The organism is Cellulomonas sp. P5_E12 (assembly GCF_054049315.1).
Map to the genome: position 1 here is coordinate 56,229 of NZ_JBFUMP010000002.1, position 57,523 is coordinate 113,751.

At 72.0% G+C, this 57,523-nt stretch carries 48 protein-coding genes (1 of these 48 running past the window's edge); 25 read left to right on the top strand and 23 right to left on the bottom strand.

Annotated elements, in window-relative coordinates:
- Positions 1–80: 80 nt before the first annotated feature.
- Positions 81–1,502: a serine hydrolase domain-containing protein gene (locus tag ACXJKA_RS01685; protein WP_456823429.1), complete on the top strand. Its 1,422-nt coding sequence runs from the start codon at positions 81–83 to the stop codon at positions 1,500–1,502.
- Here ACXJKA_RS01685 and ACXJKA_RS01690 read toward each other — a convergent pair.
- The 4 genes from ACXJKA_RS01690 to ACXJKA_RS01705 all read right to left on the bottom strand — a co-directional run bounded on the left by ACXJKA_RS01690 (position 1,495) and on the right by ACXJKA_RS01705 (position 6,181).
- Positions 1,495–2,703 (bottom strand): MIR domain-containing protein, encoded by a 1,209-nt coding sequence (locus tag ACXJKA_RS01690; RefSeq protein ID WP_456823430.1) that lies wholly within the window; start codon positions 2,701–2,703, stop codon positions 1,495–1,497. The genes ACXJKA_RS01685 and ACXJKA_RS01690 overlap by 8 nt on opposite strands.
- A 223-nt stretch (positions 2,704–2,926) precedes the next feature.
- Complete coding sequence (locus ACXJKA_RS01695) at positions 2,927–4,243, bottom strand: ABC transporter substrate-binding protein (RefSeq protein ID WP_456823431.1); 1,317 nt, start codon at positions 4,241–4,243, stop codon at positions 2,927–2,929.
- A gap of 56 nt (positions 4,244–4,299) precedes the next feature.
- On the bottom strand, positions 4,300–5,238 hold the full coding sequence (locus tag ACXJKA_RS01700) for a carbohydrate ABC transporter permease (RefSeq protein WP_456823432.1): 939 nt from the start codon (positions 5,236–5,238) through the stop codon (positions 4,300–4,302).
- The gene (locus ACXJKA_RS01705) at positions 5,231–6,181 is read right to left on the bottom strand and encodes a carbohydrate ABC transporter permease (RefSeq protein WP_456823433.1); all 951 of its coding nucleotides are present in this window, start codon (positions 6,179–6,181) and stop codon (positions 5,231–5,233) included. Before ACXJKA_RS01705 ends, ACXJKA_RS01700 begins: the two co-directional genes overlap by 8 nt.
- Positions 6,182–6,347: 166 nt before the next feature.
- Here ACXJKA_RS01705 and ACXJKA_RS01710 point away from each other — a divergent pair, with 166 nt between their 5' ends.
- The 5 genes from ACXJKA_RS01710 (at position 6,348) to ACXJKA_RS01730 (ending at position 17,355) form a co-directional block, all read left to right on the top strand.
- Positions 6,348–8,297 (top strand): DUF6807 family protein, encoded by a 1,950-nt coding sequence (locus tag ACXJKA_RS01710; protein ID WP_456823434.1) that lies wholly within the window; start codon positions 6,348–6,350, stop codon positions 8,295–8,297.
- Positions 8,294–9,469 (top strand): Gfo/Idh/MocA family protein, encoded by a 1,176-nt coding sequence (locus ACXJKA_RS01715; RefSeq protein WP_456823435.1) that lies wholly within the window; start codon positions 8,294–8,296, stop codon positions 9,467–9,469. The genes ACXJKA_RS01710 and ACXJKA_RS01715 overlap by 4 nt, the downstream gene beginning before the upstream one ends.
- Before the next feature lie 70 nt (positions 9,470–9,539).
- A complete protein-coding gene (locus tag ACXJKA_RS01720) occupies positions 9,540–10,049 on the top strand; it encodes an ATPase (protein ID WP_456823436.1) in 510 nt (169 codons plus the stop codon).
- 201 nt (positions 10,050–10,250) lie between these two features.
- Positions 10,251–11,132, top strand: a complete 882-nt coding sequence (locus ACXJKA_RS01725; protein ID WP_456823437.1) for a hypothetical protein — start codon at positions 10,251–10,253, stop codon at positions 11,130–11,132.
- Positions 11,133–11,550: 418 nt separating this feature from the next.
- Positions 11,551–17,355, top strand: coding sequence for a rhamnogalacturonan lyase family protein (locus ACXJKA_RS01730; RefSeq protein WP_456823438.1), 5,805 nt, complete (start codon positions 11,551–11,553; stop codon positions 17,353–17,355).
- Positions 17,356–17,545: 190 nt separating this feature from the next.
- Here ACXJKA_RS01730 and ACXJKA_RS01735 read toward each other — a convergent pair whose 3' ends face one another.
- The gene (locus tag ACXJKA_RS01735; protein ID WP_456823439.1) at positions 17,546–18,757 is read right to left on the bottom strand and encodes an alpha-hydroxy acid oxidase; all 1,212 of its coding nucleotides are present in this window, start codon (positions 18,755–18,757) and stop codon (positions 17,546–17,548) included.
- Positions 18,758–19,300: 543 nt separating this feature from the next.
- Here ACXJKA_RS01735 and ACXJKA_RS01740 point away from each other — a divergent pair.
- From ACXJKA_RS01740 to ACXJKA_RS01755, 4 genes are all read left to right on the top strand, one after another.
- Positions 19,301–20,626, top strand: a complete 1,326-nt coding sequence (locus ACXJKA_RS01740; protein ID WP_456823440.1) for an ABC transporter substrate-binding protein — start codon at positions 19,301–19,303, stop codon at positions 20,624–20,626.
- Between the two features lie 138 nt (positions 20,627–20,764).
- On the top strand, positions 20,765–21,679 hold the full coding sequence (locus ACXJKA_RS01745) for a carbohydrate ABC transporter permease (protein WP_456823664.1): 915 nt from the start codon (positions 20,765–20,767) through the stop codon (positions 21,677–21,679).
- A complete protein-coding gene (locus ACXJKA_RS01750) occupies positions 21,679–22,590 on the top strand; it encodes a carbohydrate ABC transporter permease (RefSeq protein ID WP_456823441.1) in 912 nt (303 codons plus the stop codon). Before ACXJKA_RS01745 ends, ACXJKA_RS01750 begins: the two co-directional genes overlap by 1 nt.
- A gap of 44 nt (positions 22,591–22,634) precedes the next feature.
- A complete protein-coding gene (locus ACXJKA_RS01755; protein WP_456823442.1) occupies positions 22,635–23,282 on the top strand; it encodes a hypothetical protein in 648 nt (215 codons plus the stop codon).
- Here ACXJKA_RS01755 and ACXJKA_RS01760 read toward each other — a convergent pair.
- The gene (locus ACXJKA_RS01760; RefSeq protein ID WP_456823443.1) at positions 23,272–23,784 is read right to left on the bottom strand and encodes a PadR family transcriptional regulator; all 513 of its coding nucleotides are present in this window, start codon (positions 23,782–23,784) and stop codon (positions 23,272–23,274) included. The genes ACXJKA_RS01755 and ACXJKA_RS01760 overlap by 11 nt on opposite strands.
- A 39-nt stretch (positions 23,785–23,823) precedes the next feature.
- On the opposite strand from ACXJKA_RS01760, the gene ACXJKA_RS01765 reads away from it, so the two are divergent.
- Complete coding sequence (locus ACXJKA_RS01765) at positions 23,824–24,231, top strand: hypothetical protein (RefSeq protein ID WP_456823444.1); 408 nt, start codon at positions 23,824–23,826, stop codon at positions 24,229–24,231.
- A 10-nt stretch (positions 24,232–24,241) separates the two neighbouring features.
- Here the strand turns inward: ACXJKA_RS01765 and ACXJKA_RS01770 are convergent, their stop codons facing one another.
- Together ACXJKA_RS01770 and arfA are read right to left on the bottom strand one after the other, a co-directional pair.
- On the bottom strand, positions 24,242–25,240 hold the full coding sequence (locus ACXJKA_RS01770; RefSeq protein WP_456823445.1) for an alpha/beta hydrolase: 999 nt from the start codon (positions 25,238–25,240) through the stop codon (positions 24,242–24,244).
- Between the two features lie 29 nt (positions 25,241–25,269).
- Positions 25,270–26,787, bottom strand: coding sequence for an arabinosylfuranosidase ArfA (arfA, locus tag ACXJKA_RS01775; RefSeq protein WP_456823446.1), 1,518 nt, complete (start codon positions 26,785–26,787; stop codon positions 25,270–25,272).
- A gap of 134 nt (positions 26,788–26,921) precedes the next feature.
- Here arfA and ACXJKA_RS01780 point away from each other — a divergent pair, with 134 nt between their 5' ends.
- From ACXJKA_RS01780 to ACXJKA_RS01795, 4 genes are read left to right on the top strand one after another with little or no spacing between them, the layout of a single operon-like run.
- A complete protein-coding gene (locus tag ACXJKA_RS01780; RefSeq protein ID WP_456823447.1) occupies positions 26,922–28,376 on the top strand; it encodes a Gfo/Idh/MocA family protein in 1,455 nt (484 codons plus the stop codon).
- The gene (locus ACXJKA_RS01785; protein WP_456823448.1) at positions 28,373–29,287 is read left to right on the top strand and encodes a DUF6807 domain-containing protein; all 915 of its coding nucleotides are present in this window, start codon (positions 28,373–28,375) and stop codon (positions 29,285–29,287) included. The genes ACXJKA_RS01780 and ACXJKA_RS01785 overlap by 4 nt, the downstream gene beginning before the upstream one ends.
- Before the next feature lie 25 nt (positions 29,288–29,312).
- Entirely contained in the window at positions 29,313–30,044 is a 732-nt protein-coding gene (locus tag ACXJKA_RS01790; RefSeq protein WP_456823449.1) for a cupin domain-containing protein, read from the top strand.
- A gap of 58 nt (positions 30,045–30,102) precedes the next feature.
- Positions 30,103–30,615 carry a hypothetical protein gene (locus ACXJKA_RS01795; protein WP_456823450.1) on the top strand — a complete coding sequence of 171 codons (513 nt, stop codon included), beginning with the start codon at positions 30,103–30,105 and terminating at the stop codon, positions 30,613–30,615.
- A 1-nt stretch (position 30,616) separates the two neighbouring features.
- Here ACXJKA_RS01795 and ACXJKA_RS01800 read toward each other — a convergent pair whose 3' ends face one another.
- A complete protein-coding gene (locus tag ACXJKA_RS01800) occupies positions 30,617–32,263 on the bottom strand; it encodes a bifunctional 3'-5' exonuclease/DNA polymerase (protein WP_456823451.1) in 1,647 nt (548 codons plus the stop codon).
- A 34-nt stretch (positions 32,264–32,297) separates the two neighbouring features.
- Complete coding sequence (locus tag ACXJKA_RS01805; protein WP_456823452.1) at positions 32,298–32,963, bottom strand: NAD(P)-dependent oxidoreductase; 666 nt, start codon at positions 32,961–32,963, stop codon at positions 32,298–32,300.
- Positions 32,964–33,027: 64 nt separating this feature from the next.
- Here ACXJKA_RS01805 and ACXJKA_RS01810 point away from each other — a divergent pair, with 64 nt between their 5' ends.
- The gene (locus tag ACXJKA_RS01810; protein WP_456823453.1) at positions 33,028–33,513 is read left to right on the top strand and encodes a MarR family transcriptional regulator; all 486 of its coding nucleotides are present in this window, start codon (positions 33,028–33,030) and stop codon (positions 33,511–33,513) included.
- 6 nt (positions 33,514–33,519) lie between these two features.
- On the opposite strand, the gene ACXJKA_RS01815 is transcribed toward ACXJKA_RS01810, so the two are convergent.
- The 7 genes from ACXJKA_RS01815 to ACXJKA_RS01845 form a co-directional block, all read right to left on the bottom strand.
- A complete protein-coding gene (locus tag ACXJKA_RS01815) occupies positions 33,520–33,819 on the bottom strand; it encodes a putative quinol monooxygenase (RefSeq protein ID WP_456823454.1) in 300 nt (99 codons plus the stop codon).
- Entirely contained in the window at positions 33,816–34,238 is a 423-nt protein-coding gene (locus tag ACXJKA_RS01820; protein ID WP_456823455.1) for a DUF6157 family protein, read from the bottom strand. The genes ACXJKA_RS01815 and ACXJKA_RS01820 overlap by 4 nt, the downstream gene beginning before the upstream one ends.
- Positions 34,239–34,272: 34 nt before the next feature.
- Complete coding sequence (locus ACXJKA_RS01825; RefSeq protein ID WP_456823456.1) at positions 34,273–35,484, bottom strand: ABC transporter permease; 1,212 nt, start codon at positions 35,482–35,484, stop codon at positions 34,273–34,275.
- Entirely contained in the window at positions 35,481–36,416 is a 936-nt protein-coding gene (locus ACXJKA_RS01830) for an ABC transporter ATP-binding protein (RefSeq protein WP_456823457.1), read from the bottom strand. The genes ACXJKA_RS01825 and ACXJKA_RS01830 overlap by 4 nt, the downstream gene beginning before the upstream one ends.
- A 68-nt stretch (positions 36,417–36,484) precedes the next feature.
- Positions 36,485–38,455 (bottom strand): beta-galactosidase, encoded by a 1,971-nt coding sequence (locus ACXJKA_RS01835; protein WP_456823458.1) that lies wholly within the window; start codon positions 38,453–38,455, stop codon positions 36,485–36,487.
- Positions 38,452–39,570 carry a Gfo/Idh/MocA family protein gene (locus ACXJKA_RS01840; protein WP_456823459.1) on the bottom strand — a complete coding sequence of 373 codons (1,119 nt, stop codon included), beginning with the start codon at positions 39,568–39,570 and terminating at the stop codon, positions 38,452–38,454. Before ACXJKA_RS01840 ends, ACXJKA_RS01835 begins: the two co-directional genes overlap by 4 nt.
- A 267-nt stretch (positions 39,571–39,837) precedes the next feature.
- On the bottom strand, positions 39,838–40,884 hold the full coding sequence (locus ACXJKA_RS01845) for a LacI family DNA-binding transcriptional regulator (RefSeq protein WP_456823460.1): 1,047 nt from the start codon (positions 40,882–40,884) through the stop codon (positions 39,838–39,840).
- Positions 40,885–41,196: 312 nt separating this feature from the next.
- Here ACXJKA_RS01845 and ACXJKA_RS01850 point away from each other — a divergent pair, with 312 nt between their 5' ends.
- The 6 genes from ACXJKA_RS01850 (at position 41,197) to ACXJKA_RS01875 (ending at position 47,969) form a co-directional block, all read left to right on the top strand.
- A complete protein-coding gene (locus tag ACXJKA_RS01850; protein WP_456823461.1) occupies positions 41,197–41,562 on the top strand; it encodes an L-rhamnose mutarotase in 366 nt (121 codons plus the stop codon).
- The gene (gene rhaI, locus ACXJKA_RS01855) at positions 41,559–42,713 is read left to right on the top strand and encodes an L-rhamnose isomerase (protein WP_456823462.1); all 1,155 of its coding nucleotides are present in this window, start codon (positions 41,559–41,561) and stop codon (positions 42,711–42,713) included. The genes ACXJKA_RS01850 and rhaI overlap by 4 nt, the downstream gene beginning before the upstream one ends.
- Positions 42,710–44,740: a bifunctional aldolase/short-chain dehydrogenase gene (locus tag ACXJKA_RS01860; RefSeq protein WP_456823463.1), complete on the top strand. Its 2,031-nt coding sequence runs from the start codon at positions 42,710–42,712 to the stop codon at positions 44,738–44,740. Before rhaI ends, ACXJKA_RS01860 begins: the two co-directional genes overlap by 4 nt.
- Before the next feature lie 88 nt (positions 44,741–44,828).
- On the top strand, positions 44,829–46,301 hold the full coding sequence (locus tag ACXJKA_RS01865) for a rhamnulokinase (RefSeq protein ID WP_456823464.1): 1,473 nt from the start codon (positions 44,829–44,831) through the stop codon (positions 46,299–46,301).
- 75 nt (positions 46,302–46,376) lie between these two features.
- Positions 46,377–47,150 (top strand): SDR family oxidoreductase, encoded by a 774-nt coding sequence (locus ACXJKA_RS01870; protein ID WP_456823465.1) that lies wholly within the window; start codon positions 46,377–46,379, stop codon positions 47,148–47,150.
- A gap of 162 nt (positions 47,151–47,312) precedes the next feature.
- On the top strand, positions 47,313–47,969 hold the full coding sequence (locus ACXJKA_RS01875; protein WP_456823466.1) for a class II aldolase/adducin family protein: 657 nt from the start codon (positions 47,313–47,315) through the stop codon (positions 47,967–47,969).
- Positions 47,970–47,971: 2 nt separating this feature from the next.
- Here the strand turns inward: ACXJKA_RS01875 and ACXJKA_RS01880 are convergent, their stop codons facing one another.
- On the bottom strand, positions 47,972–48,886 hold the full coding sequence (locus ACXJKA_RS01880) for an AEC family transporter (protein ID WP_456823467.1): 915 nt from the start codon (positions 48,884–48,886) through the stop codon (positions 47,972–47,974).
- Positions 48,887–49,019: 133 nt separating this feature from the next.
- On the opposite strand from ACXJKA_RS01880, the gene ACXJKA_RS01885 reads away from it, so the two are divergent.
- The 3 genes from ACXJKA_RS01885 to ACXJKA_RS01895 are packed head-to-tail and all read left to right on the top strand — an operon-like array spanning position 49,020 to position 52,980.
- Complete coding sequence (locus tag ACXJKA_RS01885; protein WP_456823468.1) at positions 49,020–49,778, top strand: 3-ketoacyl-ACP reductase; 759 nt, start codon at positions 49,020–49,022, stop codon at positions 49,776–49,778.
- A complete protein-coding gene (locus ACXJKA_RS01890) occupies positions 49,778–51,799 on the top strand; it encodes an FAD-binding protein (RefSeq protein ID WP_456823469.1) in 2,022 nt (673 codons plus the stop codon). The genes ACXJKA_RS01885 and ACXJKA_RS01890 overlap by 1 nt, the downstream gene beginning before the upstream one ends.
- The gene (locus tag ACXJKA_RS01895) at positions 51,799–52,980 is read left to right on the top strand and encodes a GDSL-type esterase/lipase family protein (protein ID WP_456823470.1); all 1,182 of its coding nucleotides are present in this window, start codon (positions 51,799–51,801) and stop codon (positions 52,978–52,980) included. Before ACXJKA_RS01890 ends, ACXJKA_RS01895 begins: the two co-directional genes overlap by 1 nt.
- Positions 52,981–52,987: 7 nt before the next feature.
- On the opposite strand, the gene gdhA is transcribed toward ACXJKA_RS01895, so the two are convergent.
- From gdhA to ACXJKA_RS01920, 5 genes are all read right to left on the bottom strand, one after another.
- Positions 52,988–54,328 (bottom strand): NADP-specific glutamate dehydrogenase, encoded by a 1,341-nt coding sequence (gene gdhA, locus ACXJKA_RS01900; RefSeq protein ID WP_456823471.1) that lies wholly within the window; start codon positions 54,326–54,328, stop codon positions 52,988–52,990.
- A gap of 194 nt (positions 54,329–54,522) precedes the next feature.
- Complete coding sequence (locus tag ACXJKA_RS01905; RefSeq protein WP_456823472.1) at positions 54,523–54,846, bottom strand: SHOCT domain-containing protein; 324 nt, start codon at positions 54,844–54,846, stop codon at positions 54,523–54,525.
- A 61-nt stretch (positions 54,847–54,907) separates the two neighbouring features.
- Positions 54,908–55,786 (bottom strand): sugar phosphate isomerase/epimerase family protein, encoded by an 879-nt coding sequence (locus tag ACXJKA_RS01910; RefSeq protein WP_456823473.1) that lies wholly within the window; start codon positions 55,784–55,786, stop codon positions 54,908–54,910.
- Positions 55,783–56,946, bottom strand: a complete 1,164-nt coding sequence (locus tag ACXJKA_RS01915; protein ID WP_456823474.1) for a Gfo/Idh/MocA family protein — start codon at positions 56,944–56,946, stop codon at positions 55,783–55,785. Before ACXJKA_RS01915 ends, ACXJKA_RS01910 begins: the two co-directional genes overlap by 4 nt.
- 346 nt (positions 56,947–57,292) lie before the next feature.
- Positions 57,293–57,523, bottom strand: the final stretch of a protein-coding gene (locus ACXJKA_RS01920) for a mannitol dehydrogenase family protein (RefSeq protein ID WP_456823475.1). It continues 1,293 nt past the right edge of the window; only the last 231 of its 1,524 coding nucleotides appear in the window; its start codon lies off the right edge, out of view; its stop codon occupies positions 57,293–57,295.

The following is a 57,523-nucleotide window of genomic DNA, read 5'->3' on the forward strand; positions in this document are numbered from 1 at the left end:
GTCCCGAGCCGATCGAGTGCGGACGTCCCGGGGCGTGTGGTTCCGCGCGGCTGTCGGGCGCCGGTGGCAGGGTGGGGCGCATGCCAGGACTTCGACGACTGCCCCGATCCACGCCCGAGGAGCAGGGGGTCGATCCTCGGGCTCTGCTCAGCCTGGTCGACGCCCTCGAGGCCTGGCCGGAGCTCCACTCGCTGATGGTCGTGCGGCACGGGGCCGTGGTCGCGGAGGGGTGGGCGGCGCCGTTCGCGTCGGACCGGCTGCACGAGCTCTTCTCGCTGAGCAAGAGCTTCACGTCGACGGCCGTCGGGTTCGCGGTGGCGGAGGGGCTGCTCACCGTCGACGACCTGGTGCTCGACCACTTCTCGGCGCCGGCCGCGCCGAGCGAGAACCTCGGGCGCATGCGGGTGCGCCACCTGCTGACGATGACGGCCGGGCACGACACGGACCCGACGCCGCGCGTGCAGGAGACGGACGACTGGGTGGCCGCGTTCCTCGCGGAGCCGGTGGAGCACGAGCCCGGCACGTTCTTCGTCTACAACACCGCGGGCACGCACATGCTCTCGGCCCTGGTGCAGAAGCTGACCGGGCAGCGGCTGCTCGACTACCTCGGCCCGCGGCTGTTCGAGCCGCTCGGCATCGAGGGTGCGACGTGGCTGCAGTCACCGACGGGGATCGACGCGGGCGGCACCGGCATGTCGGGGACCACGGAGGACGTCGCGGTCCTCGGGCAGCTCTACCTGCAGGACGGGATCTGGGACGGGCGTCGGGTGCTGCCCGAGGGGTGGGCCGCGCAGGCGACCGCGAACCAGGTGCCGAACGACGGCAACCCGGACATCGACTGGGCGCAGGGCTACGGCTACCAGTTCTGGCGCGGGCGGCACGACAGCTACCGCGGCGACGGCGCGTTCGGGCAGTTCTGCGTGGTGCTGCCCGCGCGGGACGTGGTCGTGGCGATCACGTCGGGCGTCGGCGAGATGCACGGCGAGCTCGCGCTGGTCTGGGAGCACCTGCTGCCCGGTCTGGCGGACGGGCCGCTGCCGGACGACCACGCCGGCCGGCGGCTGCTGACGGAGCGGCTGGAAGGCTTGCGCATCGACCCGCCGCACGGTGCTCCGACCACCCCGACCGGCGACCGCCTGAGCGGGCGGACCATCAACTTCGAGCCGAACACGCTCGGCATCCGCAACGCGGTGCTCGAGGTGGGCGACAGCCACGACCGGCTCACCGTCGACCACGAGGACGAGACGGTGATCGTCTCGGTCGGGCACGCGCTGCCGGCGCTGACCCGCACGACGCTGCGGCGGCGCGATGCCGAGGACGTCCTGGTCAGCGGCGCGTGGACGAGCCCGGACACCTACGTGCTGACCTTCCGGTTCGTCGAGTCGCCCTTCGTCGTGACGGCCACGGCGACGGTCGCCGGCGACGCCATGGTGGTGGAGGGCGGGTTCAACGTCGCCTTCGGGCCGGCCGACCTGCCGATGCTCCGCGGCACCGTCAGCTGAGCTCCAGCACCGTCCACCAGTCGTTGACGTCGCGCTCGGCGTAGGCCGTGACCTCCTGCTGTCCGGCGGTCAGTCGGGTGTCGGAGGCGTGGTGGGAGTGCAGCGCGGCGTTCGTCGCGACGTGCACGAGACGGACGCGGGCGCCGGCCGTCCACGGGCGGTCGTCGATCACCTCGACCCGCCAGTCGGCATCGGCGTCGGCGGTGTCCGTCGCGCTGACCTCCTGCTGGTGGGAGAGGGGCGACGGGATCCCGGCCGCGCTGCGGAGCCACCGGCCCGTCGAGACGTGGCGCAGCCGGACGACCGAGCCGTCGCGCAGGTCCGTGCCGGCCGGGGCCCCCGCGGTGCCGACCAGCAGCCAGCGGTCGTTGTCGTCGGCACCGCCGAAGGCCGTGACCTGCTGCAGCCCGTCGGACCCAGGGTGCACGTACCAGCGGTCGTGCGAGTGCAGCGTGAGGCCGGTCCATACGTGCGAGAGCTTGACCGTGTCGCCGGTGGACACCTGGTCCTTGACCTCGGGCGCGCGGGTGGTGAGGACCCGCGGGCGCTTGGGCGTGTAGTCCTGCACGAAGAAGCCGCGCCACCGGTGGCCGTTCGAGGCGGTCCAGTCGTGCTGGTCCCTGTCGGAAGTGAGGGTCACGGGCCTGCCGGGGGTGTTGTTGTCGTGGATCTGCACGGTCGCGCGGCCGGTGGTCCGGTCCTGCTCGTAGCCGTACGCGATGACCTGGTGGTTGTCGCCGATGGCGGCCAGCGAGCGGGCGACGACGAGCCCGAGCACGACCGGGCGGCCGGCATCGATCGACCGCATGACCCGGGGGAGCTCCTCCTCCTTGGTCCATCGCGTGACGCCCTTGAACACCCACGTCTCGTCGTCGGAGTGCATGGACCACGTGACGAACTTGGCGGCGGACCCGGTGAAGAACGAGTCGCGCAGGCGCTGCGTGAACAGCTGCGCGAGCCAGTGGCTGTCGGGCGGGACCCGTCCGGGCGCCCACAGGTCGGAGCGCCAGCGGGGGACCGGCTGCCCGGCGAGGAAGTAGTCGAGGGCCGCGTACGCCATGCCGCCGCAGCGGCCCGCCGTCGTGATCTTCGCGCCGTTGGGCAGCGTGAGCACCTCGTTGACGAACGCGTTGGGGAACGCGAAGCCGTGGGTGACCGGGTCGAACGCGACCGCCCGTCGGGTGAGGACCTGCTCGGTCATCGACGTCCCTCTCGTCCCGCGAGCCGCACCTCCACGTGCGGCAACCCCCGGTGTCGAGGGTGCCACGAAGGAGTCGCCGGGAACGGGTGAGATACACCGACGCAACGTCCGCAGATTCGGTCGCGAGGACGCTCGAACGTGCGGACGTCCGCCTGGCACACAGCAACGTCCGCGCTCCCGGGGGAGGAACCCGGGAGCGCGGACGTGGCAGCTGGTGATGGGGTCAGCTGATGGCCGACTCCACCTCGAGCGTGAACTGCTTGGCGGCGTCTGCCGGCGTCATGCGGCCGAACAGCACCTCCTGGTTGATGCGGCGGGTGATCTCGGCGACCTGGCCGGCGCCGACGGGCGGGACCGCGGGTCCGTCGACGATCTCGTCCTCGAGGTCGGCCAGGAAGTCGGCGGCCTGCTGGTCGGTCGCGGAGAACTTCGACTGCACGGCGGCGCGGACGTCGGTGTTGGCGGGCAGGCCCCGGTCGGAGAGCAGGATGTCGCCGGCGGCCTCGTCGTTGAGCAGGAAGTCGACCAGCAGCGCGGCCTCCTTCGGGTGCTCGGACTTGGCCGCGACGGAGTAGAACATGGCCGGCTTGAAGTACATGCCGGTGCGCTCCTCCTCCGACTCGCCGGGGACGCGGAGCAGCTTGAGCTCCTTGCCGGAGGCGTTGGTGATGGCGGTCAGCTGGTTGGTCCAGAACCACGCCATGGCCCCCTTGCCGGTGCCGACCAGCGACTGCTCGGGACCGCCGGCGTCGACCTCGACCGTCGTCGCGGCGTCGGGCTCACCGCCGCCGGCCTGCAGGTCGAGCGAGTACTGCCACCAGTCGGCGAGCGTCTTGTCGTCGTACCCGAGCTTGCCGTCCTTCGTGTACAGCGACTCCCCGCGCTGGCGGGCGAAGATCGAGAACCCGGGCTCGTTGAACCCGTAGTCCTGCGCGCCCCAGACGGACTTGCCGGTGGCGGCGGAGATCTTGTCGGCGGTCTCGACGTAGTCGTCCCACGTCCAGGTGGAGTCGTCGGGCATCTCGACGCCGGCCGCCGCGAAGGCCGCCGGGTCGGCGACGATCGCGTAGGCGTTGACGCCCGTGGCCACGCCGTAGAGCTTGTCGTCGATGGTGCCGGACTGCAGCACGTTCTCGTCGATCTTCGAGGTGTCCAGGCCCAGCTCGTTGAGGTCCGCCAGCACCCCGCGGGAGGCGTAGTCGTTGAGGAACCGCTCCTCCTGCGTGATGACGTCCGGCGCGTCGCCGCCGGCCACGGACGTGCCCAGCTTGTCGAAGTAGCTGTTCCAGTCGGTGTAGTCGGGGACCACCGTGATGTACGGGTACTTCTCGGTGAACTTGTCGAGCACCTGCTGGGTCAGCTCGTGCCGGGTGTCCGAGCCCCACCACGAGAAGCGGATCTCGACGGGCTCCGGCGGGCCGGACGACGTGGGCGTGGCCGCCGGCTCGTCGGACGAGCCGGACGAGCCGGCGCAGGCGGTCAGGGCCAGGGCCGCGACGGCCAGCAGGGCACCTACGCGGAGGGACGGTCGGGGGCGCATGGATTCTCCTTGGATGACGAGGACGACGTTGTGCTGTCGGGAGGGGAGGGCCGGTGTTACTTGATGCCCGTCGTCGCGATCCCCTTGACCAGGTACTTCTGGCCGAAGAGGAACGCGAGGAAGACGGGGACGAGCGAGACGATCGACATCGCGAACATCGGGCCCCACGAGCTCGCGCCCGTGGAGTCCAGGAACGTACGAAGTGCAACCGGCGCGGTGTACATGTCCGGTCGGGTGAGGAAGATGAGCTGGCTGAAGAAGTCGTTCCACGTCCAGATGAACGTGAAGATCGCCGTGGTCGCCAGGGCCGGCAGCGACAGCGGGAGCATGATCCGCAGGTAGATCCGCCCGTGCCCGCAGCCGTCGAGCCGCGCGGCCTCGTCCAGCTCCCGGGGGATCCCGCGGAAGAACTGGACCATGAGGAAGATGAAGAACGCGTCCGTGGCCAGCAGCTTCGGCACGATCAACGGCAGGAACGTGTTGATCCAGTCCAGCCGGGCGAACAGGATGTACTGCGGCACGATGATCACGTGGATCGGCAGCATGATCGAGCCGAGCATGATCGCGAACCACAGCCGCCGGCCGCGGAACTCCAGCCGGGCGAAGGCGTAGGCCGCCATCGAGCAGCTGACCAGGTTGCCCAGCAGCGAGCCGAGCACGATGACCGCCGAGTTCATCAGGTACCGGCCGAACGGGTACTGCAGGGCGTTCCAGCCCTCCGAGTAGTTGGTCCAGTCGACGTCGGACGGGATCAGCGACACGTCCCGGAAGATCAGGTCGGTGGGCTTGAACGAGCTGACCAGCAACCAGATCAGCGGGTAGAGCATCAGCAGGCACAGCACGACGAGGCCTGTGTGCTTGAGCGCGGAGCGGCGGCGGGCCGGCCACGGGGAGCGGAGGCGTAGCGGCGGCGGTGCGTCGGCGGCCAGGGCGGAGATGCGCTGGGCGGGGCCGGGCGCGTCGGTGGGCGTGGGGCGCACGTGGACCTCAGTCATCGTAGAAGACCCAGAACTTGGAGGCGAAGAAGTTGATCGCGGTCATCACGCCGACGATGAAGACGAGCAGCCAGGCCATGGCGGACGCGTACCCCATGTCGAAGGCCGTGAAGCCCTTCTGGTAGAGGTAGAGCGTGTAGAACATCGTCGAGTCGGCCGGGCCGCCCGTGCCGCCGGAGACGACGAAGGCCTGCGTGAAGCTCTGGAAGGCGCCGATCACCTGGAGCACCAGGTTGAAGAAGATGATCGGCGTGAGCAGCGGGAGCGTGATGCTGCGGAACTTGCGCAGCACCCCCGCGCCGTCGATCGCGGCGGCCTCGTAGTACATCTCCGGGATCTGCCGGAGGCCGGCGAGGAAGATGATCATCGGCGCCCCGAACGTCCACACGTGCAGGAGCACGAGCGTGCCCAGCGCGGTCTCGGGGTCCGAGACCCAGCCCTTGCCGACGATGCCGAAGAGCGCGAGGAACTGGTTCACCAGTCCGTCGACCCCGAACACCTGGCGCCACAGGATGGCGACGGCGACCGAGCCGCCCAGGAGCGAGGGCAGGTAGAGGACCGACCGGTAGAACGCCAGTCCGCGCAGCCCGCGGTCGAGGATCAGGGCCAGCGCGAGCGCGGCGATCAGCTGCAGCGGCACCGCGGTGAACACGTAGGTGAACGTGACCCGTAGGGAGTTGAGCAGCCGGGGGTCCTCGAACATCCGCGTGTAGTTCTCGAGGCCGATCCACTTCGGTGGTGCGAGCAGGCTGTAGTCCGTGAAGGACAGGTAGCCCGACGCGATCATCGGGCCGATCGTGATGAGACCGAGGCCCAGGAACCAGGGGGCGAGGAAGATCGCCGCGCTCCGCCCGTCGCCGCGCCGGAGGGGTCGCCGCGTGGGCGCGCCCTTCTCGGCACGTGCGGACCGGGCGGTCCGGCGTAGCTCCGTCACTACGGACATGTCGTCGATCACCTCGATGTGTTCGCCGTGTGGAACCGATGAGAAACCGGTTCCTCGGCGGTACCGTAGCACTCGATTCTGTGGGTTGGGAACCGGTTTCCCGTGGTGTATGTTCGGCGCGGAGCCACCCCCTGAGGGAGGCCGAAGGTGACCGCTGGAGGCTGCAGTGACGCAGAACGGGTGGACGCGCAGCGCGTCGACCATCGCCGAGGTCGCGCATGCCGCAGGCGTCTCCCGGGCAACCGTGAGCCGGGTGATGAACGGCCGCTCCACGGTCGACCCCGAGCTCGCCGCGCGGGTGCGCGACGTGGCCGAGCAGCTGCACTACCGCCCCAGCAACACGGCGCGCAGCCTGTCGCTCGGCCGCACCAACACCGTCGCCGTCGTCGTCCCCGACCTGGCCAACCCGATGTTCCAGCAGGTCCTTCGCGGGGTCGCCTCCGCCGCGGGCGACGAGGGGTACCGGGTGCTCGTCGCGGACACGGCGGAGCACGCGGCCGACGAGGAGCGCATCGCCCTCGACGCCCGGCTGCGCTGCGACGCGCTCGTGCTGGTCTCGCCGCGGATGCCCGAGGCGGTCCTGCGGGCGCTGCTGCCCGAGATCGGCCCGGTGGTCGTGGTCAACCGCGCCGCCGACGGTGTGACCCCCACCTTGGCCATCGACTACGCCGCGGGGATCGACCAGATCGTCGCGCACCTGACGGGCCTCGGTCACCGCCACCTGCTCTACCTGGCCGGGCCGCCCGACAGCGCGTCGCACGGCGCGCGTCTGGACGCCCTGCGCGCGGCCGCCGCCCGGCGCGAGGACGTCCGGCTCAGCGAGCGGCCCGCCGGCTCGTCGGTCGAGTCCGGCTACGCCGCCGCGCAGGACGTGCTGGCCTCCCGCGCGACCGCCGTCGTCGCGTACAACGACCTGGTCGCGTTCGGACTGCTCGCCAGGCTCAACGAGCTCGGCGTCGCGGTGCCGGGCGACGTGTCGATCACGGGTTTCGACGACATCGAGCTCGCGCGGTTCGCGACGCCCTCCCTGACCACGGCGACGGTCCCGCAGGCGGAGCTCGGCCGCCAGGCGTGGGCGCACCTGCGCTCGCTGCTCGGGGGCGAGGTCCTAGACCCGACGCCCCCGCTGATCGCACCCRTCCTCGCGGTGCGCGCCAGCAGCGGGCCGGTGCCGCCGGCCGCGCGGCTCGGGCGTCGCGCGGCGTCGGACCCCGTCGGGCCCGAGGTGCCGGTGCTCACGGGCACGCGCTGGGCCCGTGACCTGGGCGCCTACCTGTTGTCCGGGGTGTCCTCCGGCTCGACGGTGCCGCTCGCCCGCTACGAGTCCGGCACCCGGGTGCCGGCCGTGCACGCGCCCCGCCCCTACCTGCACCCGGTGCACTCCGCGGCCGGCACCGCGCTCACCGAGATCAGCCCCGTCGACCACCGCCACCACTACGGCGTCTCGATGGCGGTCCCCGTGGTCAACGGCACCTCGTACTGGGGTGGCCGCACGTTCCTGCGCGACGAGGGCCCGACGCTGCTGCCCAACCACGGCCGGCAGATCAGCGAGGGCACGCGGCTGGCCGACGACGACGCCGCGCTGGTCGACGAGATCCTGTGGCGCGACGAGCGCGACCGCCCGCTCCTGCAGGAGGCCCGTCGGCTCCACGCGGCTCCCCTGCCGGACGGTCGCGGTTGGTCCCTGCGCTGGTCGAGCGTGCTGCACGCCGCGCACGGCCCCCTGCGCATCGAGAGCCCGGGCACCAACGGCCGTCCGGGCGCCGGCTACGGCGGGATCTTCTGGCGGCTGCCGGCGGCGGACGTCACCACCGTGCTGGGCGAGGGGCTGGTGGGCGAGGAGGCCGTGCACGGCAGCCTGTCCCCGTGGCTCGCGTTCGTGCAGCGGCGGGAGACCGCGACCACGACCGTCCTGCTGGTGCAGCCGCCGTCGCAGCTCCGCCCCTGGTTCGCGCGGGTCTCCGAGTACGTCGGCGCCGGACCCGCGCTCGCCTGGGACCGGGTGGTCGATGTGCCCGCCGGCGGCAGGCTCGACGTCGGGCTCGCCGCGGTCGTGGTGGACCGAGCGCTGGGTGCCGACGAGGCCGCGGAGCTCGCCGGGCAGGCGTGGGGATGACGGCCCGGGCGCCGTCCGCGACCGGGGTCGATGCCGGGACACGGCCGCCGACCGTCGCCGTCGTCGGCGTGCACGGGCACGGGGCCTCGCACGTCCGGAACGTCGCCGACCTGCAGGAACGCGGCCTCGCGACCCTCGCGGCGGTCGTCGACCCCCGACCCGTCGACGAGGGCACACCCTGGTTCCCGGACCTCGACACGCTCCTGGCGCAGGCGCCGCCCGACGTCGTCGTGCTCTCGACACCCATCCCGACGCACCTGCCGCTGGCGTCGGCGGCCCTGCGCGCCGGCTGCGACGTGCTGCTGGAGAAGCCGACGACCGCGTCTCTCGCCGAGCACGCGGCGCTCCTCGAGGTGGTCGAGCAGACCGGCCGGCTCTGCCAGGTCGGTTTCCAGACCTACGGCTCAGGGGCGGTCGACGAGCTCGCGCGCATCGTCGGCTCCGGCGAGCTCGGCCGGATCGACGGGGTCGGGGCGGTCGGCACGTGGGTGCGCACCGCGGAGTACTACGCGCGCGCTCCGTGGGCCGGTCGGCGGACCCTGGACGGGGTCGAGGTGGTCGACGGCGTCGTCACCAACCCCCTGGCGCACGCCGTCGCGACCGCGCTGCTCGTCGCCGGTGCGCGGACGGTCGACGACATCTCCGACGTGTGCGTCGACCTCTTCCGGGCGCACCCCATCGAGGCCGACGACACGTCCGCGGTGGTCGTCGAGACCCGCTCCGGCGTGCGCGTCTCGGCCGGGCTGACCCTCTGCGCGCCCGACCGCTCGCCCGCGCGCGTGACGGTCCGCGGGTCGCTGGGGACGGCGACGCTGCTCTACGAGACCGACGAGATCGAGGTCCGCTCGCCGCGCGGCACCCGGCGCATCCGGTGCGGTCGCGTGGACCTGCTGACCCAGCTGCTGACCGCGCGTGCCCATGCCGGCGTCGCGCTGCGGTGCTCGGTCGCCGACACCGGCGCGTTCCTGCGCGTGCTCGAGGCCGTGCGCACCGGCCCCGACCCGACCCCCGTCGCGGCCGAGCACGTCGAGTGGCGCGGCGAGGGGCCGTCGCGACACCCCGTGATCGCCGACATCGAGCACTGGTGCGCGCGGGTGGCCGACGAGGGTGCGACGTTCACGGCCCTCGGCGCGCCATTCGCGCGGACTGACGGCCTCGAGAGCAACATCTGACCCGTTGTCCCCGTCCAGAACGGGTCTGATGTTGTTCTCGCCGGCGCAATCCTGTGCGACCGTCTCGCGCATGGACGGTTACGAGCTGCTGGTCATCGGCGGGCGGTCCGGCGTCGGGAAGTCGACGGCCGCGTTCGCCCTGCACGCGTTGCTCCGTGCCGACGACATCTCCCACGCCGTGATCGAGGGGGACGCCCTCGACCTTGCCTGGCCGGTGCCGTGGGAGCACCGGCTGAGCATGCGGAACCTCGCCGCCGTCTGGGCGAACTACCGCGACCTCGGCTACCGGCGACTGGTCTACACCAACACGGTCGCGGTCCTCGAGGCCGACGAGCTCGCCGCGGCGATGGGCAGCTCGCCGCGCGTGACGTGCGTCCTGCTCACCGCGAGCGATGCCGTGGCGGACGCGCGGCTGGCCCTGCGCGAGTCGGGGTCGGAGCTCGAGGCGCACCGGTTGCGCTCCGCCGCCGCGGCGGCACGACTCGATGCCGACGCCCCCGCTGGAACGCACCGGATCGGCACCGACGGCCGTTCGCCGGACGAGGTCGCCCGAGCGATCCGCCGGGTGGTCGGCTGGTAGCGCGCTTGTCGTTCACCGCGTGGGTTCGCCAGTGCGCGATCCGCGCTGTGGTCGGCCGGTCGCGCGCTGCCGTTCACCGCGTGCGTTCGCCAGTCCATCCGAGCGCGGTGCTCGGCTGGTAGCTCGGGGTCCCGCCGCGAATGTTCGAGCGGCACGGTCGCGGCGGGTGATCGCGCGGGGCTGGTACGGCACGATCGGGGGGTGGTCGGACGGTGGCGGGTGGCGGTGGTCGTCGGCGTGCTCGCGCTGGCCGGCTGCACGGGCGGCTCGGCTGCTGAGCCGACCGCGCCGCCCACCCCCATCCCCGCCGACGTGCTGGCCGGGCTGTCCGTCGAGGTGCGTCAGGCGCGCAGCGACTGGGCGCTCCGCGTGGTGCAGCTGCGGGTGACCAACGCCGGACCCGGGGACGTGACGGTGACGGAGGCTCGGCTGACCACGCCGGACAACGAGGGCGTCGCGACGAGCGACCGAGAACGGCCCGTTCGTGCGGGGGTCGACCGGGACACGTCGGTGGCGCTCGGGAAGCCGGTGTGCGACGCCGCCGCTGGGCCGGCGCGTGCTGAGCTCGACCTGGAGGACGATGCGGGTCGGCGCTCGACCGTCGTCGTCGAGCCGGACGACCCGCAGGGACACCTGGCGCGCATCCACGGCGAGGACTGTGCGGCCGCCGCGGTCGCGGCCGGGGCGGCCCTGACGCTGGCCGACACCCTCCCCACCAGCGACGTGAACGGGACGCTCGCCGCCGAGGTGGAGCTGGAGGTCGCACCGGTGGTCGGCGGGCCGCGGGTCGAGATCAGCGGGGTGGACGGGACCGTGCTGCTTGCGCCGCTCGGGGGAGCGGCCGGCTGGCCCACCGACGTCGACACGGCCGACGGTGCCTCGCGGACGGTGCCGCTGACGCTCGTGCCGTCGCGGTGCGACCCGCACGCCGTCGCCGAGGACAAGCGCGGCACGTTCTTCGGCGTGCACTCACGGGTGGACGGGGTCGAGCAGCCCGTGTTCTACGTCGCCGCCGGCGACCAGCTGCGCGGGGCGCTCCACGAGTTCGTCGGCGAGTCGTGCGGGATGCCGGGCGCCGGATGATGGCCGTCGGGCGAGGGCGCGGTCCCGGTGTCCCACTCCGGCGTGGCCGTCGGTGGCTGACGTCGTGCGAACCCTCGGCTTCGGCGCCGAGCTGACCCAATTTCTGGGACTCGATCATTCTCTCGGGTGCCACGTGCGCATCTGCTGAGTCGGGATCGGGCCGCGACACATCGCCGCAGGTCAGAAGGCTCGTGTCGGCCCGACGGCCGCGACCATGACAGCGTAGTCCGGGCCCGCCGCGAGTACGGTCCGCGCGGAAAGCAACGTGGCGAGCGCTTTCCCCAGTTTGCCCGAAACCCTTGCGCGGTCCTCGACGGATGGGTAGGAATGTCCTGCTTGCTCGGGTGAATCGTTACAAGGTGAAACGATTCACCGTCGATCGGGCACCGCTCTCAACGACGAGACCAAGGGTGATGCCATGCGCCGGACGCGCGCGCACGACGAGGGACCAGAAGCACGGGCGGCACGGCCGTCCGTCGCGGGACGAGGGACGGTTCTGGCACCGACGGCGCGACGCGCCTCGCGTGGCCTCGCCGCAGCCGCGGCGGCGCTCACGGCCGCCGCCGTGATCGCCGCGGGCGGTCTGCCCGCCCTCGCGGCCGACCCGCCGACCACGTGGAAGTTCGACCTGGGCACCGCGACCAGCCCGGTCGCCGACGGCTACCAGCAGGTGACCGACGCGACGCGCTACAGCGCCGCGACCGGCTTCGGCATCGTGCCGGCCGACGGCGTCACCCCGATCTCGCGCGACCGCGGCGCCGCCGACCCCGGGGACCGTGACTTCGTCCTCGCGACGAGCTGGTCGTTCGTGCTCGACGTGCCCAACGGCACCTACGACGTGACGGTCCGCTCGGGCGACCTGCTCGCGGGCACCAGCACCACGAAGACGACGGTGACCCTCGAGGGCGCCGGCGGCGGGACCCTGAGCACCAAGGCGGCCGCGATCGCCGGGACCTGGCCGGTGACCGTCGCCGACGGTCAGCTGACGGTGGGGATCACCGGCGCGGGCGCGGGTGGCTACGTCAACTCGATCGTCGTCTCGCAGACCGGCACGACGCCGCCCGTCGACCCCGACCCCGAGCCCGACCCGGGCACCTCGACCATCGCCGCACCCACCTCGGTGCGCATGGCCCACGTGACGCCGAGCGCCGTGACGCTGCGCTGGAACGAGGTCGCCGGAGCCACCGGCTACGTGGTCTCGCGGTCCGACGCGGTCGACGGCACCTACACCGAGGTGGCCCGGACCGGCGCGCGCGAGGTGTTCACCACCGACGCCGTCGACACCTCGACCCTGCGCTACTACCGCGTGCAGACCATCGACGCCGCCGGTCTGTCGACCCCGTCTGCCGCCGCCGTGAGCAGCCTGCCGACGCCCGCGACCGCGCCGGCCGTGCTCGACTTCGACCTGGGCAGCGGCGCCCTCGCGCCGGGCGCCACGCGGCTCGACGCCACGAGCGCGTACTCGGCGACCACCCGCTACGGCTTCGTCGACACCCGCGCGGTCACCGCGACCGACCGGGCGACGGCCGACCCGCTGCGCTCCGACTTCGTGAGCGTGGGCGACACCGAGCTCGTCGTCGACCTGCCCAACGGCGACTACACAATGAGCCTGATCGCGGGCGACGCCACCGAGGCGACGGACGTCGCGATCACGGCCGAGCAGATGGCCAAGGTGGCGCCGACGACCAAGGCGGCGGGCCAGTTCCTCGAGATGTCGTTCGACATCGCGGTGGTCGACGGCCAGCTCAACCTCGAGTTCTCCGGCACCGCGCCGAAGCTCAACGAGCTCCGCATCGCCGCGCAGAGCCCCCGCGCGCCGGGGGCCGAGCCGACGGTGTGGGTCACCGGCGACTCGACGGTCCAGAGCTACACCGCGGACTACGCGCCGCAGGCCGGCTGGGGCCAGATGATCGATCGGTTCCTGTCCGACGACGTCACGGTGGACAACCGGGCGATCGGCGGCCGCTCGTCGAAGAACTTCATCAGCCAGGGCCGGCTGGACGAGGTGCTGCGCCTGGTCAAGCCGGGCGACTACGTGTTCGTGCAGTTCGGGCACAACGACGCGACCTACGGGGTCGACGACCGCTTCGCCGCTCCCGCCGACTACGCCGAGTACCTGCGGACGTACGTCGACGGCGCCGTGCAGCGCGGGGCCACGCCGGTGATCGTCACGCCCGTCTCGCGGCGCAGCTTCGACCCGGCGACGGGCAAGTTCAACGTCTCGTTCCCGGAGTACGTGGCTGCGGCGACGGCGCTGGCGACCGAGACCGGGACGCCGTTGGTCGACCTCGCGGCATCCAGCCGGGCGTACCTCGACCAGATCGGTCCGGAGGCGTCGACGAGCGTGTTCCTGCACGTCCCGGCCGGGGTCTACCCGGGCCGCCCGACGGGCACCATCGACGACACCCACTTCCAGGAGTACGGCGCCATCCAGATGGCCCGCCTGGTCGCTTCTGGCATCGCCGAGCTGGACGTCCCGCTGGCCGACGAGGTCGTCGACGCCGAGCCGCCGGCGCAGGTCCCGGCCGCGCCGGCCGGGGTCGTCGCGGGCAGTGTCTCCAACGCCGGGGTCCAGCTGACCTGGACGGCGAGCGAGGGCGCGGACATCTACCAGGTGTTCCGCAAGGACGCCGCCGCGGGCGACGACGCGTACGCGCTGGTCGCCACGTCGACGCTGCCGCAGGCCGCCGTCGGCGGGCTGGTCGAAGGGGCGTCGTACGACCTGCGGGTCGTGGCCGTCAACGGCCGCGGATCGTCGGCCCCGTCGGCCGCCGTGCGGGTCACGACGAAGGCCGCGCTGTACAAGTTCGACGTGCAGCTGGCCGGCGGCCCGCTCATGCCGGGCTACACCGAGCTGAGCCAGAACTCGCGGTACACCCCGGAGATCGGCTGGGGCTGGCTGGACCCGACGGGTCTGGGCGGCCGCGACCGCGGGCTCAACTTCACGCCGCCGCCGAACGACCTGCAGCGCGACTTCCTGCTGCCGGGTACGCAGCACGTGTTCGCGGTCGACGTGCCCGACGGCAGCTACGCCGTCAAGACGTACAACGGCGACTGGATCGGCACCAGCCGCTCCAACGTCCAGATCGAGGGCAAGGACTTCGGCGCCTCCAACGCGGGCGCGGGGTCGGTCTCGGAGAAGGTCAGCCAGCCGGTGCTCGTCACCGACGGCCAGCTGAACCTCGTGATGACCGGCGCCTCCTCCCGCCTGAACGGCATCGAGATCACGCCGCTGCTGCTCGCGCCGTCGGGTCTGACCCTCGACGACCTGAGCATCGACGGCTCGTCGGTGAACGTCTCGCTCAGCTGGACGGGCACGGACGACTCCGCGGGCTACCGGGTCTACCGGAAGGCGGCCGGCGCCTCCGCGGCGGTCGCGCTCGGTGACGTCACGACGACGACGTTCGTCGACACCACGCCCGACGTCGGGCTGGCGTACGAGTACCACGTCGTCGCCCTCGACCCGAGCGGGCTCGAGTCGGTGCCGACGGACACGCTCGACGTCACCACCGTCGACCCCGACGTGCCGACGGCCGCGGTGCCGACCGGCCTCAAGCTCGGCGCGGTCAACAAGAACGACGTCACGTTCACCTGGGACGCCGTCGACGGCGCGCTGTTCTACCAGGTGTCGCGGCAGGCGAAGGACGGCTCGTTCGTCGTCGTCGGGCGTGCGGACGGTCCGGCGTACACCGACACGACCGTGCTGACCACGATCGAGTACACGTACAAGGTCGCGTCGGTGAACGCGGGTGGTGTGTCGGCGGCGTCGTCGTCGCTCACGACCCCCGCAGTCACCACGCTCGCGCGGCAGGCGGAGCGCCTCGACCGGTCGCCGGTCGCGGTGAAGACCGACGGCGGCGTCTACCTCGGCTGGCGACAGCTGGGCCTCGACCCCGACTCGATCGCGTTCCACGTGTACCGGGACGGCAAGAAGATCACCACGCTGCCCCTCACCACCAGCACCAACCTGCTGGACGCGGGCGGCAAGGCGACGTCGGTCTACCGGGTGAGCTCGGTGGTCGACGGGATCGAGCGCTGGGCCACGGGCGAGTTCCGCGTGTGGGACAGCCAGCACCTGGACGTGCCGCTGGACAAGCCGGCCGACGCGTACACCAAGGACGGTCAGCCCTACACGTACAACGCCAACGACGCCTCCGTCGGGGACGTCGACGGTGACGGGCAGTACGAGGTCATCGTGAAGTGGGACCCGTCCAACTCGAAGGACAACTCGCAGGCCGGGTACACCGGCAACGTCTACGTCGACGCGTACGAGCTGGACGGCACGCGCCTGTGGCGCATCGACCTGGGCCAGAACATCCGGGCCGGCGCGCACTACACACAGTTCCAGGTCTACGACCTGAACGGCGACGGGAAGGCCGAGGTCACCCTGAAGACCGCGGACGGCACGGTCGACGGCGTCGGCGCGGTCATCGGCGACGCGCGGGCGGACTACCGGAACTCGTCGGGCTACGTGCTCACCGGGCCGGAGTTCCTCACGGTGTTCAACGGGGCCACGGGCGCGGCGATCGACACGGTCGACTACACGCCGCCGCGCGGTGACGTGGCCGCGTGGGGCGACGCCTACGGCAACCGGGTCGACCGCTTCCTCGCCGGGGTCGCGTACCTCGACGGCGAGCACCCGAGCGTCATCTTCAGCCGCGGGTACTACACGCGGGCCGTCCTGGTCGCCTACGACTTCGACGGGTCGCAGCTGGTGAAGCGGTGGACGTTCGACTCCGACGTGTCCGGCTCGCAGTACATGGGCCAGGGCAACCACAACCTGTCGGTGGCCGACGTCGACGGCGACCAGAAGGACGAGATCGTCTACGGGTCGATGACCATCGACGACGACGGCACGGCGCTCTACAGCACCGGGCTCGGCCACGGGGACGCGCTGCACGTCAGCGACCTCGACCCCAGCCGGCCGGGCCTCGAGGTGTTCGCGGTGCACGAGGAGGCGCCGCGCAGCAAGGGAATCGGGGCGACGTTCCGCGACGCCAAGACCGGGGAGGTGCTCTGGTCGATGCCGGCCACCGCCGACACGGGCCGCGGTGCCTCGGGCGACATCGACGCCTCGCACCCGGGCTCGGAGTCCTGGGCCGTCACCACCGACGGCACGTGGAACTCGCGGTCGGGAGAGATGCGGGCGGCCGACGGCTCCCTGATCAGCACCACGATCCCGGCGGCGAACTTCCTCACCTGGTGGGACGGTGACCTCCTGCGGGAGATCACCGACCACGACTGGGACACGACGGCGCTCACCGGCGTCCCGACGATCGCCAAGTGGAACCCCAGCACGGCCAGATCTACTGAGCTGTACAGAGCGACTGGCACCCTGTCCGACAACGGCACCAAGGGCACACCCGCCCTGCAGGCCGACCTGTTCGGCGACTGGCGCGAGGAGATCGTCACCCGCCTGGCCGACTCGTCGGCCCTCCGGATCGCCACGACGGTGGACCTCACCGACCACCGGTTCCGCACCTTGCAGTCCGACCCGGTCTACCGGCTCGGGGTCGCCTGGCAGAACACCGGCTACAACCAGCCGCCGCACACGGGCTACTTCCTGGGTGACGGGATGTCGACGCCGCCGGCGCCGAGAATCGTCTACACGGGCGCGGCGACGGGCCCGGACGAGCGAGTTCCGGGACCGGCGACGGCCGCACCGGGCAAGGGCGTGCTGTCCAGCGACAACTGGGACGACGACAGCAGCTACACGGTCGCCATGAACCTGTGGTGGGGCCAGAACGCCCAGACCGTGACGCTGCTGGAGAACGGGGTCAAGGTGGCCACGCGCGACCTGGTGGACGCCACCCCGAACGCCCAGTCGGCGGCCTTCCAGATCGCCGGCAAGCCCAACGGGACGTACGTCTACACCGCGGTGCTGACCAATCAGCACGGCTCGACGACGACGGCACCTCTGACCGTCAAGGTCACCGCGGCCAACCCGGGCGCGCCGGTGCTCAGCGCGGACAACAAGGACGGCGACGGGTCGTACACGGTCACCACCAACCTCTGGTGGGGGACGAACGCGACCGTCTACCGGCTGTACGAGGACGGGGTGCTCATCGACACCCAGTCCCTGACGGCCAACGGGTTCAACGCGCAGAAGGCGACGACGTCGGTCACCGGCCGTGCGATCGGCACGCACGTCTACCGCGCCGAGCTGGCCAACCCGCTCGGGTCGACCAGCAGCCCGGAGCTGAAGGTCAGGGTCACGCGCTGACCTGAGCAGACGACGGCCGGTCCGGGTAGCTCCTCCCACCCGGGCCGGCCGTCGTGGCATCCCCGCCGCAACGTCCGCACTCCTGCGGTCTGGGGTCCGACCGAGTGCGGACGTCCGGCGCAGACGCAGCGCAACGTCCGCACTCCTGCGGGCCGGAGGCCGACCGAGTGCGGACGTTGCGGAAGGTCCGTCAGGGGAGCCGTACGTGCTGCGGGCCCAGCTCCTTGACCGTGGAGACGCCCAGGAGGGCCATGGTGCGACGGACCTCGCGCTCGAGGATGTCGACCGCCCGGTCGACGCCGCGCTCGCCGCCGGCCATGAGGCCGTAGAGGTAGGCGCGGCCGACGAGGGTCGCGTCAGCGCCGAGGGCCAGCGCGGCGACCACGTCGGCGCCGGACATGATGCCCGTGTCGACCCAGACCTGGGTGCGGTCGCCGACGGCCTCGGCGACATCCGGCAGGAGGCGCAGGGGGACCGGCGCGCGGTCGAGCTGGCGGCCGCCGTGGTTGGACAGCACGATGGCGTCGGCGCCCGCGTCGGTCACCCGGCGGGCGTCCTCGACGGTCTGGATGCCCTTGATGATCAGCGGCCCGTCCCAGGAGGCGCGGATCCACTCGAGGTCCGCGAACGTCATGGTCGGGTCGAAGAGCTTGTCCAGCAGGTCCGCGACGGTGCCCGACCAGGTGGTCAGCGACGCGAACGTCAAGGTCTCCGTGGTGAGCAGGTTCATCCACCAGGCGGGGTGGGTCGCGGCGTCGAGGACCGTCTTGACGGTGAGCGCCGGCGGGATGGAGAAACCGTTGCGGGCGTCGCGCAATCGGGCGCCGGCCACCGGGACGTCGACCGTGAGCATGAGCGCCTCGTAGCCGGCGGCCTTGGCGCGGGCCATGAGGTCCTCGCCCGCCGAGCGGTCCTTCCAGACGTACAGCTGGAACCACTTGCGGGCGTCGGGACCGGCCTTGGCGACCTCCTCGATCGACGTCGTGCCCATCGTCGACAACGCGTACGGGATGCCGCGGCGCTGGGCCACGCGGACCACCGCGCGCTCGCCCTCGTGGTTCATCATCCGCGTGAAGCCGGTCGGGGCGAACGCGAACGGGAGGGCGCTCGGCGTGCCGATCATGTCGGTGGTCGGGTCCACGTGGGACACGTCGTGCAGGATCGACGGCTGGAACTCGAGCTGGTGGAACAGCGACCGGGCGCGGCGCAGGCTGATCTCGGCCTCGGCGGCGCCGTCGGTGTAGTCGAACACCGACCGCGGGGTCCGCTTGCGCGCCAGCGTGCGCAGGTCCGCGATGGTCAGCGCGTCGGCCAACCGGCGCTTGGTGCGGTTGAGCTCGATCGGCTTCGGGCGCATCAGCGGCTTGAGCTCGGACCACGAGGGGATCTGACGGTCGGTCACCGGGGACTCCAGAGTGTGTGGCGCGTCGTCGGGCAGCACGGAGTTTGAAACGATACAACAGGTGGGGCCGGAGCTCCATGGCCTGCCACTCGACGGTAGCAACCCACGCCCCTCGAGCAGCCAGCCGGACGTCCGCAAGATCGAGCGCCCCACGGCCGCGAGTGCGGACGCTACGCGGGTAGGTCCGGGACGTCCGCACATTCGAGCGTCGGGGCGACCGGATCTGCGGACACTGCGAGGGGGTGGCTGGGACGTCCGCGCGTTCGGGTGTTCGGACGGCCGGATCTGCGGACGCTACGCGCGTAGGTCTGGACGTCCGCACATTCGAGCGTCCGGGCGGCCGGATCTGCGGACGCTGCGCCCGGCCGGCGGTCGCGCGCTGTCCCGGGCGCCCGAGCCGCCGGTACCCGGTCGACGTGGCATGGTGGACGCTGGCCCAGCAGAGGTTTGTAACGATTCAGCGCAAGCCGTTGACAGCCCGGTAAGCGCTCGCCTAACGTCCGGAATGCGCTTTCACACCCCGAGCAAGGAGGCTCAACGACGATGAAGCGAACCCTTTGGAAGACGGCCGCAGTAGCCGCCGTCGCTGCCCTCGCCCTGACCGCCTGCTCGTCTGGCGGTTCCGGCGACTCCGAGCCCACGGCCAGCTCCACCGGCCCGGACACGTCACCTGTCACCCTCAACTTCACGTGGTGGGGCAACGACGACCGGGCCACCCGCTACAACCAGGCCCTGGCGCTCTTCAAGGAGAAGTACCCGTACATCACGGTCCAGACCAGTTTCGCTGCGTTCCCGGACTACTGGACGGCCCGCTCCACCGAGGCAGCCGGCCGCGCCCTCCCGGACGTCATGCAGTTCGACCTGTCGTACCTGCGTGAGTTCAACCAGAACGGGCAGCTGCTCGACCTGCAGGAGTACGTCGACAACGGCACGATCGACCTGTCGGGCTTCGACGAGACGCTCACCAAGGCGGGTGTCCTCGACGACAAGCTGATCGGCATCCCGACGTCGACCAACACGTTCGCCATGTTCCAGAACCCGAACGTGATCGAGCAGACGGGGGCCACGTTCCCGGACGATGCCGACTACACCTGGGACGACTACAACACCTTCATCAAGGACGTCTCCGGCGCCGGCGAGAAGACGGCCGACGGCTACGGCCTGTACGGCGCGGGCGACTACACGGGCACCTTCTGGTTCTTCATCCAGTGGCTGCTGCAGGAGGGTAAGACGCCCTTCAAGGACGACGGCACGTTCGGCTTCACGGAGAAGGACGTCGTCAAGTTCCTCGACCTCACGGCCGACCTGCGGGCGGACAAGCTGGTCTACCCGACCGACCGCGGGCTCGCGCTCGCTCCCAAGGGTGGGTTCACCGTGAACGAGGCGGCGTCCGAGATGAGCTGGGACAACTTCCTGGCCGGCTACGTCGCCGACTCGGGCACGGCGAACCTCTCGATGGCGCAGATCCCGTCGGTCAAGCCCGGCGAGAAGCACCTGTTCTTCAAGCCGTCGATGCTGCTGTCCTCGGGCGCCAATACGAAGCACCCGGAGCAGGCCGCGACGCTGATCAACTTCCTGCTCACGGACCCCGAGGTCGGGAAGATCTTCGGCACGTCGAAGGGTGTGCCGGCCGACACCGACCAGCGCGCCGCCGTCGACACGACCGAGGGCAGCGTCGACGCCCAGGTCATCGCGTACGAGGAGAAGGTCGCCGAGCAGGTGACGGAGTCCACGCCGATCCCCGTCAAGGGCTTCGGCACCATCGAGGCCAAGTGGAAGACCCTCGCCGAGGACCTCGGCTACGGCAACATCACGCCGGAGGACTTCGCTTCGCAGTGGTTCGCTGAGGCGGAGATGTCCACCCAGTGATCCCGGCGGTGGGCCGCCCGCACGCCCGGGCGGCCCACCCCGTCGCGATCCGCACGACGGACCGCAGCGAACTGACCGCACAACGAACGGATCACGCTCGTGACCCTCACTGCCGAGGCTCCGACGACGGGCTCCTCGATCGCCGCGCACTCCGCCGCCAAGAAGCGCCGGAAGCGGGCCGAGGCCCGGGCCGGCTATGCCTTCCTGAGCCCCTGGCTGCTCGGCTTCCTGCTCCTCACCGCAGGCCCGATGCTCGCCTCCCTGTACCTGGCGTTCACGAACTACAACCTGTTCGCGCCACCCCAGTGGATCGGCCTCGAGAACTTCCAGCGCCTGTTCCACGACCCGAACTACGCCCAGGCGTGGAAGGTCACCCTCACCTACGTGGTGCTGGGCACGCCGATCAAGCTCCTCGCGGCCCTGGCCGTGGCGATGCTGCTGAACAACGCCTTCAGCGGCAAGGGCTTCTACCGGTCCTCGTTCTACGCACCCTCGCTCATCGGCGCCTCGGTCTCGATCGCGATCGTGTGGAAGGCCATGTTCATCGACAAGGGCATCGTCGACCAGGTCCAGCAGTTCTTCGGCTTCCCGGCCGGCGGCTGGGTGGGTGACCCGGCGCGCACGATGCCGATGCTCATCCTGCTGACGGTGTGGCAGTTCGGAGCGCCGATGGTCATCTTCCTGGCCGGGCTCAAGCAGATCCCCGTGGAGCTGTACGAGGCCGCAGCCGTCGACGGCGCCGGCCCGTGGCGCAAGTTCCTTCGAATCACGTTGCCCATGCTCTCGCCGGTGATCTTCTTCAACCTGCTGCTCGAGATGATCCACGCCTTCCAGATCTTCGCCTCCGCGTTCATCATCTCCAACGGCACCGGCGGCCCGGCGAGATCGACGCTCTTCTACACGCTCTACCTCTACTTCCGCGGGTTCCAGGACTTCCAGATGGGATACGCGTCCGCGATGGCCTGGATCCTCGTCATCGTCGTCGGTGCCCTCGCCGCCGTCTTCTTCAAGACCTCGAAGTCCTGGGTCCACTACTCGGGGGAGGGCAAGTGATGAGCACCGTCACCGCCAGTGCCAACAGCCTCGTCAGCTCGCAGGACAGCGCACGGCTGCGCCAGTCCAGCAAGAACCGCAAGCGCGGAAAGGCCCTGCTCTTCCACGTGAGCTCGCTGGTTCTCGTCGCGATCGTGCTGTACCCGGCGCTCTGGATGCTCATGTCGTCGTTCAAGCCGAGCAGCGAGATCGTCGGCAACGTCAGCCTGATCCCCACCGACGCGACGCTCGCCAACTTCCAGAAGGCCATCGAGGGCATCGGTGGCGTCTCGTTCTGGAGGTTCTTCACCAACTCGGTGATCCTGGCCGTCGGCTCCGTGGTCGGCATCACGATCTCGTGCTCGCTCAGCGCCTACGCGTTCGCCCGCATCGAGTTCCCCGGCCGCAACGTGTTCTTCGCGCTCATGATCGGCACGCTGCTGCTGCCGTTCCACGTCGTGATCATCCCGCAGTACATCGTGTTCAACCGGCTCGGCCTGGTGGACACGTTCGTGCCGCTGCTCATCGGCAAGTTCCTGGCCGCGGAGGCGTTCTTCGTCTTCCTCATGGTCCAGTTCATGCGCAACCTGCCGCGTGAGCTCGACGAGGCCGCGCGCATCGACGGGGCCGGGCACGTGCGGATCTTCCGGTCGATCATGCTGCCGCTGATGAAGCCGGCCCTGGTCACCAGCTCGATCTTCGCGTTCATCTGGTCCTGGAACGACTTCTTCGGTCCGCTGCTGTACCTCAAGCGGCCCGACCTGTACTCGCTCCCGATCGCCCTGCGGCTCTTCGTCGACCAGACGACGACGTCCGACTACGGCGCCCAGATGGCCATGGCCGTCCTCGCGCTGGTGCCCGTGATGATCTTCTTCCTCGTGTTCCAGCGGTATCTCGTCGAGGGCGTCGCCACGCAGGGCCTCAAGGGCTGATGGTCGTTTCCGCTGGGGCGCGGCGGCGTGTGAGGCTGGGCGCCATGAGCTCTCAGGTTCCCGACGACGACGCGGGCCGCGCGACGCCGCCGGAGGACGACACCACGCCAGGTCCCGACCAGAAGCCGCTGCTCGGCGGCGGACGGTTCGGCCTCTTCAGCGAGGCGCTGCTGGTCGGTCTCGGGGTCTCCGTGCTCAGCCTGCCGATCGTCACGGCGGTCCCCGCGCTCGCCGCCGGCGTGTCCCACGTCCGCCGCCACCTCGACGGCCGGCCCGACACCCTCGCGGCCCTCTGGGAGGACTTCAGGGTGGCCTGCCGCGGCGTGTGGGCGGTGTCGATCGGCGCGCCGCTGCTGCTCGCGGTGTTCCTGTTCAACCTGCAGCTGGCCGGCTCGGGCGGCCTGCCCGGCGGGACCGGGGTGCGCGTCGCGACGGTGTTCCTGGTCGCGATCCTGCTGGTCGTCGTCCTGCGCGCAGCCGCTGGCTGGTCGCCCGGCGCGCGGTGGGGCACGGTCGTCCAGGCGGCCGCCAAGCGCGCGGGCGACGACCTCATGGGCACGTTCCTGCTGGTCGTGGCCCTCGGGCTCTGCGCCGTGATGATCTGGATGCTCGCGCCGCTGGCGGTCGTCGTGCCCGGGCTGCTGTCGCTCGCGGTCGTCGCGGTCGAGCACCGCGCGGCCGTCAGGGGCTGAGCGCGGCGATCGACGACTCGGCCCACTCCGCCTGCGCACGCGCCGTCGCCTCACCGGCGGCGATCGTCACCAGGAAGTACGGGCGGTCGGGGCTCACCGGCTCGGCCTCGACCTGCGCGCGGATCGCCGCCAGGGTTGCCAGCGTGGCCTGCGCCTCGTCGTGGGCGTCGCGCAGCAGCGCGATGCACGCCTCCGGTCCGAGCGTGCTCCCGAAGAACAGGCGCAGGAGCAGGCCGTTGCGCGGTGGTGTGCGGTCGATCGGCTCGGCCAGCAGCTCGCGCAGCATCGTCCGGCCGGCCGGCGTGATCGCGAACAAGCCGTCCTCCTTGCGCACCAACGCGTCGGCCTCGAGCCGGGCGAGCGTCGGGTAGATCTGGCCGAAGCTCTCGCTCCAGAAGTGGCCGAGCGTCTGCGTGATCGCCCCCCGCAGCGCATAGCCGGTCATGGGCTCGACGGACAGTGCCCCGAGGACGGCGAGCTCGGTCTGGGGTCGTCGCGACATTTGAGTGACTATATCTGCCAGATATGATTCGATCGCCTCATGACACAGGAGAACGAGCAGGCGGGTCGGCTGGCTGCGGGCCTCATGGCGACGACGGCGGCGTTCCAGGCGGCGCTGGCACTGGGTGCACCGTGGGGTGAGGCCGCGTACGGCGGTGCGACGTCCGGGGTGCTGTCGTCGCAGCAGCGGGTGTCGAGCGCGATCGCCGTCCCGGTCTACCTCGCCGTCGCCGCGGTGGCGACCGGTCGGCTGGGCTCGCCGACCGTGCGGCGGCGCGTGCTGCGGGTGGCGTCGGTGGCGATGGCGGCCGGCGCCGTGCTCAACCTCGCGTCGCCCTCGCTCGTCGAGCGCCTGCTCTGGGTGCCGGTGACCGTGCTCGCCTCGGTCGCGCTGTGGCGCGCCGCGCCCACCCGCCCGGATGTCCCGGGCGCACCCGTGGCCGCCTGACGGACTCACTTCACGGCAGCGCCTCGACGAACTCCTGGATCGCCGCCAGTGCCTCCTGGCCCGCGTCCGTGGTGACGTGGAACTGGAACTCGTGGCCGACGGGCGGCACGTGGTCGGCGTCGAAGAACAGGGTCTCCAGCGGGACGTGGAGCTCCTCGAGCCTGGCGACGAGCGACAGCGAGTGCCTCAGTGCCGGGTCGGCGTTGCCGCAGGACACGAGCGTCGGCGGGAAGTCGGCCGTGAGGTGCTCGACCACGGAGATCCCTGCGAAGCGCGGGTTGTCCAGGTAGTCGGTGGTGCCGGTGAACGACCGCATCACCGAGTCGACGAACCACCGGTCCCGGCCGTGCAGCCCGCGGGCGAGCGACATGTCGAAGACACCGCAGAACAGCAGGGTGCCGATGATCTGGTCGGGGCTGATCCGCGGGTGGGCGTCGATCGAGGCCGCGTAGGCAGGGCTCACGACCATCCCCGTCACCTGCGACGCGATCTGCGCGCCCGCGGAGTCGCCCGCCAGCACCAGCCGCTGCGCGTCGACGCCGAGCTCGTCGGCGTGCTCGGTGAGGTACGCGAGCGCGTCGAGGACCTGCAGCGCGGGCGTCGGGTACGTGGCGCGCGGGGCGATCGAGTAGCCGATCCCGACCACGGTGCACCCGCCGCCGGCGACCACCCGCAGGTAGTTGGCGATGAGGTCCTTGCTGCCCGACAGCCAGGCGCCGCCGTGCACCCACACGATCGTCGGCAGCGTCCCGTCCGAGGTCGTGGACCGGTGCACGTCCAGGCGCGCGTCGCGGTCGCCGTCTCGGTACGGGATGTCGAGCCGGGACACCACGTCGACGGGGACGAACGGCGCGGTCGCCGTGAACCGCGCGTGACCGTTCCGGTCGAAGCTGCGGCGCAGCACCACCGACGCGGGCCGCGGACTGAGACGCGCGGCGATCCCGAAGCCGACCAGCCCGGCCGCGAGCAGGCCGACCAGCCAACCGAAACCGAGCGCGAGGCGTCTCATGGTCCGATCGTGCCACCGACACCTCATCGTCAGGTGCGCGTGAGGGTCCCCGGCAGCGCCGTCCAGGACTCGGGCGCGAGGGTCACGACGGTGCTGCCGACGCCGCCGACCGGTCCGTCGACCTCCGACACGTGCCGCTCGGCGACCGCGGCGGCGTGCTCGGGCCCGTCGACGGCGGGCTCGTGGTCGGCCGTCACCTGCACGCCACGGCCGAAGGCGAGCGTGACGCCCGGGTGGGAGACCTCGACCTCGACGGGCTCGGCGGAGCGGTTGACCAGGAACACGGCCACGTCGGACCCGTCCAGCGTGGCGGCGGCGGTGACCACGGGCACGTCGCCGTGGGCCGTCGTCGGCAGGGACGGGGACGACACGCGCAGGTCGAGTGCGGTGCCGCGGGCCAGGCGCGCCGTCGTCGCGAAGGGGTGGAACGTGGGCTGCTGCCAGGCAGGGCCGCCGGGCTCGGTCATGATCGGCGCGATGACGTTGACCAGCTGGGCGAGGCAGGCGACGGGCACGCGGTCGGCGTGGTTGAGCAGGGTGACCAGCAGGTCGCCGACGACCACGGCGTCGAGCGCCGAGTAGACGTCCTCGATGATCCGCGGGGCGTCGCGCTGCAGCGGCAGGTTCTTCTCGCCGGGGAAGCGCGACTGCAGGTACCAGACGTTCCACTCGTCGAACGAGATGCTGATCTGCTTGTCGGAGCGGCGGCGGGCGGCGACGGCGTCGGCGGACGCGACGACCCGGCGGATGAACCGGTCCATCGAGGTGCCCGACCCGAGGAACGAGGCGCGGTCGCCGTCGAGCTCCTCGTAGTAGGCGTGCATCGAGACGTGGTCCACGACGTCCCACGTGTGCTCGAGGACGGTCTGCTCCCAGGAGCCGAAGGTGTCCATCATCATCGACGACGAGCCGCAGACGACCAGCTCGATCGACGGGTCCACCAGCCGCATGGCCTTGCCGGCCTCCGCGGCGAGCTTGCCGTACTCGTCGGCGTCCTTGTGCCCGATCTGCCAAGGGCCGTCCATCTCGTTGCCGAGGCACCACAGCTTCACGGCGTACGGCTGCTCGCGGCCGTTCGCGATGCGCAGGTCCGCCCACCGCGAGCCGGCCTCGCCGTTGCAGTACTCGACGAGCGCCGCCGCCGCGGCCACCCCGCGGGTACCCAGGTTGACGGCCATCATCGGCTCGATGCCCTCGCGCTCGGCCCACTGCAGGAACTCGTCGGTGCCCACGGTGTTGGGCTCGATGGTCCGCCAGGCCAGGTCGATGAACGGCTTGCGCTCGTCGACGGGCCCGACCCCGTCTTCCCACACGTAGTTGGAGACGAAGTTCCCGCCCGGGTAGCGGACCATGCTGACGCCGAGCTCGCGGGTCAGGTCGGCCACGTCGCGGCGGAAGCCGTGCTCGTCGGCCGACTCGTGGCCCGGCTCGTAGATGCCCGTGTAGACCGCGCGGCCCAGGTGCTCGACGAACGAGCCGAAGACGCGGCGGTCGATCTCGCCCACGCGGAAGTCGGGGTGGAGCAGGACGGTGGCGCGCTGGGTCATCGGGTTCTCCTGTGTGCACGATCGGGTCCCCGGGGGCCTGTCCGAGAACGGGGGACAACGCTTAGGCTACTCACGACGGACAACGCTTTCCGCAGTCCGGCGCAACGAGGCGACGACACACACCGAGGACACCCGTGAGCGACCAGAACCCCACCGCACCGCGTCCCGCATCCAGCAGCAGCACCGCGGCGAGCGACGGCGTCATCCCGGAGTTCGCTCCCGCCCCCGCAGGCGAGCAGCTGCGTTACGCGGTCGTCGGCACCGGTCACCGCGCGGGCATGTACATCGGCGCGATCACGGGTGAGCACGCGGACGTCGCGTCGCTGGTCGCGCTGCTCGACACCAACCCCGGTCGCATGGCGTACTACGAGACCGTCGCGTCGGAGGCGCTCGGCCGGCCCGCGTCGCTGCCCACGTACGTGCCCGACGGGCTGGAGAAGATGATCGCGGAGGAGTCGGTCGACGTGATCATCGTGACCGCGCCCGACCACGCCCACGCGGAGCTGGTCGCGCGTGCGCTGGCCGCCGGCGCCGACGTGGTCGTCGAGAAGCCGCTCACCATCGACCGGCCGGGCTGCCGCCGCATCACACGCGCGGTCGCGGAGACCGGCCGCGACGTCGTCATGACCTTCAACTACCGCTACGCCCCGCGGAACTCCTCGCTGCGCCAGGTCATCGCGTCGGGCGAGATCGGCGAGGTGACCAGCGTGCACTTCGAGTGGGCGCTCGACACCGTGCACGGTGCCGACTACTTCCGGCGCTGGCACCGCGACAAGAGGAACTCTGGCGGGCTGCTGGTGCACAAGTCGAGCCACCACTTCGACCTGGTCAACTGGTGGATCGGCGACGTCCCGTCCCGGGTGTACGCGCGCGGCGGCCTCAAGTTCTACGGCGACCGCAACGCCGCGGACCGCGGGCTCGGCGCGCGCCCCGCGCGCGGCACCGGCGTCGTCGGCGACCCGTTCACGCTCGACCTCAACGACGACCCGCGCCTCGCGTCGCTCTACCTCGACGCCGAGCACCACGACGGCTACCTGCGCGACCAGGACGTGTTCGGCCCCGGCATCACGATCGAGGACAACATGGCGCTGCTCGTCGACTACCGGCGCGGGGCCACCCTCACCTACTCGCTCAACGCGCACAGTCCTTGGGAGGGCTACCGCGTCACCGTCAACGGCACGGCTGGTCGGGCCGAGCTCGAGGTGGTCGAGCGGGGGGCGATCGAGCTCGACGAGCAGGGCAAGGCGATCCTCGACCCGTCGGCGACGCCCTCGTTCGTGGGCGACGCCCTGCGCCCCGAGGGCGAGCGGCTGCTGGTGCAGAAGCACTGGGAGCGGGCGACCGAGTACCCGATCCCGGACGGCATCGGCGGCCACGGCGGTGGCGACGCCATCCTGCTCAAGGACGTGTTCCGGCGGCATCTGCGGGTGTCACAGGATGCGCTCGGAAGGCCGGCCGGGTACCTCGACGGGCTGCGGGCCGTCTCCGTCGGCATCGCCGCCAACCAGTCGCTGGTCACCGGCCTGCCCGTGACGATCGTCGACCTGGACCTGGGCGCGGACCTCGCTCTGCCGGCGAGCGCCTCGTGAGCCTCTCCGCCCTCCACGACGTCGGACGCGCGATCGATGTCGTCGCCGACGGCACCACGCTCGCGCAGTACGTCTACGTCCCCACCGACGTGCAGCTGGAGAGCCCGCGGCCCTACCTGCACCCGGTCCGCACCCGCGGCGGAGACCTGGTCACCGCGTTCCGCCCGCACGACCACGTCTGGCACAAGGGCATCGCCTGGTCGCTCCCGGTGGTCGGCGACCACAACTTCTGGGGCGGGCCCACGTACGTGCACGGCGAGGGGTACGTCCAGCTGGAGAACGACGGGTCGATGGATCACGTCGCGCTCACCTCGCTGTCGGTGTCACCGGATCGCGTCGACGTCGCGCACACGCTCGCCTGGCACACCCAGGCGCGCGAGCACGTCATCGACGAGCAGCGGTCGCTCGCCTTCGTCGTGCCCTCGTCGCGCGACGACGCCTGGGTGCTGACCTTCACGACGACCATGACCAACGTCTCGGCCGCCGACCTCACCATCGGGTCGCCGACCACCCGCGGCCGGGAGAACGCCGGCTACGGGGGGCTCTTCTGGCGCGGGCCGCGGTCGTTCACCGGCGGGACGCTGCTCGCCCCCGACTTCTCGGGCGGCGAGGAGATCCGCGGGACCCGGGGGCCGTGGATGGGGTTCGTCGGCCGGCACGACGAGACCGGCGGCGCGTCGACGGTGGTCATCGTGGACGGGACCGGCAACCCCTCGCACCCGCCCCAGTGGTTCGCCCGCACGGAGCTGTTCGGCTGCCTCAACCCGGCACCGTTCTTCTCCACCGAGGTGCCGTTCGCGCCCGGTGACTCGCTCACCTTCCGGTACGCGGTCGTGGTCGCCGACGGAGCGTCGAACCCCGCGACGGCCGCCGAGCTCGCCGGGCTCGGCATGGACGTGCTGCCGTCGTGAGGCTCGTCGGCGGGATGCTGGTCGCATGAACGGACTTCCCGGCGGCGTCTCGGTCAGCCACCTGCGCGTGTACGACTGGCCGGCGTCCGACGGGGTCGGCCTGTCAGGCAGCGGGTCGCCGCACCTGCACGTCGTGTCGTCGGAGGCCTACGTCGTCCTGGGCGGGTCCGGCTCGGTGCACACGCTCGGGCCGTCCGGGTCCACCGTGCACCCGCTGCGGCCGGGCTCGATCGTGTCGTTCGGTCCCGGCGTCGTGCACCGCGCCGTGAACGACGGCGACCTCGAGGTGCTCGTCCTCATGTCCAACGCCGGCCTGCCCGAGGCCGGAGACGCGGTGCTCACCTTCCCCGCGGCCGTCCTCGCCGACCCGGTCGCCTACCGGGCCGCCGCGACGCTGCCCGGGGGTTCGGCGTCCGACGACGAGATCGCGGCGGCCGCCCGGCGTCGGCGCGACCTCGCGCTCGAGGGGTACGCCGAGCTGGGTGACGCCGTCGACCGGCTCGGCGCGGCCGCGGCCCTCGAGCCGCTGCACGAGGCGGCCGCCAGGATCGTGCGGACCTTCGTGCCGCACTGGCAGGACGTGTGGACCCGCACGGTGTACCGCGAGACCGAGTCCACGGCCGCCGCGCTCGAGGGCCTGGTCCGCGGTGTCGCGCCCCACCTCGCACGCGGCGTCGCGACGGCGACCGAGGCCGACCCGGCGCCGCGGAGGTACGGCATGTGCGGTCGGCTGCAGACGTGGCCGACGGGCCCGTGACGCACCTCGGTGGATCGTGAGACACCATGGGTGCATGCGGGTCGATGACGGAGGTTTGATGGTTACGGACAACAGCTCGATCACATTCGTCGGGCGATTCCTGCGCAGCAAGGGCCCGGCGGAGCTGCTGTACGGAGCGCTCGTCTCGGCCGTCGTGCTCGCGACGACGAGCGCCAACGTGGAGAGCGGCGAGACCGTCCTGATCGCGACCGCCCTTGTGTCGGTCACGTACTGGCTGGCCCACGTGTACGCGGACGCGGTGGGCGGGCGGTTCGAGGACATCCACCACCCGTCCCACCATCGCCTCCGGCACGCACTGAAGAACAACACCGGCGTCCTGCTGGGCAGCATCCCCGTGCTGGTCGTGTTCCTCCTCGGGCGCCTCCTCGGCATGACCGTCGCGAACGCCGCCTTCCTCGCCCTCTGGTTCACGGTCGCGATGCTCGCGGCCGTGGCGGCCCTCGCAGCCCACCGGGCCGGGGTCCGCGGCGGCAAGCTCGTCGCGGAGACGGCCGCGGCCGCCGCCTTCGGGCTGCTCGTCATCGCCCTCAAGCTGATCCTCAGCCACTGACCTACTTCGCCTGGTCGTAGGACCCCACGACCGCGACGTTCAGCGCGAAGTCGACGGGCGTGGCCCCGAACAGCAGCCGCCCGGCCTCGATGGCGGACTCGCGGACCGCGTCAGCCACCTCGGCGGCGACGTCGACCGGGGAGTGCACCATGACCTCGTCGTGCAGGAAGAACACCAGGTGCGGCCGGCCGTCGATCGCGAGCAGCCGACGGCGCAGCGACGCCATCCAGCACAGCGCCCACTCGGCGGCGGTGCCCTGGACGATGAAGTTGCGCGTGAACCGCCCCCAGTCACGGCCGCGCCGGCGGGCCGCCCGCACGTCGTCGGCAGCCGCGCCCTCGGCCGAGGCGGCCGCGAGCTCGGCCTGCCAGGAGGCGTCGGGACGGGGGGACGTGCGGCCCAGCCAGGTGGACACGACGTCGCCGCGCTCACCGGCGCGCGCACCAGCCTCGACCAGCGCGACCGCGCGCGGATAGGCCGTGGTCAGCCTCGGCATGAGGACGGCCGAGGGACCGGTGGTCGCCCCGTAGATGGCGCCGAGCATCGCGTACTTGGCCTCGGAACGGGTCTCGACGATGCCCGCGTCGACCACGCCCTGGTAGAGGTCCGCCTGACGGCCGGCCGCGGCCATGGCGCCGTCGCCGGACATCGCGGCCAGCACCCGGGGCTCCAGCTGGGCGGCGTCGGCGACGACGAGCGTCCAGCCGGGATCCGCCCGCACGGCCGCGCGGACGGTCGCGGGCAGCTGCAGGGCGCCCCCGCCGCTGGTGGCCCAGCGCCCGGTCACCACGCCACCGGGCACGTAGTCGGGCCGGAACCGCCCGTCGTGCACCCACGCGTCCATCCAGGCCCACCCGTTGGCACTGAGCAGGCGGGACAGCTTCTTGTAGGCGAGCAGCGGCTCGCGCACCGGATGGTCCAGCTCCTTGATCTCCCACGTGCGCGTGGACTCGACGTCGCACCCGGCCGATCGCAGCCCGCGCAGCAGGTCGGGCTGCGAGTCGAGGTTGAGCGAGGGCTGCCCGAGCGCCGCGCGGACCTCGTCGGCGAGCGCCTCGAGCTTGGCGGGCCGCCCGGCGCGAGGGCGCGGGCCCAGCAGGTCGGTGAGCAGGGCGTCGTGGGCCTCGACGCTCCACGGCATGCCGTCGTGCTGCATCTCGGCGGCGATCAGGGCACCCGTGGACTCGGCCGCGAGGAGCAGGCGGAGGCGACCGGGCTCGTCGGCGCCCGCGACGGCGTCGAGCTGGCGCTGCAGCTCCTCCAGAGGGTCCTCGGGGACCTCCGCCCGGGGCTCGTCGAACAGGCTGACCTCGACGGGCGCCTGGATGCGGGGGGCATCCCAGGGACCGCGGTCCGCCAAGGCCAGCGCCGACGACTGCGAGTACACGCTGCGGCGCAGGATCGCGTGGCAGAGCCGCAGGTCGTGGCAGCGCTCGACGCGCACGCCGGCGGCCAGCAGGGGCGGGTACCGGCGGGACGTGTCGTCCCACACCCAGCGCGGCCGGTCCGCCTCGCGCTCCCGCACGGCCGCGGCCAGGGCATCGCGGGGAACGGCCGTCGACGAGACGAACGTGCCGTCGTCGGTCAGCGCCCGCAGCACGACGACGTCGGGGCGCGACGGGTCGTCGACGAGCAGCAGCAAGGACACGGCTCATGGTCGCAGCCGCGTCCCACACGGCCCGTCAGGACGCGGCGCCCACCACGTGCCCGACGGTCTCGGGCCGGTCGAGCACGCCGAGCATGAGGTCGGCGACGTCCGCCCGCGAGATCGACCAGCCGCCGCGCACGTTCTGGTCGAGCGCGGTCCGGTACGTGCCGGTGAGGGCCTTGTCGGTGAGCTTCGGCGGACGCGCGATCGTCCAGTCGAGACCGCTCGCGCGGACGACGTCCTCCATGGCGGCCAGGTCGGCGTAGTGGTCGTTGAACAGGGTCTTCGCGATGCCGCTGAACAGGTGGCGCATGAAGAACCCGTCGCCCGCGTCGTGCGAGGGCGGGTGCGGGTCGGCCGGGGACGGGACGGTGCCGATGGGGGCCGCGCTGACGACGACGAGCCGCGTGCTGCCGGTGGTGCGCATGGCGTCGACGATCGCCCGGGTGCCGCGGGTCGCGATCCCCTCGTCGGCCTTGGTGCGCGCGCCGAGCCCGGACAGGACCGCGTCCGCGCCGGCGACGGCGTTGGCCAGCGCCGCCGTGTCCCTGTCGAGGTCGACCGTCACGACCCGAGCCGTCGTGCTCGGCAGCCTGCTCGGGTCGCGGACGACCGCGGTGACGTCGTGCCCGGCCGCGGTCGCCTGCTCGAGGATCCGACGTCCGATGCCGCCGGTCGCGGCGATGATCGTGAGCTTCATGGGTGTGCTCCCAGTCCGGTGTACGGTCTTCTCAGAGGTCGAGAAGATATGAGGACCGTAACATATGACTTTCGAAACGTCTGCCGACGACCGTCGCCGCAAGCGCCGGCTCACCCTCGACGTGCGCGACTCGATGCGCGAGCTGAGCATCCAGCTCGACCTGCTCAACCACCAGGTGAGCCAGCGACTCGACATGCGCGACGTCGACCTCGACTGCCTCGACCTCATCGGCCGCCACGGGCCGCTCGGCGCCTCGGCGCTCGCGCGACTGGCCGGCCTGCACCCCGCGACCATGACGGGTGTGCTCGACCGGCTGGAGAAGGGCGGCTGGATCGTCCGCGAGCGTTCCGCCGAGGACCGCCGGGCCGTCGTCGTCCGCGCCGCGAAGGAGCGGGGGGCGGAGATCTACCAGCTGTACTCGGGCATGAACGCGTCCATGGAGGACCTGCTCGACGGGTACTCGGAGCGGGACCTCACGGTCATCGCCGACTTCCTGACCCGGGCGCGGGAGGCCGGCGTGGCGGCGACGGGGGAGCTGGCGCGGGACTGAGGGACGTCACGCCCCCAGCCCGCCGACGACCTCGCCCTCGACGCTGGTGAACTCCCCGGCCAGCATCGGCATCGCCTCCGCGATCGCGGCGCGCGTGCCCGGCAGCTGCAGCGAGGCGGCGTGGTGGGCGGCCGACTCCCAGACCTCGGACACGATGATCAGGTCCTCGTCGCCGTGGGCCAGGGACACGACGTACGACCGGCAGCCGACCTCCGCCAGGGCGTCGGTCGAGCGCAGCAGGATCTCGACCACCGCCGAGCGCCGGCCGGGAAGCGTCCGCATGGTCCCCACGTACGAGTAGGTCATCTCCGCGAGCTCCGCATCGCCGCGGTCACGGCGACGGGCGACCCGTCGGGTGCGACGCCGGCGGCCAGGGCGTCGTAGTCGGACGAGCCCACGGCGTACACCGCCAGCCGGCCGCCGGGGTCGGCGTGGATGCCCCAGCCGTACCGCTTGCCCAGCTCGCTGGATCGCAGGCAGGCGTGCGACCGGGAGTAGAACGCGGCCCACTCGGCGGCCGACGACGGATCGACGCCATGGCGCGACGCCCAGACCCGGAAGATCACGTCGGACGACCGCAGCTCGTACGGCGCGGAGGCGATCAGGTCGTAGGTTGCCGACGCGATGGTGGGTGCGTCACCGCGCGGCGCGGGCGGCGCCCCGGCGACGGCCGCCGTGTCCGGCGCCACCGCGATGAACGTGGAGGTGTAGTCGACGTTCTCCATGACGCCAGACGCTAGACCGGAGCACTGACAGCTCTTACGACGAGCTCAACGCGTCCTTGAGCTTGATCCGACCGCCGCTGCGCAGCACCGCGTTGGAGTAGACCCGCCCCGCCAGCCACACCAGCACGGGGATGAGGGCCAGCGACAGCCCGAGCGAGAGGGCGACCTCCCACGGCTCGACCTCGCCCAGCGCGATGCGCATCGGCATGAGCAGCGGCGCGCAGAACGGGACGAACGACAGCCACACCACCAGCGGGTTCGTCGGGTCCCACGGCGCGATGCTCACGCCGATGATGTACGGCACCATCATCAGCGTCATGACGGGCGCGGTCACCGAGCCGACGTCCTCCTGCCGGGAGACCAGGGCCGCCAACGCGCCGAGCGCCAGCGCGTACATGGTGAAGCCGACGATGAACCAGATGATCACCCAGAGCGCGGTCGAGCCGAGGTTGATGGAGCTGGAGTCGACGAGGCCCAGGGCGAACGCCGTGCCCGCGCCGGAGGCGACGACGAGCACCACCTGCGACAGGCCGATCACCCCGATGCCCAGCACCTTGCCGGCCATGAGCTGCCACGGCCGGACGGTCGCCAGCAGCAGCTCGACCACGCGGCTCGACTTCTCCTCCACCACGCCCTGCGCCACCAGCTGCCCGGCGGTCATGAGCGAGATGAACAGCAGGATCCCGGCGACGAACCCGGCGACGATCTGCCCGCCGTCGCGCTCCGGCTCGGGCTCCAGCGCGGTGACCGCGGGCGACGCCTGAGCGATCTCGCGGCCGACCTCGCCGGGGTCGCCCCCGAGCTCGGTCACGGCCGACGACAGCGCCTCCTGCTGCGCCAGCGAGGCGAACACGGGCGCGAGCGGGTCGGGGAGCTTGGTGTGCACGACGACGGTCAGCGGGTCCGTCGAGGTCACCAGCGCGCCGATCGTCCCGTCCTTGAGCAGCGCCTCGCCGGCCTGCTGGTCGGCAACCTCCTGCGTCTCGATGGTGGCGCCGGTGACCTTGCCCGTGGCGACGATCTGGTCGGCGACGCCCGCAGCCTCGGCCGTGACGCCGACGTGCTGCGTCGAGTCCTGCTTGTCGACGAAGCTGAGCAGCACCCCGCCCAGGACCACGGCCGCGACCAGCGCGATCGTCGTCCAGACGAAGGCCTTGGACCGGATGCGGGTGCTGATCTCGCGGCCCGCGATGAGGCGCACGGCCGCGCCCGAGGACAGCTCGACGAGGGTCGGTCGGGGGGTCATGCGGACACCGCCTGCTTCTCCGTGGCGTCAGCGTCGGTGCTGACCACGTGCCGGTAGAGCTCGGTGAGCGACGGGCGCAGCAGGCTGAACTCGCGCACCGCGCCGGCCGCCAGGGCCGCCCGCAGGATCTGCTGGTCGGCGTCGTCGGCAGACTGCCCCTGCACCTCGACCACCGACCGCGGCCCGTCCGTCGACACCACGCGCGCCGACGGCACCGCCGACACCCACGACGCCGCGGGAGGCCCGTCCACCACCCAGCGGCGGTGGTCGGTGCGACGCAGCTCCTCGATCCCACCGAACGCCACCATCGACCCGCTCTTGATGATGCCGACCCGGTCGCACAGCGCCTCGACCAGCTCGAGCTGGTGCGACGAAAACAGGACGGGAACGCCCGCCGCGGCCTGGTCGCGCAGCACCCCGCTCATCACGTCGACCGCGACGGGATCGAGGCCCGAGAACGGCTCGTCGAGCACCAGGATCTCGGGGGAGTGGACCAGCGCCGCGGCCAGCTGCACGCGCTGCTGGTTACCGAGCGACAGCTTGAGGATCTCGTCGCCACGCCGCTCCGCTATGCCCAGCACCTCGGTCCAGTGCTCCATCGCGTCCGTGGCGGACGAGGCCGACAGCCCGTGCAGCTTCGCCAGGTAGACCAGCTGGTCGCTGACCTTCATGCGCGGGTACAGGCCGCGCTCCTCGGGCATGTACCCGATGCGCCGCCGCACGGCATGGTCGACCGGCCTGCCGTCCCAGCGCACCTCGCCCGAGTCGGCCTCCAGCACGCCGAGCACGATCCGCATGGTCGTCGACTTGCCGGCCCCGTTGGAGCCGACGAAGCCGACGATCTCGCCCGCGCGCACCTCCATCGAGAGGTCGCGGAGCGCGCGGATGTCGCCGTAGGTCTTGTTGAGGGACTCCATCGTCAGTGCGGCCATGCGTCCCATCGAAACAGACGGCACCGACGAAAGGCGACGAGATACGGACAACCGGAGGTGGTTCTCGGTCAGCCTTCCCGGACCACGGCGACCCCGCCCGCGGCGACCACCAGCGCACCCGCCACGGCCTCGTCGCGCAGCAGCTCGTGCCCGCTCGCCGCGACCGTGACCTCGTCGTTCGTGTGGTTGAGGACGAACAGCCACGACCGGCCGTCGGCGCCGTGGCGTCGCACGATCTCGACCCCGTCCGGCGCGTCGGCGGGCGTCAGCCCGGCCTCGGCGACCAGCGCGTCGGTCACGGCCTGCAGCCCGTCGGCGTCGAGCCGCGTCGCGAGGTACCAGGCCGCGCCCGCGCCGACGGTCCGGCGCGTCAGGGCGGGCCAGCCGGCGAGGTCGCCGTCGGCGAACGTGCGGACCGCGGCGGTGCCCTCGGTCAGGTGGATCTGCTCGGACCAGACGTCCGCCGACGACCCGTCGTCCAGCGTCAGCGTCTCGCCGTCCTGCAGCGCCCAGATCTCCTCGGACCGGACGCCCAGCAGCTCCCGGAACGCGCCCGGGTAGCCGCCGAGGCGGATGTGGTCGTGCTCGTCGACGATCCCGGAGAAGTACGTGACCAGCACCGACGCCCCGTCGGCCGCCGCGGCCGCGATGTTCACCGCGTCCGCGTCCGTCACCAGGTAGAGAGTCGGCACGACGACGAGCGAGTAGCCCGACAGGTCCGCCGAGGGCCGCACGATGTCCACGGTGATGTTCCGCTGCCACAGCGCCCGGTAGTGCGCGAGCACGCGGTCCGGGTAGGTGACCGCGGCGGACGGGTGGCTGTCCAGCTCGGTGCCCCACCAGGCCGGGTAGTCGAAGACGATCGCGGCCTGGGCGCGGACCCGGCTGTCGGAGACCTCGGACAGGGCCTTCAGTGCCGACCCCAGCGCGACCGTGTTCCGCCACACGTCGGTGTCCGTGCCCGCGTGCGGCAGCATCGCCGAGTGGAACTTCTCCGCCCCCGCGGCGGACTGCCGCCACTGGAAGAACATCACCGCGTCGGCGCCGCGGGCCACGTGGGCCAGCGAGTGCCGGAGCATCTCGCCCGGCCGCTTCGTGCGGTTGCGCGGCTGCCAGTTCACCGCGCTCGTCGAGTGCTCCATGAGCATCCACGGCTCGCCACCGGCCACCCCGCGGGTCAGGTCGGCGCTGAACGCGAGCTCGATGTGCGCCTCGGGGTCGTGGGCGCGCGTGTAGTGGTCGTTGGCGATGACGTCGAGGTCGTCGGCCCAGGAGAAGTAGTCCATCCACTTCGTGCCGGTCGACAGCATGAGGTTGGTCGTCGTCGGGATGTCCGGCGTGACCTCGCGCAGGACGTCCCGCAGCGCGCGGTAGTGGACCAGGAGCTCGTCGGAGCTGTAGCGCGCGAAGTCGAGCTGCTGCGTCGGGTTCGGGTACGTCGGCGCGCTGCGCGGGGGCAGCACCTCGTCGAAGTCGTCGTACCGCTGCGACCAGAACGCCGTGCCCCAGGCGTCGTTGAGCGCCTCGACGGTGCCGTACCGGTCCGCGAGCCAGCGCCGGAAGGCCGCCGCGGCGTCGTCGGAGAAGTCGTGCGGCACGTGGCAGCCGAGCTCGTTGTCCACGTGCCAGATCGCGAGGGCGGGGTGGTCCTTGTAGCGCTCGGCCATCGTCCGCGTCATGCGCAGCGCGTACTCGCGGTACAGCGGCGCGGACACCCGGTACGCCTGCCGACCACCCGGGTGCAGCACCGTCCCGTCGGCCAGCACCGGCAGCAGCTCGGGGTGCTTGCGGGTCAGCCACGGGGGCGGGCTGGCGGTCGCCGTCGCGAGCGCGACCTTGATGCCCGCGGCGGCCAGCCGGTCGAGCACGTCGTCCAGCCAGCCGAAGTCGTGCTCGCCCTCGCGCGGCTCCAGCTGCGCCCAGCTGAAGATCCCGACGCTGACCAGCGTCACGCCGGCCTGCTGCATGAGCTCCACGTCCTCGATGCGGGTGGCCAGGGGCCACTGCTCGGGGTTGTAGTCGCCGCCGTACTGGATCATCGGGTCCTCATCTGTGTGGGTCGCAGGTCTTCGATTCCGTGCAGGAAGCCGTCGCGCAGCTCGCTGCCCGGGGCCAGGTCAGCCTTGGTCACCGGCCGGCCGAGCGAGGCCGACGCGTAGATCGCGGTGACCAGCTCGAGCGAGCGGTGCGGGTCCGCCGCCACCGGCGGCAGGGGCTCACCCGTGCGCAGCGCAGCGTAGACGGCGCGCAGCAGGGGCGTGTGACCGGAGGGTTCGTCGTCGGACGGCAGGGTCCACGACGCCGGCGCCTCCGCCGGTTCGCCGCCTGTGCGGTCGGGGGCCGGTGTGAGCCTCCACGAGCGGGCGTCGTGCCCGTACAGGTGCTCGACCTCGACCGTGCCGAGCGTGGTGTCGACCCGCACGTAGCTGGTCTGGCGCGGCGCGAGCGCCGTGGTCAGCGCCGACACGATCGCGCCGTTGGCGAACCGGATGACGGCGGTCGACGTGTCCTCGGTCTCCAGGTCGCGGTCCAGGCGGAACGCACGCGCGTCCACCTCGGCCCACTCGCCCAGCAGGAAACCCAGCAGGTCGAGCTGGTGGATGCCGAGCCCGAGCAGCGGGCCGCCGCCCTCGGTGGCCCACTTCCCGCGCCACGGGACCGCGTAGTAGTCCTCCTGCTTGCGGTACCAGAGCGTGTGGCAGACGCCGACGAGCGGGCGGCCCAGCGTCCCGTCCGCGAGCAGCTTCTGCACGTGGCCGACGGCGGTCCCGGTGCGCTGCTGGAACACGACGGCATACTGCCGGCCGACCTCGCGGGCGACGTCGAGCACCGCGTCCAGGTCCCTCAGGGAGAGCACCGGCGGCTTCTCGCAGACCACGTGCGCGCCGGCGCGCAGGGCGGCGATCGCCTGGTCCTTGTGCAGGCCGGGCGGGGTGCACAGGTGCACGACGTCGACGGTCTCGGCCGTCAGGAGCTCGTCCAGGCTGTCGTACCGGCCCGGCACCCCGAACTCGTCGGCAAACGCGTCCCGCACCGCCGGGCTGAGGTCCGCGACGGCGACGACCTCCGCCAGCGGGTCCGCGGCCAGGACTGCCGCGTGCGCGTGGGCGATCGCCCCGGTCCCGACGAGGGCGACCCTCAGCACTTCCGTCACGTCCGCTCCTTTGCGTCAACTCTCGACCGTGCCCGGCAACGGTAAGCGCTTGCCTGCCGATCCGTCCATGCGCCGCGGCTCTCTGCGTCGGGCGGACGTGCGGAGACTGGCCCCTCCCCGGCGTGTGGCCTGCGCGACGTCGCGGGTTTCGGACGAAGTCGTGAGTTGTAACCCACGACTTCGTCCGAAACTCACGAACTCGCCGCCGACGCGGGCCGGACCTCGACATCGACTCGGCTGCAGCGCGTGCTGGCGGCCGAGCGGCCCTCAGGCCGAGGGGTCCGACGAGCCTCGGACCACCAATTCCGGCTGGAACTGGACGCGCTGGTGCTGGAAGGCCGCGCCCTCCGCGCGCTGGCGCAGCAGCAGGTCGGCGGCGGTCCACCCCAGCTGGTGCGTGGGCTGCCGGATGGACGTGAGCGGCACGGTGAGCATCGACGCGAAGACGACGTCGTCGTACCCGACCACCGCCATCTCGCCGGGGATGGCGACACCGTGGGCCCGCAGCGCGCGCAGGGCGCCGAGCGCCGTGAGGTCGTTGACGCAGAACAGGGCGGTCGGACGCTCGCCGGGGAGCGCGAACAGCTCCTCGATGCCGGCCTCTCCGCCGTCGGCGTTGAGCGATCCGATGGTGATCTCGACCAGCGCGCCGGCCGGGTCCAGGCCTGCGGCGTCGAGCGCGGCGAGCACGCCGGCCCGCCGGTCGATGCACTGCTTGATGGTGAGCGGGCCGTTGATGAACGCGATGCGCGTGTGCCCGAGGGCGATGAGGTGCTCGACGGCCAGGGCGCCGCCGCGGACGTCGTCGACCGCGACGGACGAGATGTCGTCCACGGGAGAGGTGGTGTCGAGCAGGACGACGTCGATGCCGCGGTCGCGCAGGGCCAGCAGCCCGTCGAGCGACCCGGCGGACGGCGTGACCATGACGCCCTGCACGCCGTGCTCCTCGAACAGCCGCAGGTACCGGGCCTCGCGCTCGGGGTCCTCGTCGGAGGACGACAGCATCAGGGTGTACTCGTCGGCTGCCAGCCGGTCCTCGACCCCCCGCGCGACCTCGGTGAAGAACGGGTTGGCGATGTCGAGCACGATGGCGCCGACAGTCTGGATGGTCCCGGCGCGCAGCTGGCGCGCGGAGGCGTTGCGGACGAACTGCAGCTCCTCGATCGCCACCAGCACCCGGTCGCGCGTGGAGTCGCTGACCTGGTCGGGGCGGTTGAGGACGTTGGAGACGGTGCCGACGGAGACGCCGGCCCGCCGGGCGACGTCCGTGATGGACGGCCTGCGGTCGGCGCGTCCCCGTGTCGTCGTCGACATGGACACTCGTCCTCCCCGTGAAAGCGTGCGATCAAGTGGGCCGATGGTAGTTGTCACCGTCGAGGCCACCACGGCGCCCCGCGGCATCACTCCTTGTGACGTCGGACCGCCCGCCACTAGCGTGCAGCATCGTGAATCGATTCACCAGTCCCCAGGGCGAGGACATGGTGCCGATCGTCCGCCGGACGCGCTCTCGCGGGCCGGACGAGGCACTCGGCGGACGCGGGCGTGCTTCGTGCCCCTTGACAGCGCGGCAAGCGCATTCGTAGAGTGCGTGAATCGTTTCAACGGCGATTCGAGAAGGGCGTCGGCATGACCCGCGTGTGCTTCCTCTCCCGCGTCCGGCCCGACCGGCTGGACGAGTACCGGTCCCGGCACGCCGCCGTGTGGCCCGAGATGCTCGAGGCCCTGCGGGACACCGGCTGGCGCGACTACTCCCTGTTCCTCGCCGACGACGGCCTGCTCGTCGGCTACCTCGAGACCGACGACTACGCCGCCGCCCAGGAGGCCATGACCCGCACCGCGGTGAACCCGCGCTGGCAGGCCGAGATGAGCGACTTCTTCGTCGACGACGGCAACCCGGACGAGGGCTTCCGCGTCCTCGACGAGGTGTTCCACCTGGAGGACCAGCTGCTCGCGGCCGGCCTCCCGACCCACTCCCAGGAGCTCCGCGCATGACGATCCAGACGGCACTTGCCCAGCAGACGATCGAGCTGCCCTCGTGGGCGTTCGGCAACTCGGGCACCCGGTTCAAGGTGTTCGCGCAGCAGGGTGTCCCGCGCGACCCGTACGAGAAGATCGCCGACGCGGCACAGGTGCACCGCTACACGGGCGTCGCCCCGCGGGTCAGCCTGCACATCCCGTGGGACCTGGTCGACGACTACGACGACCTCGCCGCGCACGCCGCTGGGCTCGGCGTCAGCATCGGGGCGATCAACTCGAACCTGTTCCAGGACGACGACTACATGCTCGGCTCGCTGACGCACCCGTCCGCGGCCGTCCGCAAGAAGGCCGTCGCGCACCACCTGCAGTGCATCGACGTCATGCGCGCCACCGGGTCCACGGATCTCAAGCTCTGGCTGCCGGACGGCCTGAACTACCCCGGCCAGGACTCGCTGCGCGCCCGGCAGGACCGGCTCGCGGACTCCTTGGCCGAGATCTATGCGGCACTGGACCCGAACCACCGGCTGATCCTCGAGTACAAGTTCTTCGAGCCGGCGTTCTACTCGATGGACATCCCGGACTGGGGTACGTCGCTGCTGCACTGCCTGGCGCTGGGGGACCGCGCGTTCGTCGTCCTGGACACCGGGCACCACGCGCCGGGCACCAACATCGAGTTCATCGTCGCCCAGCTGCTCCGCGCGGGCCGGCTCGGAGCGTTCGACTTCAACTCGCGGTTCTACGCCGACGACGACCTCATGGTCGGGTCCGCGGACCCGTTCCAGCTGTTCCGGATCATGCACGAGATCGTGCAGTCGGGCGCGCTGTCGCCGGACTCCGGAGTCAACTTCATGCTCGACCAGTGCCACAACATCGAGCCGAAGATCCCCGGGCAGATCCGCTCGGTGATGAACGTGCAGGAGGCCACGGCGAAGGCGCTGCTGGTCGACGCGGACGCGCTGCTGGCGGCGCAGACGGCCGGTGACGTGCTGGGCGCGAACGGACTGGTGATGGACGCGTACAACACGGACGTGCGCCCGCTGCTCGCGCAGCTGCGCGAGTCGCAGGGCCTCGACCCCGATCCGATCGGGGCGTACAAGGCGTCGGGGTACGCGGAGAAGATCGTCGCCGAGCGAGTCGGTGGCACGCAGGCGGGATGGGGAGCATGAGCGTTGCAGACGAGCTGGTCGCCCGGTCGAACAGGCTGGGGGCGGACCCGCGCACGACGAACTACGCCGGCGGGAACACCTCGGCCAAGGGCACGGCGACGGACCCGGTCACCGGGTCGGACGTCGAGCTGCTCTGGGTCAAGGGCTCGGGCGGTGACCTGGGCACGCTGACGGAGAAGAACCTCGCGGTGCTGCGCCTGGACCGGCTGCGCGCGCTGGTCGACGTGTACCCGGGGGTCGAGCGCGAGGACGAGATGGTCGCCGCGTTCGACTACTGCCTCCATGGCAAGGGCGGTGCGGCGCCGTCGATCGACACGGCGATGCACGCGCTGGTCGACGCGGTGCACGTGGACCACCTGCACCCGGACTCCGGGATCGCGTTCGCGACGGCCGCCGACGGGGAGGCGCTGACCGAGGAGGTCTTCGGCGACTCGGTCGTGTGGGTGCCCTGGCGCCGGCCCGGGTTCCAGCTGGGGCTGGACATCGCCGAGATCAAGGCGAAGAACCCGCAGGCCATCGGCTGCATCCTGGGCGGGCACGGCATCACGGCCTGGGGCGACACGTCGGAGGAGGCCGAGGAGCGCTCGTTGGAGATCGTGCGGACCGCGGAGGCGTTCATCGCCGAGAAGCTGGCGGCCCGCCCGCACCCGTTCGGTGAGGTCGTCGTGAGCCCGCTTGCCGACGACGAGCGCCGCGCCCGCGCGGCCGCCCTGGCGCCGGTGATCCGCGGCCTGGCCTCGACGGACCGGCCGCAGGTCGGGCACTACACCGACTCGGAGGTCGTGCTGGACTTCGTGTCCCGCGCTGCCCTGGGTCGGCTCGCCGAGCTGGGCACGTCCTGCCCGGACCACTTCCTGCGCACCAAGGTCAAGCCGCTCGTGGTGGACCTGCCCTCGGACGCGCCCCTGGAGGATGTCGTCGGTCGGCTCAAGGAGCTGCACGCGCTCTACCGCGCCGACTACCAGGGGTACTACGACCGGAACGCCACCGAGGACAGCCCGGCGATCCGCGGCGCGGACCCGGCGATCGTGCTGGTCCCCGGCGTGGGGATGTTCTCGTTCGGCAAGGACAAGCAGACCGCGCGCGTGGCCGGCGAGTTCTACGTCAACGCCATCAACGTGATGCGCGGCGCCGAGGCGATCAGCACCTACGTGCCGATCGACGAGGCCGAGAAGTTCCGCATCGAGTACTGGGCGCTGGAGGAGGCCAAGCTCGCGCGCATGCCCAAGCCCAAGCCGCTGGCCGCCCGCGTCGCGGTCGTCACCGGGGCGGGGTCGGGCATCGGGCGGGCGATCGCCGAGCGGCTCGCGGCCGAGGGCGCGTGCGTCGTCGTCGCGGACCTCAACCTCGAGGGCGCGTCCGAGGTGGCCGCGTCCCTGGGCGGCCCCGACGTCGCCGTCGCGGTGCAGGCCGACGTCACCTCCGAGGAGGACATCGCCCGCCTGATCGCCGAGACGTCGCTCGCCTTCGGTGGCGTCGACCTGGTGGTGAACAACGCCGGGCTGTCGATCTCCAAGCCGCTGCTGGAGACCACCGCCCGCGACTGGGACCTGCAGCACGACGTCATGGCGCGCGGCTCGTTCCTGGTGGCGCGCGAGGCGGCCCGGGCGATGATCGCCCAGGACATGGGCGGCGACATCGTCTACATCGCCTCGAAGAACTCCCTGTTCGCCGGCCCGAACAACATCGCGTACTCGGCCACCAAGGCCGACCAGGCGCACCAGGTCCGGCTGCTCGCGGCCGAGCTCGGGGCTTTCGGCATCCGCGTGAACGGGGTCAACCCCGACGGCGTCGTGCGCGGGTCCGGCATCTTCGCCGGCGGCTGGGGTGCCCAGCGTGCGGCCACCTACGGCGTGCCGGAGTCCGAGCTGGGCGCGTACTACGCCCAGCGCACCCTGCTCAAGCGCGAGGTCCTGCCCGAGCACGTGGCGGCGGCGGTCTTCGCGCTGACCGGCCCCGACCTCGTGCAGACCACCGGCCTGCACGTCCCGGTGGACTCGGGCGTGGCGGCGGCCTTCCTGCGATGAGCCTCGAGAACGTCACCTCACCGCGAGAACGGCACTACGCGGTGCCGTTCTCGCGGCGATCTGCCGTTCTGGGCGACGAGGCGTCCCAGTGAGCGCGTTCGCCGCAGTCGATCTCGGGGCGTCCTCCGGCCGGGTCATCGTCGGGACCGTCGCCGACGGGCGCGTCCACCTGCACGAGGTCAACCGGTTCCCCAACGGGCCGGTGCGCGTGGGTGGCTCGCTGCACTGGGACGTGCTCGGGCTGTACCGCGGGATCCTCGACGGGCTGCGCGCGGCGACCCGCGAGGCGGGCGTGCTCGACGGCATCGGCATCGACTCGTGGGCGGTCGACTACGGGCTGCTCGACGCCGACGGTGCGCTCGTCGGCACTCCGTTCCACTACCGCGACGCGCGGACGAACGGCATCCCGGAGAAGGTCTTCGCGACGATCCCCGCCGCGGACCTGTACGCCCGCACCGGACTGCAGGTGCAGCCCTTCAACACGGTGTTCCAGCTGGTCGCCGCGCAGGGGACCGCCGCGCTGGCGGCCGCGCGCGGCGCGCTGCTCATCCCGGACCTGCTCGGCTACTGGCTGACGGGCGTGCAGGTGGCGGAGGTGACCAACGCGTCGACCACGGGCCTGCTCGACGCGACGACGCGCACGTGGGCGACGGGCCTGGCGGAGCGGCTGGGCATCGACGCGCGCCTGCTCCCACCGCTGCGCGACGCCGGCCAGCTGCTCGGGCACGTGCGCGACGACATCGGGCTGCCCGGACCGGTGCCGGTGTGGACGGTCGGCTCGCACGACACGGCGTCGGCGGTCGTCGCGGTCCCGGCCACCTCGGACGACTTCGCCTACATCTCGTGCGGCACGTGGTCGCTGGTCGGGCTGGAGCTGGACCGACCGGTGCTCACGGAGGAGAGCCGCGCCGCCAACTTCACCAACGAGGCCGGCATCGACGGCACGGTCCGGTACCTGCGCAACGTCATGGGCCTGTGGGTGCTGCAGGAGTCGATCCGGACCTGGAACGAGGCCGGGCTGCCCGCGGACCTGCCCGACCTGCTCGCGGCCGCCGCGCGGGTCCCGGCCCTGACCACGGTGGTCGACATCGACGGCCCGGCGTTCCTGCCGCCCGGCGACATGCCCGCCCGCATCGCCGCGGAGGCCGTGCGCACCGGGCAGACGCCGCCGCAGTCGCAGGCCGAGACCGTGCGTTGCATCCTCGACTCGCTCGCGCTCGCGTACCGCGGGGCGGTCCGGCAGGCGTCCGCGCTCGCGTCGCGTGACGTCTCCGTGGTGCACGTCGTCGGCGGCGGGGTGCGCAACGAGCTGCTCTGCCAGCTGACCGCGGACGCGACCGGGCTGCCGGTGGTCGCCGGACCGGTCGAGGGGGCCGCGCTCGGCAACGTCCTGGTGCAGGCGCGCGCCGCCGGGGTGCTGTCCGGGGGCCTGGCGGACCTACGGGCGGTCGGCGCCCGGGGGCTCGGGCTGCGGCGCTACGAGCCGGGCGCGACGGGTGGTCCGACCGACCGGCAGTGGGACGCGGCGGCCGCGCGGACAGGTCGGGACGAAGGTCCGTAGGCGGCTCGACGCGCGCTTCCTAGCGTGGAGACGAGGCCCCTCGATGGCGTCGGGCCCAGTCCCGAAGGAGTCGTCATGCGCACCGTCGTCGTCACCGGATCGGCATCGGGGATCGGGCTCGCGACCGCAGAGATCCTGCGCGATCGCGGTGACCGTGTCATCGGCGTGGACCTCCACGACGCGGACGTCACGGTGGATCTCACCACGGCCCAGGGCAGGACGTCCATGGTCGCGCAGGTCAGCGCGCTCAGCGGCGGGACCATCGACGCGGTCGTCGCCAACGCGGGCCTCGCCCTGCCGGATCCGGCCACCGTCGCCGTCAACTACTTCGGTGCGCTGGCGACCCTCGAGGGCCTCCGGCCGCTCCTGCTGGGCTCCGACGCCCCGCGTGCGGCACTCACCAGCTCGATGGCTAGCCTCATGCCCCACGACGACGTGCTGGTCGACGCGGCCCTGACGGGAGACGAGCACAAGTCCATGGTCCGGGCGCAGGAGCTGGCGGACGCCGGCCGGGGCGACCTCATCTACGCGTCGAGCAAGGTCGCGCTCAGCCGGTGGATGCGCCGAGCCGCCACGTCGCCCGCGTGGGCTGCCGCGGGGATCCCGCTGAACGGGATCGGACCCGGGATCGTCGAGACGCCGATGACGGCCGACCTGCTGGCGACCGACGAGCAGCGTGCCGCGATGGCGGAGATGGTGCCGATGCCGCTGCACGGGTACATGCAGGCCGAGGTGCCGGCCCGGCTGCTGGTATGGCTGGTGAGCGAGGAGAACACGCACCTGTGCGGCCAGCTGGTCTTCGTCGACGGCGGCTCGGACGCGGTGATCCGCGGCGACAGCACCTGGTGAGGGTGGAGACCGACGCGCGGTGCCGCTGCGGACGGGACCGCGCGCCGGTCGTGCCATCGTCCAGCCGGCGCCCCGGAGGACGCGGGGACGAAGGTCCCTCGTCCCGCGGTGCCGGTCGCGAGAGGGTGATTGAACCGATTCACTCCGGCCGAAGGGCATTCCATGCTGCAGTCCCACCGCGCCGCGCGGGCGACCCCGCAGGTGCGCGACGAGATCCTCTACTACTGCCGCGAGTCCGTCCGGGCCGGCCTGAACTTCAACACCCAAGGCAACATCAGCGTCCGCCTGAGCGACGAGGCAATCGTCATCACGCCGTCGGGCGTGCGGTACGACCTGATGACCCCGGACGACCTCCTGGTCGTCGACCTCGACGGCAACGTCCTGTCGGGAAGCCTGCTGCCGTCGACCGAGCTGCCCGTGCACCTCGCGCACTACCGTCGGCGCCCCGAGGTGCGGGCGATCGTGCACACCGAGTCGACGTTCGTGAACGTGCTCGGCGTCCTCGGCCGGACCATCGACCCCGTCCTGCTGAACATGGTGCTCTACGCCAAGGGGCCGGTCCCGGTCATGCCGTTCGAGTTCTCGACGCACGCGGAGTTCGGCGGGCGCAGCGCCGAGCTCATGGGCGACGACGTCAACGCGGTCGTCTGGGCGAACCACGGGCTTCTGGCGGTCGGCACGACCCTCGAGCTCGCCTTCAAGGTGGCCGTCGCGGTCGAGGAGAACGCCGAGGTGCTGCATCACGCGAGCCTCGCGGGCGTCCCGAACGTGCTCGTCTACGACCGCATCGTGGTCCCCGAGGGCGCGCGGCTGCCCTGAGCTCAGCCGAGCGTGCCCGCGACGACGAGCAGGACCGGCACGCACAGGATCGTCGTCACGAGGCCGGCGTCCCGCGCGAGCGCCTCGCCGTGCCGGTACTGCATCGCGTAGACCAGGACGTTCTGCGCCGTCGGCAGAGCCGCCATGGCGACCACCGCGAGCAGGGCGTGCGGCGGGAGGGCGAGCGCCGTGCCGAGCCCCCACGCGAGCACCGGCTGGACGACCGTGCGCAGGGCGACGGCCAGGACCAGGTCGCGCCGGGGAGCCGCCGTGTCGACCGTCCGCGGCACGGCGAGCGACATGCCGAACGTGAGCAGCGCGAGCGGTGCGGCGGCGGCGCCGACGAGCCGGAACGGCTCGAACACCACGTCGGGCAGCTGCCACGGGAGCGCCGCGAGGACCAGCCCGACCAGGGTCGCGACGATGATCGGGTTGCTCAGGGTGCGCCGCAGGACCGGTCCGGGCCGCAAGGGCCCCGTCCGCGCGTCGAGCACCGCGAACGCGATCGGGGCCAGGACCAGCAGCTGGGACAGGAGCGTCGGCACCACGGCGACCGCGTCGGCGAGCAGGTACACCGCCAGCGGGAGCCCGATGTTGCCCGCGTTGACGTAGGACGACGCGAGCGTGCCGACCGTGGTGTCGGCCGCCGACCGGCGCCACGCGACCCGGAGCACGAGGGCGGCGATCAGGGCGACGACGGCCGTCGCGCTCCACGTGACGACGGCCGTCCGGGACAGGAGCAGATGCAGGTCCGCGTGCGCGACCGTGGTCACCAGCAGCGCCGGGGTCGCGACCGTGAACACGACCCGGGCCAGCACCGGAGCGGCCCGGTCGCCCAGCACGAGGCGGCGCGCGAGCAGCCAGCCCAGCGCCACGACCAGGCCCATGGTGCCGAGCGCGGTGACGACGGCCGTCATCGGGGGATCACGCGCCCGATCCTCGCATGGCGCCCTTCGTCGGGAAAGCGCTTGCCTAGACCGTGCCTGACGTGGCACGATCGGACTCGACGCGCAGGTCACGCGCGCGTCCCGCACACGAGAGAAGGCAACGATGCCGGCAGTCGCACTGGTCACCGGGGGCAATCGGGGGATCGGCCTCGGGATCACGCAGCGGCTTCTCGCCGACGGCTTCGCGGTCTCGATCCTGGCCACCCGCGAGGAGCCGACCGAGCTGCTGGAGTCGTTGGACGCGCCCGGCCGGGTGCGCTACGTGCGCGGGTCGGTGGCCGACCTCGAGGACCACGCCCGGTTCGTCGACGACGCCGTCGAGGCCTGGGGTCGCCTCGACCTGCTGGTGAACAACGCCGGGGTCGCTCCCGCCGTGCGGGCGGACCTCCTCGAGGCCGGCCCCGAGAGCTTCGACCGGGTGCTCGGCATCAACCTGCGCGGGCCGTACTTCCTCACGCAGACGTTCGCCAACCGGGTCATCGCCCTCGACTCCCCGAACCTCCCGCGCGCCACCGTCATCAACGTGTCGAGCATCTCCGCGACCGCCGTCTCCACCAACCGCGGCGACTACTGCGTCTCGAAGGCCGGCGTCGCCATGGCCACCCAGCTGTTCGCGGTCCGCCTGGCCCCCGAAGGGATCGTCGTCTACGAGGTGCGCCCCGGCGTGATCGCGACCGACATGACCGCGGGTGTGACCGAGAAGTACGACGCGATGATCGAGGAGGGCCTCGCGCCCATCAACCGTTGGGGCCGACCGTTCGACGTCGCCGGCGCCGTCTCGATCCTCGCGTCCGGCCAGACCCCGTACTCCACCGGCGAGGTGTTCCACGTCGACGGCGGCCTGCACATCCCGGTGCTGTGATGTCCTCCGAGCTGAACGGCGTCCCCGTCGTCACCGTCAACACCGTCGTCGTCGGCACCGGCTCGGCCGGCTTCTGCGCGGCCGACCGGCTCTGGGAGCTGGGCCAGACCGACGTCGTCATGGTCGCCGACAAGGTCAACGCAGGCTCGTCGCGGAACGCCGGCTCGGACAAGCAGACGTACTACAAGCTCACGCTCTCGGGCGGCGACGGGGACTCCGTGCGGGAGATGGCCGAGACGCTGTACTCGGGCGGCGCGATGGACGGCGACAACGCGCTCGCCGAGGCCGCCCTGAGCGCCCGCGGCTTCCTGCGGCTGTGCGACCTCGGGGTGCCGTTCCCGCAGAACCGATACGGCGAGTTCGTCGGCTACAAGACCGACCATGACCCGCGTCGTCGGGCCACGTCCGTCGGGCCGTACACCAGCCGGTCGATGGTCGAGCAGCTGGAGAAGAAGGTCCACCGCAACGGCACGCGGATCTACGACGAGTGCCGCGTGGTGGACGTCATCGTCTCCGACGGTGCCGTCGCCGGGCTGCTGGTGCTCCGGACCGACGTCCCGCACGACGGGGCGGAGAGCCCGTTCCTGCTGTTCCGCTGCACGAACCTCGTCTACGCGACGGGCGGCCCCGCCGGGATGTACGCGACGCGCGTCTTCCCCAACGGCCAGTGGGGCGCGTCCGGCGCGGCCTACCGCGCAGGGGTGCACGGCAAGAACCTCACCGAGTGGCAGTTCGGGCTGGCCTCCACGCACCCGCGCTGGAACGTGTCCGGCACGTACATGCAGGTCATCCCCACGTTCGTCTCGACGGATGCCGACGGGAACGACGAGCGCGAGTTCCTGTCTGAAGCGATCCCCGACTACGGCAAGCTCATGTCGCTGGTGTTCCTCAAGGGGTACCAGTGGCCGTTCGACATCCGGAAGGCGCGCGACGGCTCGTCGCTCATCGACCTGCTGGTCTACCGCGAGACCGTCCTGCGCGGGCGGCGGGTGTTCCTGGACTTCCGTCGGAACCCGGTCCAGCCGTCCTTTGATCCGAGCGCTCTGAGCCCCGAGGCTCGCGAGTACCTCGAGCGTGCTGGCGTCCTGTTCGGGACGCCGATCGAGCGGCTGCGGCGGATGAACGAGCCCGCGTACCAGTTCTACCTGGGCAAGAACCCGTACGTGGACCTCGAGACGACGATGCTCGAGGTCGACGTGTGCGCCCAGCACAACAACGGCGGCCTCGTCGTCGACGCCTGGTGGCAGTCCAACGTCGAGGGCTTCTTCCCGGTCGGTGAGGCGGGCGGCGCGCACGGCGTGTACCGGCCCGGCGGCGCGGCGCTGAACAGCGGGCAGGTGGGCGCGACGAGGGCGGCGCAGTTCATCGCGGCGCGACGCTCGACCGACCCGGCCCCCTTCGACGACGCCGCGACCCCGGTGCTCGACGCGGCGCTCGCGCTGGTCGCCGCAGCCTCCGAGCGGGCGGCGGCCGGGGTCCCCGACAACACCGGCGACCTGCTGCGCGAGGTCCAGGTGCTCATGAGCGCCAAGGCCGGGCCCGTGCGGTCGGCGGAGTCGATCCAGGAGGCCCTGGTCCAGGTCCACGCGTGGCTCTCGTCGTACGAGTCGACGGTCTCGGCCGACGCCTCGTCGCGCCGCTCCATCAACCGCACCTTCCTGGTCCGCGACATCCTCACCAGCGCGTACGTGTACCTGTCGGCCATGGCGGACTACGTCGCGCACGGCGGGCGGTCGCGCGGATCGGTGCTCTACACCGACCCCGCCGGCGAGATCCCGCACGGGCTGACCGAGCTGCCGTCGGTGTTCCGGTTCACCCTGGACGGAGGCGCGCTCGACGACGAGGTGCAGGAGACGTCGTGGGTGCCGGCTCCTGGCTGGAGCCCGGTGGTCCCGCGTGCGTCCGACGACCCCGCCGGCGAGCCCGTGTTCCGCTGGCGCCCACGCCGGCCGATCCCGGAGGACGACGACTTCTTCGAGAACGTGTGGCGCGAGTTCCGCGAGCACGGGAACGTCCACTGATGGGGTTCCCCGTCACCGTCCCGCTGCCCGACCCGCGCGTCGAGATCCGCGGGGCCGCGTGGCTGGAGGACTCCATCGACGGCCTCCTTCCGCACCGGCTCCCCGCCTGGACGCGGGCACAGTTCCCCGACGCCTTCATGGCGATGGTCGAGTCGCAGCCCTCGGGCGTCCGCCTGCGCTTCCGCACGGCCGCCCGCAAGGCCGACCTCGACGTCCGGGTGCTCCGCGTGGCCGTCGACCCGGCGCCGCCCGGTGCGCCGCAGCCGTTCGACGTCCGCGTCGACGGGGTCGTCGTGCCGCAGCCCGCGGGCGTGGCGGAGGCGGCGGGAGTCATCGCCCTCGAGCCGCTGGCGGGGACGACCGTCGAGCGTCCCGGACCTGCGGGTCCCGTCCACCTCCTGCTCGGCGGCGACGGTTCGGTCGAGCGCGACGTCGAGATCTGGCTGCCGCCGGGGGAGACGGTCCGCCTGATCGCGCTCGGTGCCGACGCCCCGGTCTCCGCGCCGCGGCCCGTCGAGGCGCCGCGCTGGGTGCACCACGGCTCGTCGATCAGCCACGGCGCCGGCGCGGCCTCCGCCCTCGGCGCCTGGCCGGTGGTCGCCGCCCACGCGGCCGGGCTCGACCTGGTGAACCTCGGCTTCTCCGGCAACGCGGTGCTCGACCCGTTCGTCGCGCGCGCCATCCGCGACCAGCCGGCCGACGTCATCACCCTCAAGCTGGGCATCAACGTGGTCAACCACGACGCGATGCGCCTGCGCGCGTTCGTCCCCGCCGTGCACGGCTTCCTGGACACGATCCGCGAGGGCCACCCGACCACGCCCCTGGTCGTCGTCTCGCCGCTGCTCTGCCCGTTGGTGGAGACGACCCCCGGGCCTACCTCCCTCGACCCCGCGGACCCCTCGGTGTTCCGCACCCTCGGTCGCCCGGCCGAGGTCGCCGACGGCAAGCTGTCGCTCACGGTGATCCGGTCGGCCCTCGCGGCCGTCGTCGCGTCGCGTGCCGACGAGGCGCTCACCTCCGTCGACGGCACCTCGCTCTACGGCTGGTCCGACTGGGACGACCTGCCGATGCGGGACCTGATGCACCCGGACGCGGAGGCGCACCGCCTCATCGGGAAGCGGTTCGGTGCGGTGCTCGGCGACCTGCTGGCCACCGCGCCAGGCCGGCCGCGCCGCTCGTGAGGACGGCTCAGACGACGCCGAGGGCCAGCATGGCGTCGGCGACCTTGGTGAACCCGGCGACGTTCGCGCCCACCACGTAGCTGCCGGGCGCGCCGTACTCGTCGGCCGTCGCGAGGCAGCGGTCGTGGATCGAGTGCATGATCCCGGCGAGGCGCTGCTCGGTGTAGTCGAACGTCCAGGAGTCCCGGCTCGCGTTCTGCTGCATCTCCAGAGCGGAGGTCGCGACGCCACCCGCGTTGGCGGCCTTGCCCGGCGCGTAGAGCACGCCTGCCTGCTGCAGGAGGGCGGCCGCCTTCGGCGTCGTGGGCATGTTTGCGCCCTCGGCGACGGCGACCAGGCCGGAGCCGACGAGGGCGACGGCATCGTCCTCGTCGAGCTCGTTCTGCGTGGCGCACGGCAGGGCGATGTCCGCGCCGACCTCCCAGACCCGGCGGCCGGGGACGAATGTCGCGGACGCGCCGCGCCGCTCGGCGTAGACCGAGACGGGGAGGCGGTCGGTCTCGCGGGTCTGCTGGAGCAGAGCGAGGTCGATGCCGGTCTCGTCGACGACGTACCCGGTGGAGTCGGAGCAGCCGACGACGTTGCCGCCGAGCTGCTGGGCCTTCTGGATCGCGTACTGGGCGACGTTGCCGGTGCCGGAGACGAGCACGCGGCGGCCGTCGAACGACTGGCCCTTGGTCGCGAGCATGCGCTCGGCGAACAGGACCGTGCCGTAGCCGGTCGCCTCGGTGCGTACCAGCGAGCCGCCCCACGTGAGGCCCTTGCCGGTGAGCACGCCGGACTCGTAGCGGTTGGTGATCCGCTTGTACTGGCCGAACAGGTAGCCGATCTCGCGGCCGCCGACCCCGATGTCGCCCGCCGGGACGTCGGTGTGCTCGCCGATGTGGCGGTACAGCTCGGTCATGAACGACTGGCAGAACCGCATGACCTCGCCGTCGGAGCGACCGCGCGGGTCGAAGTCCGAGCCGCCCTTGCCGCCGCCGATGGGCATGCCGGTGAGCGCGTTCTTGAAGACCTGCTCGAAGCCGAGGAACTTGATGATGCCCAGGTATACCGACGGGTGGAACCGTAGGCCGCCCTTGTAGGGGCCGAGGGCCGAGTTGTACTCGACGCGGAAACCGCGGTTGATCTGCACCTGCCCGGCGTCGTCGACCCACGGCACCCGGAAGATGATCTGACGCTCGGGCTCGCACAGCCGGCCGAGCACGGCGGCATCGACGTACTGCGGGTGCTTGCGCAGCACCGGCTCGAGCGAGTCGAACACCTCGTGCACGGCCTGGTGGAACTCCCGCTCGCCCGGGTTGCGCTGCAGCACCTGGTCGAGGACTGTCTCCAGCTGATCCTTCATCGTCCGCTCCCGCTCGTCGCGTGCCCGTGCGTCATCGTGTGCACGGGCATTGCCTGCGGTCCAGCGTCCGCTGGCCACGTGGCTGCTGCCCGGGCCGAACGTCACGAGCGGGGCCGTTTGCCGATGTGACGTTCGCCGCTTCGGGGCGGGTGCCAGTCGATGGTCCCGCCGTCGTCGAACGACGCGCGGTAGACCTAGAGCTCGCCGAGGATGCGCTGACGGATCTCCCCGAGCTCGTCGGCCGTGATCAGGCCGCGGGCGTGCAGGTCCTGTGCCTCGGCGAGCCGAGCCTCGCTCGGGCGTTCTTCCTTCGCGGGCGCCAGCAGCCGGCTCGAGCGGGCCTGCGCGAGCAGCTGAGCCTCGGCCGAGAACGGGTCGAGGCCGGCCTTGCGCAGGACCGACGCCTTGCGGACGGCGACCACCACCGAGAAGACGATCACGYCGACGATCAGCAGCGGGATGATGACCGCCGCCGCACTGAACGTCGCGTCGAAGGCTGTCGGGGTGAGCGGGTCCATCTCGGTCCTCCGGCGGTCGGCGTCGACGTCGTCACACGCTAGCGGCGGCGACCCCCGCCCGTCAGAGGAACGGCTGGACGTGCTCCAGGTAGCGCGTCGCGAGCGTCGCGACCGTCTCGTCGCCGGGCGCGTCCCAGATCGACTCGTTGAAGATCTCGACCTCGACGTCGCCCGTGTAGCCCGCCTCGGCCACCCACCGCGTGATCGTCGGGAAGTCGATGAACCCGTCGCCGACGTGCCCGCGCGACAGCAGGGCGTCGGACGCCAGCGGCAGGATCCAGTCGCACACCTGGTAGCCGGCGATGCGGCCCGCCGCACCGGCCCGGGCGATCTGCCGCTGCAGGTCCGGGTCCCACCACACGTGATAGGTGTCGACGACGACGCCGACGACGTCCGCGGGGAACGGCTCCGCGATGTCGAGCGCCTGGCCGAGCGTCGAGATGACCGCGCGGTCGGCCGCGAAGATCGGGTGCAGCGCCTCGAGCACCAGCCGGACGCCGTGGCCGGCGGCGACGGGCGCGAGCTCGCCGATGCGGTCGGCCACCCGCTGCCGGGCGGCGACGAGGTCGCGGCCGCCGGTCCCGGGCTGCGCGGGCCGTCCGGGCTCCGTCGAGGCGGGTAACCCGCCGACGACCATGACCAGCTCGCGGGTGCCCAGCGTCGCGGCCTCGACGATCGCGCGGCGGTTGTCGTCGAGGGCGACCTTGGCGGCGCGGTCGTCCTCCGCCGTGAGGAAGCCGCCCCGGCACAACGACGAGACGCGCAGCCCGGCGTCGGCGACGATCTTCGCCGACTCGGTGACGCCGGCCTCGTGCACCCGGTCGCGCCAGAGCCCGATCGAGCCCAGCCCGGCGCGCACGGCGCCGTCGACCGCCTCCTGCAGCGTCCAGCGCTTGGTGGTCGCGGTGTTCAGCGACAGCCGGGCGAGCTCGTTGCTCACAGCGTGATCGTGGGGACGTCGAGGCGTCGGCCCTCCGCCGACGACTGGAGGCCCAGCTCGGCGAGCTGCACGCCGCGCGCGGCCGACAGCAGGTCGAACCGGTGGGTGCGTCCGGCGACGACGTCGCGCAGGAACTCCTCCCACTGCAGCTTGAAGCCGTTGTCGAGGTCGCCGTTCGCGGGCACCTCGAGCCACTGGTCTCGGAACGACTCCGTCACGGGCAGGTCCGGGTTCCACACGGGCTTCGGGGTGTGCGCGCGCTGCTGGGCGACGCACTTGTTCAGCCCGGCGACCGCCGACCCGTGCGTCCCGTCGACCTGGAACTCCACCAGCTCGTCGCGGTAGACGCGGACGGCCCACGACGAGTTGATCTGCGCGACCACGGGGTCGCCACCGGGCGTCTCGATCTCGAAGATCCCGTAGGCGGCGTCGTCGGCGGTTGCGTCGTACGGAGCGCCCCGCTCGTCCCAGCGCGTCGGGATGTGCGTGACGGCCTGCGCGTTCACCGTCTTGACCGTGCCGAGGATGCCCTCGAGCACGTAGTTCCAGTGGCAGAACATGTCGACGACGATGCCGCCGCCGTCCTCCTTGCGGTAGTTCCAGCTCGGGCGCTGGGCCTCCTGGCCGTCGCCCTCGAACACCCAGTAGCCGAACTCGCCGCGCAGCGACAGGATCCGGCCGAAGAAGCCCTCCTCGACCAGGCGGCGCAGCTTGACCAGGCCGGGCAGGTAGAGCTTGTCGTGCACGACGCCCGCCGTGACGCCCGTGCTCTCGCGCAGCCGCGCCAGGTCGATGGCGTCCGCCAGCGTCTCGGCCGTCGGCTTCTCCGTGAAGATGTGCTTGCCGGCCTTCATCGCCGCGGCCAGCGCCTCGTACCGGCGGCTGGTCACCTGGGCGTCGAAGTAGATGTCGACCGTCGGGTCCGCGATCACCGAGTCCGCGTCCGTCGTCCAGTGCTCGACCCCGTGCAGCTCGGCCAGCTCCCGCACCTTGTCCGCGTTGCGGCCCACGAGGATCGGCTCCACCTGCACGCGCGTGCCGTCCTCGAGCGTGACGCCGCCCTGGTCGCGGATCGACAGGATCGAGCGGACCAGGTGCTGTCGGTAGCCCATCCGGCCGGTGATGCCGTTCATCCCGATGCGCAGGGTGCGAGTGGTCATGGGTGCTGCTCCGAGTGTTCTGGACCGCGTTGTCGGTCGGAGTGGAATGCGCTTTCCAGCGTAGCGCATGACGGTCGTGCGGCGTCAAGGGATCGGGCGCGTGTGATGTGTCGGCGCCGGTCGGCGCGCAGATCTGCCGCGGCGGCCGCKGGTCGGGCCTGGGCGGGTTAGCGGCGAGCGGGCGGCGCAAGGGGGGCGACCCACACGACTCCCTGACCCCTAGGTGAAGACTTCGTCGCGCCCACCGCGACAAAGTCTTCGGCGGAACCCGCGCAACCCCGGCCGCCTGGCGCGCACGCCCTCGCTGCCTGCACCGCGATCCGGAGGTCGAGCGGGCCGTCCCGGCTCAGACCCGGGTGTTCACCAGGTTCGCCACGGCCGCGCGCACGGCCGAGCGGAACACCGCCGAGTCGGCGAGGTCGTCGCCGAACACCGCCCGCACATCGAGCATCCGGTCCGCGAGCGTGTCGAGCGGCCCCGCGGCCGCCGCGGCGAGCGTGGGTGCGAGCGGATCGTCGAGCGCGATCCGGCGACCGCCGACCTCGAGCTCACCTTGCGTCGTCGCGCGGACGTACGC

Excerpts from the sequence above, each read along its gene's own strand:
- ACXJKA_RS01685 (WP_456823429.1), top strand. The coding sequence starts at position 81 with ATGCCAGGACTTCGACGACTGCCCCGATCCACGCCCGAGGAGCAGGGG.
- ACXJKA_RS01690 (WP_456823430.1), bottom strand. The coding sequence starts at position 2,703 with ATGACCGAGCAGGTCCTCACCCGACGGGCGGTCGCGTTCGACCCGGTC.
- ACXJKA_RS01695 (WP_456823431.1), bottom strand. The coding sequence starts at position 4,243 with ATGCGCCCCCGACCGTCCCTCCGCGTAGGTGCCCTGCTGGCCGTCGCG.
- ACXJKA_RS01700 (WP_456823432.1), bottom strand. The coding sequence starts at position 5,238 with ATGACTGAGGTCCACGTGCGCCCCACGCCCACCGACGCGCCCGGCCCC.
- ACXJKA_RS01705 (WP_456823433.1), bottom strand. The coding sequence starts at position 6,181 with ATGTCCGTAGTGACGGAGCTACGCCGGACCGCCCGGTCCGCACGTGCC.
- ACXJKA_RS01715 (WP_456823435.1), top strand. The coding sequence starts at position 8,294 with ATGACGGCCCGGGCGCCGTCCGCGACCGGGGTCGATGCCGGGACACGG.
- ACXJKA_RS01720 (WP_456823436.1), top strand. The coding sequence starts at position 9,540 with ATGGACGGTTACGAGCTGCTGGTCATCGGCGGGCGGTCCGGCGTCGGG.
- ACXJKA_RS01730 (WP_456823438.1), top strand. The coding sequence starts at position 11,551 with ATGCGCCGGACGCGCGCGCACGACGAGGGACCAGAAGCACGGGCGGCA.
- ACXJKA_RS01740 (WP_456823440.1), top strand. The coding sequence starts at position 19,301 with ATGAAGCGAACCCTTTGGAAGACGGCCGCAGTAGCCGCCGTCGCTGCC.
- ACXJKA_RS01750 (WP_456823441.1), top strand. The coding sequence starts at position 21,679 with ATGAGCACCGTCACCGCCAGTGCCAACAGCCTCGTCAGCTCGCAGGAC.
- ACXJKA_RS01755 (WP_456823442.1), top strand. The coding sequence starts at position 22,635 with ATGAGCTCTCAGGTTCCCGACGACGACGCGGGCCGCGCGACGCCGCCG.
- ACXJKA_RS01760 (WP_456823443.1), bottom strand. The coding sequence starts at position 23,784 with ATGTCGCGACGACCCCAGACCGAGCTCGCCGTCCTCGGGGCACTGTCC.
- ACXJKA_RS01765 (WP_456823444.1), top strand. The coding sequence starts at position 23,824 with ATGACACAGGAGAACGAGCAGGCGGGTCGGCTGGCTGCGGGCCTCATG.
- ACXJKA_RS01770 (WP_456823445.1), bottom strand. The coding sequence starts at position 25,240 with ATGAGACGCCTCGCGCTCGGTTTCGGTTGGCTGGTCGGCCTGCTCGCG.
- arfA (WP_456823446.1), bottom strand. The coding sequence starts at position 26,787 with ATGACCCAGCGCGCCACCGTCCTGCTCCACCCCGACTTCCGCGTGGGC.
- ACXJKA_RS01790 (WP_456823449.1), top strand. The coding sequence starts at position 29,313 with ATGAACGGACTTCCCGGCGGCGTCTCGGTCAGCCACCTGCGCGTGTAC.
- ACXJKA_RS01795 (WP_456823450.1), top strand. The coding sequence starts at position 30,103 with ATGGTTACGGACAACAGCTCGATCACATTCGTCGGGCGATTCCTGCGC.
- ACXJKA_RS01805 (WP_456823452.1), bottom strand. The coding sequence starts at position 32,963 with ATGAAGCTCACGATCATCGCCGCGACCGGCGGCATCGGACGTCGGATC.
- ACXJKA_RS01810 (WP_456823453.1), top strand. The coding sequence starts at position 33,028 with ATGACTTTCGAAACGTCTGCCGACGACCGTCGCCGCAAGCGCCGGCTC.
- ACXJKA_RS01815 (WP_456823454.1), bottom strand. The coding sequence starts at position 33,819 with ATGACCTACTCGTACGTGGGGACCATGCGGACGCTTCCCGGCCGGCGC.
- ACXJKA_RS01820 (WP_456823455.1), bottom strand. The coding sequence starts at position 34,238 with ATGGAGAACGTCGACTACACCTCCACGTTCATCGCGGTGGCGCCGGAC.
- ACXJKA_RS01825 (WP_456823456.1), bottom strand. The coding sequence starts at position 35,484 with ATGACCCCCCGACCGACCCTCGTCGAGCTGTCCTCGGGCGCGGCCGTG.
- ACXJKA_RS01830 (WP_456823457.1), bottom strand. The coding sequence starts at position 36,416 with ATGGCCGCACTGACGATGGAGTCCCTCAACAAGACCTACGGCGACATC.
- ACXJKA_RS01835 (WP_456823458.1), bottom strand. The coding sequence starts at position 38,455 with ATGATCCAGTACGGCGGCGACTACAACCCCGAGCAGTGGCCCCTGGCC.
- ACXJKA_RS01845 (WP_456823460.1), bottom strand. The coding sequence starts at position 40,884 with ATGTCGACGACGACACGGGGACGCGCCGACCGCAGGCCGTCCATCACG.
- ACXJKA_RS01850 (WP_456823461.1), top strand. The coding sequence starts at position 41,197 with ATGACCCGCGTGTGCTTCCTCTCCCGCGTCCGGCCCGACCGGCTGGAC.
- rhaI (WP_456823462.1), top strand. The coding sequence starts at position 41,559 with ATGACGATCCAGACGGCACTTGCCCAGCAGACGATCGAGCTGCCCTCG.
- ACXJKA_RS01860 (WP_456823463.1), top strand. The coding sequence starts at position 42,710 with ATGAGCGTTGCAGACGAGCTGGTCGCCCGGTCGAACAGGCTGGGGGCG.
- ACXJKA_RS01870 (WP_456823465.1), top strand. The coding sequence starts at position 46,377 with ATGCGCACCGTCGTCGTCACCGGATCGGCATCGGGGATCGGGCTCGCG.
- ACXJKA_RS01875 (WP_456823466.1), top strand. The coding sequence starts at position 47,313 with ATGCTGCAGTCCCACCGCGCCGCGCGGGCGACCCCGCAGGTGCGCGAC.
- ACXJKA_RS01880 (WP_456823467.1), bottom strand. The coding sequence starts at position 48,886 with ATGACGGCCGTCGTCACCGCGCTCGGCACCATGGGCCTGGTCGTGGCG.
- ACXJKA_RS01885 (WP_456823468.1), top strand. The coding sequence starts at position 49,020 with ATGCCGGCAGTCGCACTGGTCACCGGGGGCAATCGGGGGATCGGCCTC.
- ACXJKA_RS01890 (WP_456823469.1), top strand. The coding sequence starts at position 49,778 with ATGTCCTCCGAGCTGAACGGCGTCCCCGTCGTCACCGTCAACACCGTC.
- ACXJKA_RS01895 (WP_456823470.1), top strand. The coding sequence starts at position 51,799 with ATGGGGTTCCCCGTCACCGTCCCGCTGCCCGACCCGCGCGTCGAGATC.
- gdhA (WP_456823471.1), bottom strand. The coding sequence starts at position 54,328 with ATGAAGGATCAGCTGGAGACAGTCCTCGACCAGGTGCTGCAGCGCAAC.
- ACXJKA_RS01915 (WP_456823474.1), bottom strand. The coding sequence starts at position 56,946 with ATGACCACTCGCACCCTGCGCATCGGGATGAACGGCATCACCGGCCGG.